General features: G+C 70.2%; 54 protein-coding genes (1 of these 54 cut by a window edge). 32 read left to right on the top strand and 22 right to left on the bottom strand.

Annotated elements, in window-relative coordinates; all coding sequences use genetic code 11:
• A partial coding sequence (locus OK345_RS03920) for an integrase core domain-containing protein (protein ID WP_265126616.1) occupies positions 1 to 426 on the top strand: 426 nt, incomplete at its 5' end.
• Positions 427 to 450: 24 nt separating this feature from the next.
• Positions 451 to 654, top strand: a complete 204-nt coding sequence (locus OK345_RS03925; RefSeq protein WP_265126617.1) for a hypothetical protein — start codon at positions 451 to 453, stop codon at positions 652 to 654.
• A gap of 181 nt (positions 655 to 835) precedes the next feature.
• Here the strand turns inward: OK345_RS03925 and OK345_RS03930 are convergent, their stop codons facing one another.
• Positions 836 to 3946, bottom strand: coding sequence for a TonB-dependent receptor (locus OK345_RS03930; protein ID WP_265126618.1), 3111 nt, complete (start codon positions 3944 to 3946; stop codon positions 836 to 838).
• A 506-nt stretch (positions 3947 to 4452) separates the two neighbouring features.
• On the opposite strand from OK345_RS03930, the gene OK345_RS03935 reads away from it, so the two are divergent.
• From OK345_RS03935 to OK345_RS03970, 8 genes are all read left to right on the top strand, one after another.
• A complete protein-coding gene (locus tag OK345_RS03935; RefSeq protein ID WP_265126619.1) occupies positions 4453 to 5628 on the top strand; it encodes a hypothetical protein in 1176 nt (391 codons plus the stop codon).
• Positions 5619 to 6719: a hypothetical protein gene (locus tag OK345_RS03940; protein WP_265126620.1), complete on the top strand. Its 1101-nt coding sequence runs from the start codon at positions 5619 to 5621 to the stop codon at positions 6717 to 6719. Before OK345_RS03935 ends, OK345_RS03940 begins: the two co-directional genes overlap by 10 nt.
• Positions 6720 to 6827: 108 nt before the next feature.
• A complete protein-coding gene (locus tag OK345_RS03945; RefSeq protein ID WP_265126621.1) occupies positions 6828 to 7499 on the top strand; it encodes a hypothetical protein in 672 nt (223 codons plus the stop codon).
• A 14-nt stretch (positions 7500 to 7513) separates the two neighbouring features.
• Entirely contained in the window at positions 7514 to 9142 is a 1629-nt protein-coding gene (locus OK345_RS03950; protein WP_265126622.1) for a CsgG/HfaB family protein, read from the top strand.
• 316 nt (positions 9143 to 9458) lie between these two features.
• On the top strand, positions 9459 to 11108 hold the full coding sequence (locus OK345_RS03955) for a M28 family metallopeptidase (RefSeq protein WP_265126623.1): 1650 nt from the start codon (positions 9459 to 9461) through the stop codon (positions 11106 to 11108).
• Between the two features lie 554 nt (positions 11109 to 11662).
• The gene (locus tag OK345_RS03960; protein ID WP_265126624.1) at positions 11663 to 12910 is read left to right on the top strand and encodes a histidine kinase; all 1248 of its coding nucleotides are present in this window, start codon (positions 11663 to 11665) and stop codon (positions 12908 to 12910) included.
• Positions 12900 to 13673 (top strand): LytR/AlgR family response regulator transcription factor, encoded by a 774-nt coding sequence (locus OK345_RS03965; protein WP_265126625.1) that lies wholly within the window; start codon positions 12900 to 12902, stop codon positions 13671 to 13673. Before OK345_RS03960 ends, OK345_RS03965 begins: the two co-directional genes overlap by 11 nt.
• 40 nt (positions 13674 to 13713) lie before the next feature.
• Complete coding sequence (locus OK345_RS03970) at positions 13714 to 14085, top strand: hypothetical protein (protein ID WP_265126626.1); 372 nt, start codon at positions 13714 to 13716, stop codon at positions 14083 to 14085.
• A 42-nt stretch (positions 14086 to 14127) separates the two neighbouring features.
• Here OK345_RS03970 and OK345_RS03975 read toward each other — a convergent pair whose 3' ends face one another.
• On the bottom strand, positions 14128 to 14730 hold the full coding sequence (locus tag OK345_RS03975; RefSeq protein WP_265154905.1) for a hypothetical protein: 603 nt from the start codon (positions 14728 to 14730) through the stop codon (positions 14128 to 14130).
• A gap of 333 nt (positions 14731 to 15063) precedes the next feature.
• On the opposite strand from OK345_RS03975, the gene OK345_RS03980 reads away from it, so the two are divergent.
• Positions 15064 to 15990, top strand: a complete 927-nt coding sequence (locus OK345_RS03980) for an oxygenase MpaB family protein (protein ID WP_265126627.1) — start codon at positions 15064 to 15066, stop codon at positions 15988 to 15990.
• Positions 15991 to 16344: 354 nt separating this feature from the next.
• On the top strand, positions 16345 to 19281 hold the full coding sequence (locus OK345_RS03985) for a bifunctional diguanylate cyclase/phosphodiesterase (RefSeq protein WP_265126628.1): 2937 nt from the start codon (positions 16345 to 16347) through the stop codon (positions 19279 to 19281).
• Here OK345_RS03985 and OK345_RS03990 read toward each other — a convergent pair.
• The 7 genes from OK345_RS03990 to OK345_RS04020 all read right to left on the bottom strand — a co-directional run bounded on the left by OK345_RS03990 (position 19271) and on the right by OK345_RS04020 (position 26296).
• Positions 19271 to 20281 carry a Rieske 2Fe-2S domain-containing protein gene (locus tag OK345_RS03990; protein WP_265126629.1) on the bottom strand — a complete coding sequence of 337 codons (1011 nt, stop codon included), beginning with the start codon at positions 20279 to 20281 and terminating at the stop codon, positions 19271 to 19273. The two genes, OK345_RS03985 and OK345_RS03990, sit on opposite strands and share 11 nt — an antisense overlap.
• Entirely contained in the window at positions 20278 to 21375 is a 1098-nt protein-coding gene (locus OK345_RS03995) for a hypothetical protein (protein ID WP_265126630.1), read from the bottom strand. The genes OK345_RS03990 and OK345_RS03995 overlap by 4 nt, the downstream gene beginning before the upstream one ends.
• Positions 21372 to 22523: an ATP-grasp domain-containing protein gene (locus OK345_RS04000; RefSeq protein WP_265126631.1), complete on the bottom strand. Its 1152-nt coding sequence runs from the start codon at positions 22521 to 22523 to the stop codon at positions 21372 to 21374. Before OK345_RS04000 ends, OK345_RS03995 begins: the two co-directional genes overlap by 4 nt.
• A complete protein-coding gene (locus OK345_RS04005) occupies positions 22516 to 23349 on the bottom strand; it encodes an MBL fold metallo-hydrolase (protein WP_265126632.1) in 834 nt (277 codons plus the stop codon). The genes OK345_RS04000 and OK345_RS04005 overlap by 8 nt, the downstream gene beginning before the upstream one ends.
• Complete coding sequence (locus OK345_RS04010) at positions 23339 to 24325, bottom strand: NAD-dependent epimerase/dehydratase family protein (protein WP_265126633.1); 987 nt, start codon at positions 24323 to 24325, stop codon at positions 23339 to 23341. The genes OK345_RS04005 and OK345_RS04010 overlap by 11 nt, the downstream gene beginning before the upstream one ends.
• A complete protein-coding gene (locus OK345_RS04015; protein ID WP_265126635.1) occupies positions 24325 to 25341 on the bottom strand; it encodes a 3-oxoacyl-[acyl-carrier-protein] synthase III C-terminal domain-containing protein in 1017 nt (338 codons plus the stop codon). Before OK345_RS04015 ends, OK345_RS04010 begins: the two co-directional genes overlap by 1 nt.
• A gap of 61 nt (positions 25342 to 25402) precedes the next feature.
• Positions 25403 to 26296 (bottom strand): LysR family transcriptional regulator, encoded by an 894-nt coding sequence (locus tag OK345_RS04020; protein WP_265126636.1) that lies wholly within the window; start codon positions 26294 to 26296, stop codon positions 25403 to 25405.
• Between the two features lie 177 nt (positions 26297 to 26473).
• On the opposite strand from OK345_RS04020, the gene OK345_RS04025 reads away from it, so the two are divergent.
• The 4 genes from OK345_RS04025 to OK345_RS04040 all read left to right on the top strand — a co-directional run bounded on the left by OK345_RS04025 (position 26474) and on the right by OK345_RS04040 (position 30994).
• Entirely contained in the window at positions 26474 to 27271 is a 798-nt protein-coding gene (locus tag OK345_RS04025) for a DODA-type extradiol aromatic ring-opening family dioxygenase (protein ID WP_265126637.1), read from the top strand.
• A 138-nt stretch (positions 27272 to 27409) separates the two neighbouring features.
• Complete coding sequence (locus tag OK345_RS04030) at positions 27410 to 29053, top strand: Na+/H+ antiporter (protein ID WP_265126638.1); 1644 nt, start codon at positions 27410 to 27412, stop codon at positions 29051 to 29053.
• Between the two features lie 241 nt (positions 29054 to 29294).
• Positions 29295 to 30236 (top strand): ABC transporter ATP-binding protein, encoded by a 942-nt coding sequence (locus tag OK345_RS04035; protein WP_265126639.1) that lies wholly within the window; start codon positions 29295 to 29297, stop codon positions 30234 to 30236.
• Positions 30233 to 30994, top strand: a complete 762-nt coding sequence (locus tag OK345_RS04040) for an ABC transporter permease (RefSeq protein ID WP_265126640.1) — start codon at positions 30233 to 30235, stop codon at positions 30992 to 30994. The genes OK345_RS04035 and OK345_RS04040 overlap by 4 nt, the downstream gene beginning before the upstream one ends.
• A gap of 79 nt (positions 30995 to 31073) precedes the next feature.
• Here OK345_RS04040 and OK345_RS04045 read toward each other — a convergent pair whose 3' ends face one another.
• Positions 31074 to 31322: a DUF3297 family protein gene (locus OK345_RS04045; protein WP_265126641.1), complete on the bottom strand. Its 249-nt coding sequence runs from the start codon at positions 31320 to 31322 to the stop codon at positions 31074 to 31076.
• Positions 31323 to 31461: 139 nt separating this feature from the next.
• On the opposite strand from OK345_RS04045, the gene OK345_RS04050 reads away from it, so the two are divergent.
• Positions 31462 to 32001 (top strand): DUF6630 family protein, encoded by a 540-nt coding sequence (locus tag OK345_RS04050; protein ID WP_265126642.1) that lies wholly within the window; start codon positions 31462 to 31464, stop codon positions 31999 to 32001.
• Between the two features lie 424 nt (positions 32002 to 32425).
• On the opposite strand, the gene OK345_RS04055 is transcribed toward OK345_RS04050, so the two are convergent.
• The 5 genes from OK345_RS04055 to msrB form a co-directional block, all read right to left on the bottom strand.
• A complete protein-coding gene (locus OK345_RS04055; RefSeq protein ID WP_265126643.1) occupies positions 32426 to 32707 on the bottom strand; it encodes a DUF4031 domain-containing protein in 282 nt (93 codons plus the stop codon).
• 15 nt (positions 32708 to 32722) lie between these two features.
• Positions 32723 to 33217, bottom strand: a complete 495-nt coding sequence (locus OK345_RS04060) for a hypothetical protein (RefSeq protein WP_265126644.1) — start codon at positions 33215 to 33217, stop codon at positions 32723 to 32725.
• Positions 33218 to 33306: 89 nt separating this feature from the next.
• Complete coding sequence (gene motB, locus OK345_RS04065; RefSeq protein WP_265126645.1) at positions 33307 to 34275, bottom strand: flagellar motor protein MotB; 969 nt, start codon at positions 34273 to 34275, stop codon at positions 33307 to 33309.
• A gap of 10 nt (positions 34276 to 34285) precedes the next feature.
• Positions 34286 to 35140: a flagellar motor stator protein MotA gene (gene motA / locus OK345_RS04070; protein ID WP_265126646.1), complete on the bottom strand. Its 855-nt coding sequence runs from the start codon at positions 35138 to 35140 to the stop codon at positions 34286 to 34288.
• A gap of 188 nt (positions 35141 to 35328) precedes the next feature.
• Positions 35329 to 35796, bottom strand: coding sequence for a peptide-methionine (R)-S-oxide reductase MsrB (msrB, locus tag OK345_RS04075; protein WP_265126647.1), 468 nt, complete (start codon positions 35794 to 35796; stop codon positions 35329 to 35331).
• A 187-nt stretch (positions 35797 to 35983) separates the two neighbouring features.
• Here msrB and OK345_RS04080 point away from each other — a divergent pair, with 187 nt between their 5' ends.
• Positions 35984 to 36304, top strand: a complete 321-nt coding sequence (locus tag OK345_RS04080) for a classical arabinogalactan protein 4 (protein ID WP_265126648.1) — start codon at positions 35984 to 35986, stop codon at positions 36302 to 36304.
• A gap of 168 nt (positions 36305 to 36472) precedes the next feature.
• On the opposite strand, the gene OK345_RS04085 is transcribed toward OK345_RS04080, so the two are convergent.
• Positions 36473 to 36952: an Lrp/AsnC ligand binding domain-containing protein gene (locus tag OK345_RS04085; protein WP_265126649.1), complete on the bottom strand. Its 480-nt coding sequence runs from the start codon at positions 36950 to 36952 to the stop codon at positions 36473 to 36475.
• A gap of 148 nt (positions 36953 to 37100) precedes the next feature.
• Here OK345_RS04085 and OK345_RS04090 point away from each other — a divergent pair, with 148 nt between their 5' ends.
• Together OK345_RS04090 and alr are read left to right on the top strand one after the other, a co-directional pair.
• Complete coding sequence (locus tag OK345_RS04090; protein ID WP_265126650.1) at positions 37101 to 38408, top strand: D-amino acid dehydrogenase; 1308 nt, start codon at positions 37101 to 37103, stop codon at positions 38406 to 38408.
• Positions 38387 to 39460 (top strand): alanine racemase, encoded by a 1074-nt coding sequence (gene alr / locus OK345_RS04095; RefSeq protein ID WP_265126651.1) that lies wholly within the window; start codon positions 38387 to 38389, stop codon positions 39458 to 39460. The genes OK345_RS04090 and alr overlap by 22 nt, the downstream gene beginning before the upstream one ends.
• A 629-nt stretch (positions 39461 to 40089) precedes the next feature.
• Here alr and OK345_RS04100 read toward each other — a convergent pair.
• Positions 40090 to 40665: a DUF3016 domain-containing protein gene (locus OK345_RS04100; RefSeq protein WP_265126652.1), complete on the bottom strand. Its 576-nt coding sequence runs from the start codon at positions 40663 to 40665 to the stop codon at positions 40090 to 40092.
• 189 nt (positions 40666 to 40854) lie between these two features.
• Between OK345_RS04100 and OK345_RS04105 the strand changes: the two genes are divergently transcribed.
• Together OK345_RS04105 and OK345_RS04110 are read left to right on the top strand one after the other, a co-directional pair.
• Entirely contained in the window at positions 40855 to 42864 is a 2010-nt protein-coding gene (locus OK345_RS04105; RefSeq protein WP_265126653.1) for a hybrid sensor histidine kinase/response regulator, read from the top strand.
• A 202-nt stretch (positions 42865 to 43066) separates the two neighbouring features.
• Entirely contained in the window at positions 43067 to 43360 is a 294-nt protein-coding gene (locus tag OK345_RS04110; protein ID WP_265126654.1) for a DUF3247 family protein, read from the top strand.
• 19 nt (positions 43361 to 43379) lie between these two features.
• Here OK345_RS04110 and OK345_RS04115 read toward each other — a convergent pair whose 3' ends face one another.
• Positions 43380 to 43643 carry a hypothetical protein gene (locus tag OK345_RS04115; protein ID WP_265126655.1) on the bottom strand — a complete coding sequence of 88 codons (264 nt, stop codon included), beginning with the start codon at positions 43641 to 43643 and terminating at the stop codon, positions 43380 to 43382.
• 145 nt (positions 43644 to 43788) lie between these two features.
• Between OK345_RS04115 and OK345_RS04120 the strand changes: the two genes are divergently transcribed.
• Genes OK345_RS04120 through OK345_RS04130 form a run of 3 tightly spaced genes read left to right on the top strand, consistent with a single transcriptional unit; the run spans position 43789 to position 46255 of the window.
• Positions 43789 to 44859: a class I SAM-dependent methyltransferase gene (locus OK345_RS04120; protein ID WP_265126656.1), complete on the top strand. Its 1071-nt coding sequence runs from the start codon at positions 43789 to 43791 to the stop codon at positions 44857 to 44859.
• The gene (locus OK345_RS04125; protein WP_265126657.1) at positions 44856 to 45563 is read left to right on the top strand and encodes a pseudouridine synthase; all 708 of its coding nucleotides are present in this window, start codon (positions 44856 to 44858) and stop codon (positions 45561 to 45563) included. Before OK345_RS04120 ends, OK345_RS04125 begins: the two co-directional genes overlap by 4 nt.
• The gene (locus tag OK345_RS04130) at positions 45560 to 46255 is read left to right on the top strand and encodes an HAD family hydrolase (protein ID WP_265126658.1); all 696 of its coding nucleotides are present in this window, start codon (positions 45560 to 45562) and stop codon (positions 46253 to 46255) included. The genes OK345_RS04125 and OK345_RS04130 overlap by 4 nt, the downstream gene beginning before the upstream one ends.
• A 265-nt stretch (positions 46256 to 46520) precedes the next feature.
• Here the strand turns inward: OK345_RS04130 and OK345_RS04135 are convergent, their stop codons facing one another.
• The 3 genes from OK345_RS04135 to OK345_RS04145 all read right to left on the bottom strand — a co-directional run bounded on the left by OK345_RS04135 (position 46521) and on the right by OK345_RS04145 (position 48667).
• Entirely contained in the window at positions 46521 to 47090 is a 570-nt protein-coding gene (locus OK345_RS04135; protein ID WP_265126659.1) for a DUF1415 domain-containing protein, read from the bottom strand.
• Entirely contained in the window at positions 47083 to 47565 is a 483-nt protein-coding gene (locus OK345_RS04140; protein WP_265126660.1) for a YajQ family cyclic di-GMP-binding protein, read from the bottom strand. Before OK345_RS04140 ends, OK345_RS04135 begins: the two co-directional genes overlap by 8 nt.
• Positions 47566 to 47626: 61 nt before the next feature.
• The gene (locus tag OK345_RS04145) at positions 47627 to 48667 is read right to left on the bottom strand and encodes a serine hydrolase domain-containing protein (protein ID WP_265126661.1); all 1041 of its coding nucleotides are present in this window, start codon (positions 48665 to 48667) and stop codon (positions 47627 to 47629) included.
• A 179-nt stretch (positions 48668 to 48846) separates the two neighbouring features.
• Here OK345_RS04145 and OK345_RS04150 point away from each other — a divergent pair, with 179 nt between their 5' ends.
• The 6 genes from OK345_RS04150 (at position 48847) to OK345_RS04175 (ending at position 53937) form a co-directional block, all read left to right on the top strand.
• Positions 48847 to 49743, top strand: a complete 897-nt coding sequence (locus tag OK345_RS04150) for a DMT family transporter (RefSeq protein WP_265126662.1) — start codon at positions 48847 to 48849, stop codon at positions 49741 to 49743.
• Positions 49744 to 49867: 124 nt separating this feature from the next.
• Positions 49868 to 50875 carry a methionine ABC transporter ATP-binding protein gene (locus tag OK345_RS04155; RefSeq protein ID WP_265126663.1) on the top strand — a complete coding sequence of 336 codons (1008 nt, stop codon included), beginning with the start codon at positions 49868 to 49870 and terminating at the stop codon, positions 50873 to 50875.
• Positions 50872 to 51561: a methionine ABC transporter permease gene (locus OK345_RS04160; protein WP_265126664.1), complete on the top strand. Its 690-nt coding sequence runs from the start codon at positions 50872 to 50874 to the stop codon at positions 51559 to 51561. Before OK345_RS04155 ends, OK345_RS04160 begins: the two co-directional genes overlap by 4 nt.
• A 115-nt stretch (positions 51562 to 51676) precedes the next feature.
• Positions 51677 to 52477: a MetQ/NlpA family ABC transporter substrate-binding protein gene (locus OK345_RS04165; protein WP_265126665.1), complete on the top strand. Its 801-nt coding sequence runs from the start codon at positions 51677 to 51679 to the stop codon at positions 52475 to 52477.
• 15 nt (positions 52478 to 52492) lie between these two features.
• Positions 52493 to 53056, top strand: a complete 564-nt coding sequence (locus OK345_RS04170) for a CcdC protein domain-containing protein (RefSeq protein ID WP_265126666.1) — start codon at positions 52493 to 52495, stop codon at positions 53054 to 53056.
• Between the two features lie 119 nt (positions 53057 to 53175).
• The gene (locus tag OK345_RS04175; RefSeq protein WP_265126667.1) at positions 53176 to 53937 is read left to right on the top strand and encodes a YiiX/YebB-like N1pC/P60 family cysteine hydrolase; all 762 of its coding nucleotides are present in this window, start codon (positions 53176 to 53178) and stop codon (positions 53935 to 53937) included.
• 65 nt (positions 53938 to 54002) lie between these two features.
• On the opposite strand, the gene OK345_RS04180 is transcribed toward OK345_RS04175, so the two are convergent.
• A complete protein-coding gene (locus OK345_RS04180; protein ID WP_265126668.1) occupies positions 54003 to 54644 on the bottom strand; it encodes an OmpW/AlkL family protein in 642 nt (213 codons plus the stop codon).
• Positions 54645 to 54827: 183 nt separating this feature from the next.
• On the opposite strand from OK345_RS04180, the gene OK345_RS04185 reads away from it, so the two are divergent.
• On the top strand, positions 54828 to 55147 hold the 5' portion of the coding sequence (locus OK345_RS04185) for a DNA-deoxyinosine glycosylase (RefSeq protein WP_265126669.1). The gene runs 208 nt beyond the window's last position; 320 of the gene's 528 nt are visible here — the first part of the coding sequence; it begins with the start codon at positions 54828 to 54830; its stop codon lies off the right edge, out of view.

Here is a 55147-nt window from a genome sequence, read left to right on the forward strand (position 1 = left end):
CACTCCAGGGTCGCCTTCGGCACCATCGAGGGCAACGAGCGCGGCTCCAGCGCCTGCCGTGCCCTGATGCAGGCGCTGCGCTATTACCGCAGCCTCGGCGTCACCTTCCGCCGGGTCATGACCGACAACGGTGCCTGCTACAAATCCCGACGGTTCCGCCGGCTCCTGCGGCGCCTGGGCATGCGCCACCTGCGCACGCGTCCCTACACGCCACGGACCAACGGGAAGGCCGAGCGACTGGTCCAGACCGCCTTGCGCGAGTGGGCCTACGCTCGCTCCTACGAAAACTCCAACCAGCGCGGGCTGGCACTCCCGCGCTGGCTGCACCAGTACAACTGGCACAGACCTCATGCCAGCCTCGGCTACCAGCCACCCATCAGCCGCCTCCAGCTCCCGCTGAACAACGTCCTGGGTTTACACACCTAGCTCGTAGGCTACAGGGAGAGTGATATGAAGCAAGGTATCAAGCATCTGGTTGCCATTGCCGTATTCGCTTCTTCAATGCTGGTTTCGAGTGTCGTCGCAGCACCCCCTTGTGATCTGAAGTGCTTCCAGATTTACAACGCATGCAAGACAAGTGGCGGGAGCGATGCGTATTGCATGGAGCGTTTCGACGAGTGCATGCAGACGACATGCAACGCGCCTTTCGACTGATCAGAAAGCTACGCTTTGACCAGGAGGCTCCGCTTCGGTGGGGCCTCTTTCATTTGTCTGAAGCCTGCAGGTTTACCGATGGCGATGGGTGTCCTGCTCCTGCCGGGAAAAAAGACCCCGGCACAGGGCCGGGGTCGAAGGCGCTTCTATACGAGAGAGCGTTTTTTGAATGTTCGCCGGATCAGAAGTTGTACGACGCCGAGAACATCACGTAGCGCGGCGTCTGGCGAGCGATCGGCAGCAGGTAGGTGTTGGAAACCGTATAGCCATAATCGGTTTCCGAAGTCACATCTACCTGGGTCGCCTTCTGGTCGTTGAGTACGTTGAACACCTGCAGGTTGAATGCCAGCCTCTGGTCAAGGAACTCCGGACGGTAGGTAACGCTCATGTCCAAGTTTCTGGTCCAGGGCGTGCGCTTGGAGCCCGGCTTGGCAACCTCACCAAAGCAGGTGTGGTAGCTCGGGCCATAGCCGATCGGATCGGCTTCGCTGGAGTTCTCGTCGATCGTGCCGTCCGGATTGTAGAAGCCCAGGCAACTGATCGGGGTGCCCGACTGCACCCGCAGATTGGCTGCCACCGACCATTCCGGCGTGAACGCATAGCTGCCATACAGCTTCAGCGAATGGCGCCGGTCGTTGGCGAGGTAACCATTGGCGAACTCCATCATCTGCCAGGCGTCCCAGTCCTGGGTCTTGGAGATGTTGGTCTGGCCGAACTCGGACTTCACCTGGCCTTCATTGTTGCCCTGGCTCTTGGAGTAGGTGTAGGTCGCGCGGCCTTCCCAGGTGCCGTCGAACGGGTGTTCGACGAACAGGTCGATGGCCTTGTAGGTGCGCTTGACACCCTCGCTGAATCCCCAGTCCCTGCTGCTCATGACCACGTCCGTGCGCTCGCCGGTCGGATTGCCGGCAGCATCCAGATAGGCCATGCTGAAGGTGTTGGTGCCGCCCGGGTTGAACATGTAGCAGTAGTTCACGAACACGTTGCGCCCGTCGGCCAGTTCGGCGTTGTAGCCCGAACCCTGGGCGGTGTAGTCCACCGCACCAATGTGGTCGAGCATGGTGTAGGGGTCGCAGATGTCGTCGATCGAGGACTTCAGGTCGCGGTAGGTGAACTTGGCACCCGCGACCCAGCGCTCGCTGATCTGTTTCTCGAAGCCCAGGATGTATTCGTCCTGGTACATGTTCTTCAGGTCCTTCGGAGCGAAGGCCAGCACGTCCACCGGGGTGCCGTATTCGCCGTTGGCGGACACCGGTCCCGGCGCGGGTGCGCCGTTCACGCCCGGTACCGGGGTCAGGCCGGTCGGCAGGCCATCGCTGGTGATGCCGGTGTAGGTGAAATACTCCCAGGTATAGGTCGAGGCCGAAGCGCCGCGGATGGCGACGTTGTTGGGCATGGCCAGGAAGTAGCGGCCGGCGTTGCCGAACAGCTTGAGGGTGGAGTCACCGAAGACATCCCAGCTGAAGCCCAGGCGCGGTGCCCACTGGTTCTTGGCGTCCATGTAGACCGCGCCGGCGTCGTTCTTGTTGGTGAACTCGTCGTTGCGCAGGCCCAGCGACAGCAGCAGGTTGTCGGTGACCTGCCAGCGATCCTCCAGGTACCAGGCCTTCTGGTCCAGCGACATGCTGGTGTTGTTGAAATACTGCAGCTGGCGCACGAAATAGCCATTGCCGCCCGGTGCGCCGACGCCCAGCGAGGGGGACAGATTGCCGTTGGGGTTGGAGGTGCGCGCGTATTCCCAATAGTCGGCCACCTGTGCGGTGCCTTCGTTGGTGGCTTCGAACTTGATGTTGTCCACACCCACGCTGAGGGTGTGATCGCCGATCACCCATTCCAGGTCGGCGCGCAGGCCATGGGTCTTGTTCTTGCCGTCCCTGCTCTGGTAGCCGCCCTGACGGTTCGGGATCGGAGTGCCGCCGGTGATGGCCGGATCCTGGTTGGTGGCGCCGACCACGTAGGGGATACCCGGCAGAATGCCTGGATTGACCTGGTTGTTGGTGAACTCGTTGGCGCCATAGGTGGCGCTGAGGGTCAGGTTGTCGCGCAGATAGCTGGTGTATTTCAGGATGCGGTAGTCGTTTTCCTTGATGATCGGGGTGGGAACCACCGCCAGCCTGTCGCCTTCCGCGCCCGTATCGAAGTCATAGGCGTAATAGCTGCCGCTGTAGTCGTCCTTCTGCTTCAGCCACGTGGCTTCCAGCATGTTGTTGTCGTTGATGTTCCAGTCCAGCTTGGCGTAGATGTTGTGGTCGTCGGTTTTGCCGTGCGTGGTGCGTGGCGTGGCCAGCGTACTGGGGTTGGTGATGGTCTTGCGGCTCTCCAGTTCGGCGCCGACGAAGAAGAACAGGCGGTCCTGCACAATCGGGCCACCGACATAAGCGCTGTATGTCGTGGCGTTGGTTTCCTCGCCCTTGCCACGGGTATACAGCGAGCCGGCGGAGTCCGGATCCTCGTACTCGTACCCGGCGGGGAGGTCGATGTCGGGCAGGTAGAGGTCCTTGCGCTTCTCGCGCAGGCCCTTCGGTGCCCAGGTGATCTCGCCGCCGAACTGCCAGTCGTTGGTGCCGCGCTTGCCGATCTGGTTGATCACGCCGCCGTCGGAGCGGCCGTACTTGGCGCTGTAGCCGCCGGTATAGGTTTCCTGCTGGGCGATGGCCAGGAACGGCAAGCCCGAGCCACCGAGGTTGGAGAGCGGCTCGCCGGTGAAGTAGCCGTTGATGTAGTAGGCGTTCTCCGAAACGCCCGCGCCACCAAAGGACACCAGTCCGGACAGCGCCGAATAGCCGCCGGCACCGGCCACTGCGCCGGGTGCGAGTAGGGCGATGGCTTCGGCCGACCGGTTGATCGGCAGGCGCTCGAGCTGTTCGGCAGTGAAGACGGTACGCGTATCGACGGCCGTCAGGTCGATGGCGGCAGCGGCGTTGGCGCGCACGTTGACCGTTTCGAGGGTGGAGGCGTCGCCGCTGCCGCTGGCAAACGAGGCATCGGTACCGGCGCCGACGATGACGGTCACGTCACGGGTGCCGACCACCTGGCCATCACGCTGGACGGTGATCTTGTAGTTGCCTACCGGCAGGGCGCTGACGTTGTAGCGTCCGGTGGCATCCACCGTCACTGTGCGGTTGAAGCCGCTGTTGTTGGTGATCTGGACGGTTGTGGCCCCACCTGCGGTGGAGGACGGAACCGTGCCATAGATGCTGCCGGTAGTGCTCTGCGCATGGGCGCCTCCGGCAATGCACAGGCTCAAGGCGACGCTCAGCGCCGCACGTTGGATCGTCTTGCGTTTGACCATTTCTCTCTCCAGTGGAAGTCCTTGGCGGGATCCAAAAAGATGAACAGAAGTCGAATGCCAAGTGAACCAACAATAACTCTTGGTTGCGGCAAAGTTAACGGTGTATGAACAATTTCTTTCTAAATTTATTTATCTCTTTTTGATTCAATGGCTTGGAGAGCTTCTCATCTCGGTGTTCGTGACTTTTCCCACTGTCATTGATATGGCCGCTTCTGCGTAGTCTCTTCGTTGGTGGTTGCCTGCGGTGGTGTTCACGATTCCGGGGCTTTGCACCGCTCCGCCGCCCGGTGGATACGGCTTTCGCGCTGTCGAGCTGACCGGCAACGCCCGCGAGAAGGCGCACCTGCTGGCCCGTGCCGCGGGGCTGGAGACCCGCTGAATTCTCCAGGGGGCGGTCGACACGGCTTGCCGGAATTCGTCGCCGTCGATATCGTTACGCACTTCACAAAAATGACTGCGCCGACCGCGCGGCCGATACAGGGGCCAGGGACTAGATGGTTTCAGGGATGAGAAACGCGGGCGTGCGCCTGCGCGGGTGGTTGCTGTGCCTGTTGGCGCTGGCAATGGTGGCCCAGGCCGATGGCGGCAAGCAGCAGGTGTACTGGGCGGGCTTTGCGTTCACCGGCGAGGCGTCCGCGCGCGACGAGGCGGTTCCGCACAGTGCCGCGGCGATCGACGCCGGTGGTATCGAGACGCTCAACCGGCAGCTTTCCAGTGCGCTGAAACGGCAGCCGCCGCAGCGGCTGGCGCTGATCGACGACCAGCTGGCCAAGCTCGACGGCAGCACCAGCGCCACCGTGCTGGCCGCAGCGCTGGACCGTGAGCTGGTGTCGGTGGAGCCGATCGCCGGCCAATACAAGGTGCTGGTGGAAGTCGCGCTGCAGGCGCTGTTCTTCGATTTCCGCGAGCGCCAGGTGATCGCGGCCTATCCGCTGACCCTGCAGCGCATCGACCTGATGGACTACCGTCCCGACCAGAGCGAGATCGGTGCGATCGTCTCGGGGCTGATCTACGGCTCGTCCGCGACCGACCTGCCGCAGGTGCTGGCGCAGACCCTGGCCGAGGCGCGCCTGCCCAACGCAGCGGTGCGCCGCCTGCAGGTGGGGGCGGTGACGCTGTCCGACGCCGCCCGGCAGAAGCTGCCCGATCCGTCGTGGGAGGCGCCGCTGCGCGCCAGCCTGGCGCACGAACTGACCAAGACCCTGGCGGTCAATACCGGCATCGGCCTGCTGCCACCGGCTACCGGCCAGGCCATCGGTGGCGCCATGGCCGCGCGCTTCGCCGACGGCAAGGTGTTCCAGCTGAAGATCCCCGAGGCCGACTACCTCGTGCAGCTGCAGGTGGATGCGTTCAAGAGCGGCGTCGTCAGCGAGACCGCGGCGATGAAACAGATGCTGTTCGGCGCGTTCTTCAGCGTCACCGTCACCGAGCCGTACTCCGGCAAGGTGTTCTTCGAGCAACCGTTGCGCAAGGGCGCCACCAAGGTGGTGCCGGCGACGCAGTGGCAGGTGGACCAGTGGTCGGCCGGCTACGAGACCCTGCTGGCCGGCTTCGATGCCTTCGCCGGCGCTGCCGCCGGGCGTGCCGGCCACCGTGCGTGGCTGGACGAGCAGAAGCCGGGCGGACGTCCCTTGCAGCAACAGACCCAGGCCCTTCAGGAGTTGATCAAGTCATGTCGTTGATTCGTGCGGTATCCGTATTCCTTCTTGCCCTGCTGGTGGCGATGCCGGTGGCGGCGCAGACCGTCAGTTCGCGCGGCATGGGCTCGGCCAGCTATGGCCTGCGCCTGAGCGCCGACACCCGCGCGCAGGCGCTGGAGAAGGCCAAGATCAACGCGCTGGAGGCCTACATCGCCGAGTCCGGACCGGCCAAGCTGCGCCTGTTCGAGGCCCGTCGCGACCAGCTGATCGGACAGATCGACCGCTACGTGCTGTCCGCCGTCACCCTGTCCGACAACGAGGACAAGAAGGCCAAGACCTACACCATCACCGTCCGTGCCGAGATCAACGCCACCCTGCTGCAGGCCACGCTGGACGGCGGCTCGGCGGTGTCGGCGGCCAGTCCGGCGCAGAAGTCGCTGCTGACCTTCCTGTTCATGGCGCGCTCGCAGGACACCGTGCAGTCGTTCCAGGACAAGGAGTACCGCCGCGCCGACGTCAGCCGCAGCTACGACGAGAACACCCGCGAGGGCGATGCGTTCGCCGGCAACGCGGTCAGCACCAGCGGCAGCGTCAACCAGAACGCCTCGGTCTCGGTGACCACCGGCGGCAGCACCACCCAGCGCAGCGACAGCATCACCTGGAAGGTGGCCAACGCCGCCGAGGTCAACACCGCCATGACCGGCGCCTTCAGCGCCGCCGGCTACGAGGTGGTGGAAGCCGAGTACGTCGAGGGCGAGAGCCGCGGCCTGCTCAGCATCGAGCGCATCCGCACGGACTTCAGCACCGGCGACGACCTCTCGCCCGAGACCCTGCGCAATACCGCCAACGGCGTGCGCGCGGCCGACATCCCGTACATCGCCGTCGGCACCCTGGACGTGGGCATGCGCGACCGCGATCCGGCCAGCGGCAACGTGCGCGTGTACGTCACCGTGACCGGCAAGGTGCTCGACGTGACCGGGCGCTTCCCGCGCACGGTGTCTTCGGTGGGACCGGTGCAGTACGCCGGTCTCGGCCCGAACGAGACCGTCGCCCGCACCAACGCGCTGCGCGAAGCCGCCGAACAGGCCTCGCAGCAGATGATCAACGAACTGAACATCAAGTCGGTGCGCTGACCGGCGAGCCGTCCACGCAGGCGCCGTCACGACGGCGCCCGTGCCCGTGAATCCGTCTCCGGCTGCCGCCCTGCGGCGGCCATCCATCTTCCAGAACAGGGGAATTCCATGATCCGTACCACCGCACTCGCCCTGGCCATCGCCGCCGCCACCGTTGCCGTTCCCGCCCACGCCCAGCTGGGCAAGCTCAAGGGCCTGGCCGGCGGTTCCTCCAGCAGCCAGGCCAGCACCGCCGGCGTGCCGGACGAAGCCGCACAGGAAGCGCTGGTGAAGCGCTTCGTCGCTTCGCAGTCGCATTCGCTGAGCGCCCAGACCTCGTTCGCCAAGGCCTTCGGCCTGGCCGAGCAGGTGCAGCTGCTGGAAGCCGAGAGCCTGGCGCTGTCCAGCGGCTCGGTGAGCACCGATGCGATGAAGAAGGCGCGTTCGGTCAGCGAAAGCGTGCAGGCCGCGCTGGACGAGCGGCAGGCACAGCAGCCGGAACTGAGCGCCGAGGCCAAGGAACACTACGCCGCTGGCCTGGTGTCGCTGCTGGAATCCGCCGCCGAAGGCCGCAAGCTGAGCGGCGAAGCCAGCGACTTCGCCGGTGGCATGAAGAACCTGGGCGCCTCGCAGATGGCCACCGTCGGCCGCAAGCTGGCAGCCGGCGCCTGGGTGGCCAAGGAATCGCCGGGCTACCTGCAGGGCCTGTACGGCTCGACCAAGTCGGCGCTGACCTTCGCCCGTGCCGCCAAGATCAAGGTGCCGGGCAATGCCGACGCGATGCTCGACGGCCTGAACTGAGCACGGACCCGCGCATGACCATGTCCACTCGTCTGTTGTCCCTGCTGGTCTCGACGTCGCTGCTGGTCGCCTGTGGCCAGAAGCCCGAGCCGCAGGAAGCGGCGGCACCGGCGGCGACGCTCGAACAGCCGGTGCAGGAGGAAGCCGCGCCGCTGCGTGGCGCTCCGGATTTCGGCGGCACCATCCGCGTCTCGCGCGAGGCCGAGGGCATCGGCAGCACCCCCGAGCTGGCGGTGCTGGCGGCGTTGCAGTCGGCGGTCGCGCAGGTCAACGGCGTGCGCGTGGCCGGCAGCCTGCAGTCGGTGCGTGCCGGGCTGGACGTGGCGGTGGACGGCCATGCGGCCGCTTCGCTCGGCGCCGAGGCGTTCCGGCAGCAGGTGGTGACCGCCTCGCAGGGGGCGGTGCTCGGCTACGAGATCCTGTCGCAGGAAGAAGTCGACAAGGTCGATTCGGAAACGGTCAGCCGCGTGCGCGCCAGCGACGGTGGCTTCAGCTATTCCGCCTCGGCGTCGGCCAGCGGCCGCGCCAGCGCCAAGGCGCAGGCCGGCGATGCCAGCGCCTCGGCTTCGACCCGCTACAGCGAGAAGGGCCAGCTGGACATCAAGCGCGGCGCCAGCAGCTTCGAATCGGACCTGGCCTACACGCGCATGCGCAGCTACTGGAAGGTGCGGATCAAGGCCGACATCGCCCAGTACCGCGTCGCGGACGAGGAAGGGCGGCCGAAGATCGTGGTGGCCGCGCCGCGCGTGCTTTCGGCCAGCTACGCGGTGGGCGACAACCGGGTGGCGGCGGACGAGGTGGCGCGGGCGATCCGCACGCGGCTGTCCGATACCCTGACCCAGACCCGGCGCTTCATCGTGCTCGACCGCGAGTTCGGCGACGAGCTGCAGGCCGAGATCGACCACATCGGCAGCGGCAACGTGCGCCTGGCCGACACCGCGCGGCTGGGCCAGCAACTGGCGACCGACCTGATCCTGATCCCGACCATCGAGCGCTTCGAGTATCCGCGCAGCACCCGCCAGCTGCGCATGTCCGACCGCCAGGTCAGTTCGTATTCGGGCGGCGGCCGCATCACCCTGCGCTTGTTGAACGCCACTACCGGCGAGGTGGTGATGTCCGACAGCTTCGACCACCAGCTGGCTTCCTCCGGCCCGAGCACGCTGCCGCGCACGGTGGACGGCAAGGGCATGGCCGCGGCGATGATGGATGCGCTGTCCGGGCAGATCGGCAGCGCCGTGGTCACCGGCATCTTCCCGGTATCGGTGGTGGCACTGGACGGCGACCAGGTCATCCTGAGCCAGGGCGGCGACCTGCTCGAAGCCGGCCAGCGCTATCAGGCCGTGCGTCTGGGCGAGGAGTTGAAGGATCCGCAGACCGGTCGTTCGCTGGGCCGCAACGAAACGCCGTGCTGCACCATCCGCATCGACCGGGTGGCGACGCAGACCTCCTACGGCACCGTCGTGGAAGGCACGCCGCCGGCAAGCGGTTTCGTGCCGGGTTCGATCGAACTGCGGCAGAAGCTGAAGCCGGCGCGCAGCGAAGCATCGGCCGCACCTGCCGCGGCGGCGAAGCCGGCCACGCGGGCGGCGTCCAGGCCTGCGGCAGCCCCGGCGCCGGCGCCGGTGGACGACCCGAACTGGTAAGCCGTCATCGGCATGCGAAGGCCTTCCTCCGGGAAGGCCTTTTCTTTTGCTCCTGTCCAGGCCCGAAGCGCTCCGCCGCTGCCCCATCGCGACGGATGGCCCGAGGCCACGCCGTGTCGCTCCCGCCAGCGGCGGAACCATGTAGGAGCGACGTGAGTCGCGGGCTTCTCGGGCAGCCAGGTGACCCGGGAACGTGCTTTCCCCCGGACAGGCAAAGAACACGTCGCCTGTAACGCATGCGCAAGCCACGGCGGCGAAAGCCCCGCTGCCTGGCCTACACTCGCAGGCCGTCCTGTTGTGTCGTGCGAGGTGCAAGGTGAAGCGATTGGTTCTGGGGGTATTGGCGCTGTCGGTATCGGCGGCGGTGATGGCGGCGACGCCCAGGTTCGACGGCGCGCGGATCTCCGCCGACGTGAAGGAGCTGGCGTCCGACGCCTACGAAGGCCGTTCCCCGGCCACTGCCGGCGAGGAGAAGACCGTCGCCTACCTGAGCAGGCAGTTCGCCGAGGCCGGGCTGCAGCCGGGCGGCGATCTGGACAACGGCGAGCGCCTGTGGACGCAGGCGGTGCCGCTGCTCAAGGGCGACATCGTCGGTACGCCGTCGTTGTCGTTGAACAGCAAGGGCACGCCGCAGCCGCTGGCCCAGGGCCGTGAGATCGCGGTGCGCGCGGCGATGAACGGCGACAGCGAGATTGCGATCGAGGATGCGCCGCTGGTGTTCGTCGGCTATGGCGTCAAGGCGCCGGAGCGCGACTGGGACGACTTCAAGGGCGTGGACCTGAAGGGCAAGGTCGCGGTGGTGCTGATCAACGACCCGGACTTCGAGACCGGCGAAGGCGATTTCGACGGCAAGGGCATGACCTACTACGGCCGCTGGACCTACAAGTACGAGGAAGGCGCCCGCCAGGGCGCGCTCGGGGTGCTGATCGTGCACGAGACCGCGCCGGCCTCCTACGGCTGGGCGACGGTGGCCGGCTCCAACACCAACACCATGTTCGACGTGGTGCGCGACGATCCGTCGGCGGTGCATCCGCCGCTGGAAGGCTGGGTCCAGCGCGACCTGGCGGTCGAGCTGTTCGCGCGCGCCGGGCTGGATTTCGAGGCGCTGAAGAAGCAGGCGCAGTCGCGCGACTTCCGACCGGTGGAACTGGAAGGCGAGACCTTCTCGGCCGCCTACCAGGTGAAGAACGAGGTCATCACCTCGCACAACGTGGTCGCGCGGCTGGAAGGCAGCAGCCATCCGGACGAGAACGTCGTCTACAGCGCGCACTGGGACCATATCGGCGTCGGCGAGCCGGACGCCAGCGGCGACCGCATCTTCAACGGTGCGGCGGACAACGCCAGCGGCACCGCCGCGCTGCTGGAACTGGCGCGCGGCTTCGCCAAGGCGCCGCGGCCGCAGCGTTCGGTGCTGTTCCTGGCCGTCACCGCCGAGGAGAAGGGGCTGCTGGGCTCGGAGTACTACGCCTCGCAGCCGCTGTATCCGCTGGACAGGACGGTGGCGCTGATCAACATGGACGGCATGGCGCCGTTCGGGCCGTCGCGCGACTTCGGCATCTACGGTTCGGCGAAGCTGGAACTGCTGGACCGGCTCAAGGACGTGGCCAAGGGCTGGGATCTGCGCTACACGCCCGATCCCAAGCCGGAGGCCGGCCTGTTCTTCCGCTCCGACCATTTCCCGTTCGCCAAGCGCGGCGTGCCGGCGATCTCGTACTCGGCCGGCCAGGACTGGATCGACGGTGGCGTGGCCGCGGGCAAGCGGGCGTCCGACGAGTACACCGCCAAGCGCTATCACCAGCAGGGCGACGAATGGCAGCCGGACTGGACCTTCGCCGGTGCCGCGCGCGACCTGGAGGTGCTGTACACGCTGGGCTCGCAGCTGGCCAATTCGCGCGACTGGCCGAACTGGAGCGAGGACTCGCCGTTCCGCGCGGTGCGCGACGCCAGCGCCGACGCGCGCAGGTAGGCGCGGTCGCCGGAAAACATGGCGGCGGGCGGGAAACCGCCCGCCGGCTTGCGGGGGCCTGATCCGGGCAGGCGATGACTGCCCGGTCGCGACCGACGTCGCTCCTGCCAGTAGCACCAGTAGCAGAGGACGTTGTAGGAGCGACGTAAGTCGCGAGCTCTTCGAGCAGCGCCAGGTGCTCGGAGAATCCGCTTCCCCCGGATGGAAGAAGCCCTTTGCCACGGCCCGCCCTTCGGAGCCTCGCCGCATCGGCAAGCGGCCTTCCCGGGGATTCCTGGGCATGGCCCGGCCACTCCGCCTTCCGCCATCCATGCCGGGGCGAAGCACCGATGGCAGGACGCCGATGGCCGTTCCCGACCGGTATGCGCATCTCCAGCGTGCGGCCGCCGTGCAGGCTGGAAACCCGCGCAACGGTGCGGTGCGGCAACGCCGTGGCGCCGATTCCGTCGCGGCGGCAGGTGGTTTCGTCCGCCGTTGCGGCGATTCGTCGCCGACCGCTTGCGCTCCTCCGGTCGCAGCCTATGCTCGGCGGCAACTTCCAGGAAGCCACCCGCGTGTCCGCCAGCCTGTCCCTGATTGTTCGCATCCTGCTGGCCTGGGCCGTGGCCCTGATCGTTGCCGGCATCGTGTGGTCGACCGTGTTCGGCGACACCGGCTCGGTATTCGCCCTGCTCACCATCGCACTGCTGGTGATGGCGATGGTGAGCACGGTCAGCCACCTGCGGCGGGTGAAGCTGGTGGCCGGACGCCTGGACCGCGACAGCCTGGCCAGCCGCCAGCGCCGCCAGATCGAGATCCCGCTCGACGCCGCCGAGGCGTTCGCGCTGGTGGAGGCGGCGATCCGCGAGCTGCCGCGGGCGGAGGAGATCGAAAGTTCGGCCGGCAGCCTGCAGCTGCGCGCCAAGGTACCGCGCAGCGATCCGTACAACGTGCGCCCGCCGTCGCGCTGGAATCCAATGGCGCGGCTGGCGATCAAGCGCAACCAGGTGTCGGCCATCGTCACCCCGGGCCAGGGCACCAGCAGCGTGACCCTGCTGTTCGAGCCGGAAGCCGGCGCCTGGGTCGACCTGCTGGTGGTGGACGAAGGCAGCAACTTCGAAAATGCCGAGGCGGTGACGCGCGCGATCACCCGGCGCGTGGCCGAGCAGCGCCGCGACGAGCAGGCCGCCGCCGAGCAGAACGCCACCGAGAAGGAACTGAGCGTGGCGCGGTTGAACCTGCTGCACGCGCAGGTCGAGCCGCACTTCCTCTACAACACGCTGGCCAACGCGCAGGTGCTGACCCGCACCGACCCGGCGCGCGCCGAGCAGATGCTCGGCCACCTGATCCAGTACCTGCGCACCTCGCTGCCCAGCGCCGACGAATCGATGTCCACCCTGGGCGTGGAGCTGGAGCGCGCCCGCGCCTACCTGGAGATCCTCAAGATCCGCATGGGCGCGCGCCTGAACCTGCAGGTGGACGTACCGGCCGCGCTGAACGAACTGCCGCTGCCGTCGATGGCGCTGCAGACGCTGGTGGAGAACGCGATCAAGCACGGGCTGGAGCCCAAGTCCGGCGGCGGCACCATCTGGATCCTGGCGCGCGCGTTCGACGACCACGTCACCCTGACCGTGGCCGACGATGGCCGCGGCTTCGGCGGCGACAGCAGCGGCACCGGCATCGGCCTGAAGAACCTGCGCGAGCGCCTGCGCCTGGCCTGCGGTCCGCGCGCGGCGTTCGCCATCGTCTCCAATTTCCCCAGCGGCGTCGCGGCCACCATCACCCTGCCGCGGCCATCGACGGAGGCCCCCGATGCAGCTTGATGCACTGATCGCCGAAGACGAGCCGTTGCTGCGCCAGGCGCTGGTCGCGCAGCTGCGGCAGCTGTGGCCGGAACTGCGCATCGTGGCCGAATGCGAGGACGGTGCCGCGGCACTGGAATCGCTGGCCGAGCTGAAGCCGGACGTGGCGTTCCTCGACATCCGCATGCCCGGCATCAGCGGCATCGAGGTGGCGCGCGCGCTGGGCGAGATCAGTCCGCGCACCCAGGTGGTGTTCGTCACCGCCTACGACCAGTACGCGATCGACGCGTTCGAGCAGGGCGCGATCGACTACCTGCTCAAGCCGGTGGCCGACGACCGCCTGCTCGCCACCCGCCAGCGCGTGCTGGCCCGCGCCCAGGCCGGGCGCCCGGACAATGCGGTGCTGGACCAGCTGCTGCGGCAGCTGGCGCAGCGCCCGGCCGACGCCGCGGCACCGCCGCCGCTGGCCTGGATCACCGCCAGCAACGGCCGCGATACCCGGCTGATCATGCTCGAGGACGTGGTCTATTTCCGCGCCGACAACAAGTACACCGTGGTGGTCACCGCCGACGGCGAATCGCTGCTGCGCACGCCGCTGCGCGAACTGCTCGACGCACTGGACCCGCAGCGGTTCCGCCAGGTGCACCGCTCCACCATCGTCAACATGACCGCGGTGGCCTCGGTGACCCGCGACGAGAGCGGGCGCGGGGTGCTGAAACTGAAGTCGCGGCCGGAAACCCTGGGCGTCAGCCAGCCATTCATGAGCCTGTTCCGCGGCATGTGATGCCGCATGCACGGGCGCTCAAACCGGGAAGGGAATCGTCATGCGCTATCTCACCATCCTGTTGACCAGCGTGCTGTCGCTGTTCGGCTACCAGGAGCGGCCCGGCATCACGTCGGTCACCCGCGTCGTCGCCCCCGGCACCACCGAGGCGGTGTTCAGCAGGACCACCTATGCCGATGGCGTGGCCACGTTCCAGTGCGTGGACAGCGGCAGCGGCCGCTGCTTCTACCGCGTGTTCGCCGAAACCTGCCAACCGCCGGCCACGGCCACGGAGCCGGCACTGCATTGCAGCCGCCGGGAACTGGAGAGCTTCGCGCTGGGCCCAGGCCAGCGCCGCGAGCTGCGCGGACTGCCCGCCGATTTCGGCCATTGCGTGGTCACCCAGGCCGGAAAACAATGCCGCCGCGACTGAGCGCGGCGGCAGGGCAGTGCAACGGGAGGCGGGCGTTCCCGTTCAGAATGCCGGTTGCAGCCGCAGCCCGTCGTCGCCGACGTGCATCAGCTTGCCCACCAGTTCCGAGTGCTGCCGCATGCGCCCGAGCTCGCGCATGATGCGGATGTCCTCGTGCCGCAACTCGCGCCTGGCGCTGACCGCCTGCTTGTAGTCCAGCACTTCCGGATAGTGCTGGGCCATCTCCAGCGCGTCGGCCACGCATTCCACGCTGTCGGCGTCGGAGCTGATCCGCGCGCGGCTGTTGAACGCCTTCATCCAGCGCTCGAAGCCGGCGGTGTGGTCGAACATGTTGGCCATGAACCAGATCACGAACAGGATCGAGACCCACGATCCGAGCACGATCACCACCCGGGTGAAGGTGATGTGGAAGTCGTCGCGCCACAGGTAGTTGGTGATCAGGCCCAGGATCAGCAGCGAGCTGGCCTGCCACAGCACGATCGAGGCCATCAGCCACTGGCACTTGGCCTTGGCCAGCAGCGCCACTTCCTCGCGGATCTGTTCCTCGCTCAGGTTGCGCCAGTGCTCCACCTGCTTTTCGAACGGGCTGCGATACAGCTCGTTGTCCTGCAACAGCAAACCCAAACCCTTGAACAAAGCGATCATGACCAGCTCCTTGCAGACGGCGGGGAACGAGTGGCGATGCGGCGGGGGGAAACCTGAGGCGACTCCAGTTCTAGCATTTTCAGATCGCTTGGCAATGGGGAAGACGCGAAGAACGCGGCCATCGTGGTCGCCGCCGGCCTGTGCCAGGCCGGGATTTTTTGCAATGCGGCATGAGCTAACTGGCGAACCCGTGGAGAAATTCCGTCGCGTCCTGCTGCATCCGCACATGCCGCCGCTCCGGTGCGGGGCACCGACGGTCGATGACGTGCCTGCCGCCCGCCGGACCCCGCCGGTGCGCGCTGCTGCGCGGGCAGCGCCGTTTACCATGGCGCCATGACCGAACTGCTGCATGCGCTTGCCGCACCGCTCACCGCGCGCATCCGCCACTGGGTACTGGCAGCGTTTCCGCGCGGGCAGAGCGGGATCGACTACGACCGGCCGGTGGGCGATCCGGGCTGGTTCGGCCCGGACAGCGTCACCTGGCGGGTGCACGCGGAATTTCCCGGCATGCTGGCCGGCGGCCTGTGCGCGCTGATGCTGCAGACCCTGCATCCGCTGGCGCTGGCCGGGGTGTACGACCATTCCAATTTCCGCGACGACCTGGTCGGTCGCCTGCGTCGCACCACCGCGTTCGTGGCCGGCACCAGCTATGCGCCGCAGGGCGAAGTACAGCGGCTGCTGGCGCGGGTCCGGGCGATCCACGCGCAGGTACGTGGCCGCCTGCCCGACGGTCGCGGCTACGCCGCCGACGATCCGGCGCTGCTGACCTGGGTGCACGTCACCGAGGCCTATGGCTTCCTGCAGGGGTGCCGCCGCTACTGCCGGCCGGTGCCGACGGCAGTGGCCGACCGCTACTACGACGAAACCCGGCGCATCGCCGAGGCGCTGGGCGCGCGCGACGTGCCGGCGTCGGAAGCGCAGGTGCAGGCGTACTTCGCGCGGCAGCGGCCGGTGCTGCAGGTGGACGCGCGTTCGCGCGAGGTGCTGGCGGTGCTGTCCGGCATCCGCCTGCCGGTGCCGGCGGCGGGGCTGTCGCGCGAGGTGTTCCTGGGAGCGGGCGCGGCGCTGCTGCCGGAATGGGCGCAGGCGCTGCTGCGGCGCAGTGCGCTGCAACGCGCGCAGGCGCAGGCATCGGCGCGGTTGCTGCGGGGAATGGCGCCGCTGTTCCGGGTGGCATTGGGCGATGGGGTGGCCGCGCGTGCCTGCCAGCGGGTGGGCATGGACACGGATGCGTTGCGGCACTGGCCGCCGCTGGCCTGAAGCGAAGCGGCACCGCGGTACTTGTCCCGGTTCCAGTGCGCAATCGCCCTGGCGTGTACGCATGCCGGCCCGCTCTCCAACGATGCACGCAGGCGTGGAGGTGGACGCGGCGGCGCCGCGCCCGTGCGGCCGGGACGCCGCCGGGTGGCACGGCCGGCGGGCCGCCAGGCTTCCCGTGGCGCCGGCGCTGGGGCATGCTGCCTCCATGCAGGGGGAACGAACGGTCCGTGGCCACGGATGCGTGGCAGGGGTGTTTCCCTGGATGCGGCATGGGACTGGACGCTCCCGCCGGCTGCGACCACAGAGGTGCCAGTTGCGACAGATGACCGCCTGCCGATGGGGAATGCGCGCGCCATGCCGGTGACGCGTGCGGCCACGCCCCCGACTCGCACGATCGCCGGCTTCGGCCTGCTGCTGGCCGTGGTGCTGGCCCTCGCGCTGGGATTGATGCTGTGGAACGACTGGCACAACCGGGTGGCGGCCGCGCAGCGCCAGAGCCTGGCGCTGGTGACCGGCACCGACCGCCTGCTGCGCTCGGAGCTGAATACCCTGGAACGGGCATTGACCGGCATCGCCAGCGATGGCCGGCGCCTGTTCGATCGCGTGCCCGCCCAGGCGCCGCAGTTGCTCGACGAGGCGATCAAGGGCGTGTTGTCGCGCAATGCCGGGCTGGAAAGCGTGGTGCTGGTCGACGCCGCCGGCCGACCGCTGGCCGGTGGCGAGGGCGATGCGACCCTGCCGCAATGGACGGTCGCGCAGAACCGCGGCGTCGGCGGGCGCCTGTACGTCGGCCGGCTGGAACGGCGTGCCGACGGTCACCGGGTGCTGCGCCTGGCATTGCCGATGCAGCCCGGCCGCTGGCTGCTGGCGCGGCTGCACGTGACCCAGTTGCAGGACGTGGTGGGCAACCTGGATACCGGCCGCCGCGGCGTGGTGGCCATCGCCAGCCGCCAGGGCGAGATGCTGGCGCACAGCCTGGAGCCGGCCGTGCGCGTGGGGCAGGGGGTCGTCCCGCCGGATGGCGGCGGGGTTGCCGCCGCGCTGCGGGCGCGGATCGCCGCCGATGACGGCGTGCGCCGCATTTCCGCAACGGTGGCCCCGCGCGAGTATCCGCTGGTGCTGTATGCCGGGCTGGCGCGCGACGAGGTGCTGGCACGCTGGTGGCCGCTGCTGTACGCCGCGCTGGGCATCTACCTGCTGTACTGGCTCGGCTTCCTGTACCTGCTGTCGAGCGTGCGCCGCAGCGCCGCGCAGCAGGAACGGCTGGGCGAGGAACTGCGCGCCGGCAGCGCCGAACTGGCGCTGGCGCACCGGGTCGGCAAGGTCGGCACCTGGTCGATGGACGACGACGGCAGCGGCCTGCGCTGGTCGGCGCTGTCGCAGCGCATGTTCGCGCTGCCGCGCCGGCAGGCCGGCATGGACGAGTTCTTCGAGCGCGTGCACCGCGACGACCGCGCCGCGCTGCAGACGATGCTGGCCGATGCCTGGGCCGGCAAGGGCGCGATGAACGCGATGTTCCGGCTGGTGCTGCCGGGCGGGGAGCTGCGCTGGCTGTCGGTGCGCGGCGAGCTGGTCGAGACCACCGGCCCGCGCCGGCGCATGGCCGGGGCGGTGGTCGACGTCAGCGAGCGGGTGCACGACGCGGCGCGGGTGCAGGCAGCCGAGCACCAGTTCCGGCTGGTGTTCGAACGCAACCCGGCGCCGTTCTGGGTGTTCGACATGCAGACCCTGCGCTTCCTGGAAGTGAACCAGGCTGCGGTGCAGCAGTATGGCTACAGCCGCGAGGAATTCCTGGCGATGTCGATCCTGGACATCCGCCCGCAGGAGGACTGGGGCGAGATCCACGAGGCCGTCGAGCTGGCCGCCGCCGGCGAGGTGCGCGACGGCGTGGTGCGGGTGCACCGGCGCAAGGACGGCAGCCTGTTCGAGGTGCGCGGGCACGTCTCGCTGCTGGAATTCGGCGGGGTGCGGGCGTGCCTGGTGCTGGCCGAGGACGTCAGCGAGCGCATCGCCTACGAGCGCGAACTGGCCTACCGCGCCAGCCATCACCTGGATACCGGGTTGCTCAACGTGCGCGCGCTGGCGGAGATGCTCGACAGCCACCACGAGGGCTACACCATCGCCCACGTGCAGCTGCGCGGGCTGCAGATGGTCGGCGACACCCTGGGCCGCGAGGCCGGCGAGCAGGTGCTGCGCGCGGTGGCCGCGCGGCTGGGCGGGCTGGGCGCGCGCTACGGGCTGCTGGCGTTCCAGCCGGCCGAGGATTTCGTGCTGGCCATCTGCAGCGGCCACGATCCGCACAAGGCGCTGGACGCGCTGCTGGAGATCGTCGCCGAGCCGGTGCGCGGCCACGATTCCTGCCACCAGCTGGAAGCGCGCATCGGCGTGGCCCGCTGCCCGCAGCAGGGCGAGCTGGCCGAACAGGTGATCGGCCGCGCCGCGCAGGCGGCGTACGCCGCGCGTGAGGAGCGCACCACGATCTCGTGGTTCGACGACGAAGTGGCCGCGCGCCTGTCCGAACGGCTGCAGCTGGCCGGGCGCATCCACAGCGCCATCGACCGGGAGGAGTTCGAACTGCACTTCCAGCCGATCCGGCACGCCGCCGACGGCAGCATCGCCGCGCTGGAGGCGCTGCTGCGCTGGCCGCAGGCCGACGGCAGCTTCGTCCCGCCCGGCCATTTCATCCAGCTGTGCGAGGACACCGGTCTGATCATCGCGCTGGGGCGCTGGGTGATCCGCGCCGCGGCCCGCGCGCAGCGGCAGCTGGTGCAATCGGGCTGGGGGCATCTGCCGATCGCGGTGAACGTGTCGGCGGTGCAGTTCTTCAACAGCGACCTGGTGGGCGAGTTCGCCCGCGCCGCCGAGGAGTTCGGCCTGCAGCGCGGGGCGCTGCAGCTGGAGCTGACCGAGAGCAGCCTGATGCACAAGCCGGCGCAGGCGCTGCAGACCATGCAGCGCCTGCACGAGAAGGGCGTCTGCGTGTCGCTGGACGATTTCGGCACCGGCTTCTCCAGCATGTCCTACCTGCAGCACCTGCCGCTGGACTCGCTGAAGATCGACCGCTGTTTCGTCAGCGACGTCGAACGCAATCCGCGCAACGCCGCGATCTGCCGCGCGCTGCTGTCGCTGGGCCACAGCATGGGGTTGACGGTGATCGCCGAGGGCGTGGAAACCGAAGGCCAGCACGCCTGGCTGGCGGCGCATGGCTGCGACCAGGTGCAGGGCTACCTGCTGGGGCGGCCGCTGCCGCTGCGGCAGGTGGTCGAATCGTTCGGCCCGGCTACAGCATGAGCTCGATGTCGCGTTCGCCCGGCTGCGGGCGTTCGCCGCGCAGCCACCACGCCTCCAGCGGCGCGCGCACCAGGTCCAGCGGCGAACTGGCGCCGTGGCGGCCGGGGAAGCGCGCCTGGTTCCAGGCCTGGCGTTCGAGCATGCGCCGGTCCTGCTCGCCGACCTTGCGCAGCAGCGGCCACAGCAGCAGCCGCACCGCCCAGCGCGGGGCGATGCGTCCCTGCACGTGCAGGGTGGCGAACACGTCGGTGGCGGTGGCGCTGTGCGGGGTGAAATGCAGGGTGATGCAGACCCGCGCGCCGCTGGCGTAGCGGTACTCGATGCGCGCGCTGCCGGGCAGGGCGAAGTGCGCATGCTCGCCGCTGCGGCGCGATTCGAACAGCCTGTACAGCCAGCCGCTCTGTTCGCCCTGGCCGCGGTAGTCGACGCTGAAGCCGTCGTCGCGGCTCTGCAGCCGCACCTGCATGCGCTGGCGCCGGTCGCCCTGGCGCACCAGTCCCGGATGCAGGAAGTGGGTGTGCAGCGGGTCGAGGAAGTTCTCCATCGCGTCGAGCACGTGCGCCGGCCAGCGGGTCTGCCACAGGAAGCGGCGGCTGGCCGGCGGCAGTTCCCGCGCCAGCGCCGAGGGCGCAGCCTCGCCGTCGGCGGACGGGCGCAGCCACAGCAGGCCGTCGTGTTCGAGCAGCGGGTAGCTGCGCACCTTCACCGCCGGCAGCGGCTGGCCGTCGGGCAGGCCGGGGATGTCGCGCAGGCGGCCGTCGGCATCGAAGCTCCAGCCGTGGTACGGGCACTGCAGGCGACCGTGGCGCACGCAGCCGTCGGACAGCGCCACCTGCCGGTGCGGGCAGCGGTCCTCCAGCGCCAGCAGCCCGCCGGCGCCGTCGCGCGCCAGCACCAGGGGACGGTCGAGCACGCTGACCGCCAGCGGTTTGCGGCCGAGCCGGTCGCTGCGGGCCACGGCATACCAGTGCTGGAACAGGGGGGCGGGCCAGGGATTCACAGGCGGTACCTCTGCATCAGCGGAATGCCGATGCGGCGGGTGAGGGAGGACAGCACGGACAGCGTCGCGCGGGTGCGCAGCGGGCGGTGGGCGTCGAGCACGGCGCTGTACTCGATGACCGGCCGGCCGCCGCGCAACCGCTTGAAGCCGGCCGCGCCGGCGCTGAGGTTGAGGTGGCGGCCGCTGCGCAGCGCGTTGCGGAAGCTGCAGGCGGTGAGCGTGCGGTACAGCGCGAGCTTCCGCGGCTGCGAGGTGTCGTAGCCGACGATGGGCGTGGTCAGCGCCCGGTCGGTGCCGAACATGCCGGCGATGCACTGCAGTTCGCCATTGCCGTCGCGGAAACCCTCGAACTCGAGCAGCCCGTGGCGGTGCCAGTCGCGCAGCATCCGCGCGTGGTAGTCCGGATTGCAGCGCGAATACTTGTCCAGGTAGAGCATCGCGTACAGCCGTTCGATGCGCGGATAGTCGGCCTCGCCGATGTCGCCATTGCCGGCGAAGGACAGGTCGCGCCGCTGCAGCAGCTTCATGTCCGTGGCCATGTCGCGCACCTTCAGCAGTCGCGTCATGTCCGGGTACAGGTAGATCTGGCGACTGGCGACCAGGCGGAAGCCGCGCGCCTGCAGGGCCTGCAGCCAGTCGCCGTTGTCGTGCGGGTTGAGCGAGCGCAGCCACAGCGCATGCGTGGGCCAGCGCCCGCGCGCCTGTTCGAGCAGGGCGTCCAGCGGCACCTCGCGCAGCGGCGGGTACAGGTTGGTCGATACGCACCAGTTGTTGATCGCCACCGCGCGGTCGATGCCGGCGGCAGCGAACACGCCGCCGAGCGCGCCGCACAGCGCCGCGGTCGCGGCGGCGGACCGCGGCGGCAACAGCCGCCGCGCCTCCTCGGCGGCGTAGTCGGCATAGGTGGTGCGCGGCGAGCATACCCAGGCGTTGCCGCGCTCGCGGTCGTTCACGGTGACCGGCATCGCGCAGTCGCCGGTGCGCAGCATCTCCAGCCCGGCATCGAGATTGCGGGCGATGGCGCGGGCGTTGCCGCCTTCGTGCAGCCGTGCGAAGGCCTCGGCCTGGCGCCGGTAGCCGTGGTCGCGGCTCATGCCAGCGGTGCTCCGTCCCATTCGATGTCGGCGGTGGACGCCGCGCGCAGGCTGATGCGCCGGCGCGCGGCCTGCAGGCCGTAGTGGCCGAGGTCGCGCAGGGTGGCGGGCAGCGGTGCGCGGTCGCCGGGACGGGCCAGCACGTCGTCGCCGGCACGCAGGTCGGCGTGCCACTGCGCCAGCCGCCCGGCCGCCAGCGCGCGCGGCAGCGCGTCCAGGTACATCAGCGGCGCCAGCATCGCCGCACGCCGGTGGCCCGGTTCAAGCACGCCGTCGCCGTCGCCGGCCAGGGCCCGCGGCAGGGCGTCGCCGGGCGCGAACAGGTGGAGGCCGCTGGTGCCGCGCGGATTGCACTCGATCACGTGGGCGCGACCGTCGCCGGCGACGATCCAGTCGAAGGCGACCTGCCCGCTGCAGCCCAGCTGCGCCACCAGCGCGGCGGCATGCTCGCGCAGTCCCGGCGGCGCGGCGGGGGCGAAGTAGTAGCTGGCGCTGCGGCGCAGACGGTGGCGCGGCTGGTAGACGGCATGCGCGAGCAGGCGCCCGCGCTCGGCCACCGCATAGCTGCAGTACTCGGTGCCGGCGCACAGCTGCTGCACCACCCAGGGCTGGCCGTCCGGCAGCGGCGCAGCGTCGGCGGGAATGCCGTGCGGATACAGCCGCACATGCACGCCGAAACGCGAGAACTCCGGCTTCAGCACCACCGCGCGGCCGGCGGTCCAGTCGCGCGCCTCGGCCAGGCTGGCGACCCGCGCGCTGTCGGGTACCGGCAGCCCGGCAGCGCGCGCCAGCGCCAGGAATTCCCACTTGCTGTGCAGCGAGCGCAGCCGGTCGAAGTCGTCGGCCAGCACCCGCAGCTGCGCCGGCAGGCGGTGGCGCAGGTGGGCGACGTAGAACACTTCCTCGCAGGTGGGCAGCAGCAGGTCGATGCGGTGTTCGTGCACCAGACGCGAAAGGTCGGCGGCGAACGCCTCCGGCGCGTGCCGCGGCGGGGCGATGCGGTGGCGCCCTGCGACCGCGCGCGAGGCGCCGGCGGCGTGCGCGGGCACGCTGTCGGCCACGTGCACGCGCCAGCCGTGGGCGTGGAAGCGGCGCGCCAGGTCCAGCGCGATCGGCGCCCGCGCGCCGGTGATCAGCACGCTAGGCATCGCGATGGCCCCTTGGACGCCAGTCGCGGCAATGCGAAGGCACGATGCGCAGCGACGGCTGCGCCTGTTGCAGCGCCTGCAGCCGCGCCAGGGTCTGCAGGTAGGCGTCGCGGTCGCCCAGCCAGGCGCTGACCAGCGCCGGCGGCGGCACGCCCCTGCGCAGGGCGTCGGACGACCAGGCCGCGTCGGCGACCAGGAACACCGGGCCGTCGCCGTCCTCGAACCACAGCCCGTAGTGCCCGGGGGCGTGGCCGGGCAGCGGCACCAGCAGCAGGCTGCCGTCGCCGAAGAAGTCGTGGCCGGGATCGAAGCCGCGCAGCGCGGCCGGCATGCGCGCGCGCGGGCTGGCCTCGAAGGACTGCCGGCGGCCGGTGGCGCTGTCGAGCAGGGCCGGCAGGAAGCCCTGGCGGGTGGCGGCGAAGCGGCCGCGCCGGCGCAGGTCGTTCCAGGCCTCGTCCGAACAGGCGATGCGCGCGCGCGGGAAGTCGGCCACGCCGGCGACGTGGTCGCCGTGCAGGTGCGAGAGCAGGATCCAGGCGATGTCGTCGGCGGCGATGCCGGCGCTGCGCAACTGGCGGGCCAGCGGTTCGTCCTCGCGCATCCGCACCGGCGTGACCCAGCGGTACAGGCGTTCGGGGAATGGCGTGGTGGCGTGCAGGAAATGCTCGGCGTAGCCGGTGTCGAACAGCAGCCAGCCGTGTTCGCGGTGGCGCAGCAGGGTGGCCAGCGCCGGGAATTGGCAGGGGCGCAGCGCGCCGTCGCGGCGCGAGGCGATCTCCGGGTGCAGGCAGTGGCCCGCCTCGAACAGCCGCCACTCAACGATCATCGTGGGCCTGCCGGGCGAAGCGTTGCAGGCCCTCGGCGATCGACACCGTGGGCCGGTAGCCGAGTTCGCGCCGGGCGCGGCTTATGTCCAGCGTCTGCGACCAGCCGATCACGCCGACGCCGTAGCGGGTCAGGCGCGGTTCGGGCTGGCCGGGCCGCAGCCGCGCCACGCCCTCGGCGATGCCGGCCAGCGCCAGCGCCAGCCGCCGCGGCAACGGCAGCAGGCGCACGTCCAGGGCGCAGGCCTCGAACAGCCGCACCAGCAGCTCGCGCACCGCCATCGGCTCGCCGTTGCTGAGGTTGTAGGCGCGGCCGTCGCCGGCCGCGTCCGCGCGCAGGCAGGCCAGCGTGGCCTGCACCACGTTGTCGACGTGGGTGATGTCGATCACCGCGCGGCCGCCGTGCACCAGCGGGAAGCGGCCGTTGCGCGCCACCGCCAGCAGCCGCGGCAGGATCGCGCGGTCGCCGTCGCCGAATACCGCGCGCGGCCGCAGCACCACGCATGGCAGGCCCTGGGCGGCGGCGCGGCGCACGCGCAGCTCCGATTCCCACTTGCTGCGCGCGTAGTCGGTGATCCAGCGCGCGGGCGGCTGGAAATCCTCGCCCACGTCGTACCGGTCGGCGAAGCGGAAGTAGATGCTGGGCGAGCCGAAGTGCACGAAGCGCGCCACGCCGGCCTGCCTGGCGGCGTCGAGCAGGCGCTCGGTGGCGACCACGTTGGCCTGCTGGAAATCCGCGGCGCGGCCCCATGGCATCGACTTGGCGGCGGCATGCACCACCGCGTCGCAGCCGCGCAGCAGCGGCGCCAGCGCGTCGCGGGCCAGATCGGCGGGCTGGCGCTCGATGCGCGGGTCCAGCCGCGCCAGCGCGTCGCGGTCGCGGCCGCTGGCGACCACCGTGTCGCCGCGCGCCAGCAGCGCCTGCGCGACGTGGCGGCCGATGAAGCCGGAGGCGCCGGTGACGAGGACGCGCGCCATCAGTAGCGCAGCACGATGCCGCCCAGCGACAGCCCGGCGCCGGAACCGACCAGCGCCACGTGGTCGCCGCGCTCGATCAGCCCTTCGCCGATGGCGTGGTGCAGCGCCAGCGGGATCGAGGCGGCCATCTGGTTGCCGTGGGTCTCGATGATCCGCACCAGCGCGGCGGGCGGCAGCCGCAGCGCCACCTCCAGGTGCCGCAGCGCCTTGGCGCTGGCCTGGTGCGGGACGATCCGGCGCAGCTGTTCCAGCCGCAGCCCGGCGCGCGCCAGCAGCGCGTCCATGAACGCCGGCAGCTTCTGCGCGGCCAGCCGGTAGGTGGGCTTGCCGGACATCTCGAACCGCGCCGCGGCGCGGAACGCGTCGAGGTCGTCGTCGATGCGCACGCGGGTACCGCCGGCGCGTACCCGGCAGTGTTCGGTGCCCTCGGACCAGGTCTCCATGTGCGCGGCCGACAGCCAGGAAGCGCCTTCCGGGTCGGCCGCGACCACCACCGCGGCGGCGCCGTCGCCGAACAGCGGCGCAGTGTCCGGGTCGTCCCAGTCCAGTCCGGCGGTGGCGATCTCGCTGGAGACGATCAGCGCCCGCCGGTAGCGGCCGGCCGCGATCGCGGTGGACAGCAGGTCCAGCGCGGCCAGGAAGCTCAGGCAGGTGGCGTTGACGTCGAAGGCGGGGATGCCGGAATCGGCCAGCCCCAGGCGGCGGTGGATCAGCGCCGCGCTGCAGGGGATGGCCTGCTCCATCACCGAGCAGGCCGACACCACCACGTCCACCTCGCCGGCCTCCAGGCCGGCGGCGTCCAGCGCCTGCCGCGCGGCGGCCGCGCCCATCATCGACGAGGTCTCGTCGGCGCCGGCATACGGCCGGCGGACGATGCCGACGTGGCGCCGGGTCCAGCCGGCGGGCTTGTTCCAGCGGCGGTCGAATTCCTCCGATTCGCGGTACTGGCGTGGCAGGTAGGCGCCGCTGCCGAGGATGCGCAGGCCGACGGGGGAAGCGGGGGAGCTGGAGATCATGGTGGTCACGTACGGGAACGGGCGCCAGCGTAACGCGGCAGGCAGGCGAGGGCGCAGGCGCTCAGGCGGCGTCGGCAGGCAGGGCCTGCAGCAGATAGTCGATGAAACTGCGTACCTTCGGCGCCAGGTGGCTGCGGCTGGCGTAGACGGCGTGGATGCCGACCGGCGCGATCCGCCAGGCCGGCAGTACCGGCACCAGGCGGCCGTCGGCCAGCGCCTCGTCCACCAGGAAATCCGGTTGCGCGACGATGCCGAGCCCGGCGATGGCCGCCTCGCGCAGCACGTCGCCGTTGTTGGCGCGCAGCGCGCCGGCGACCGCCACCGCGACTTCGCCCTCCGGCCCCTGCAGCTGCCAGGCGTTGCCGCCGGCCCAGTAGCTGTAGGCCAGGCACTGGTGCGCGGCCAGGTCCCGGGGATGCTGTGGCACGCCGTGCGCGGCGAGGTAGGCCGGTGCCGCGCACAGGCGGACCTGGGCCTGCGCCAGCGCCCGCGCGATCAGCGCCGGCGCCGGTTCGCGGGTGATGCGGATGGCCAGGTCGAAGCCTTCCTCGACGATGTCCACCTGGCGGTCGGACAGCGACAGGTCCAGTTGCACCTGCGGGCAGCGCTCGCGGAAACCGGCCAGCAGTGGCGCCAGGCGGGCGACGCCCCAGCTGACCGGCGCGGTGATCCGCAGCAGCCCGGAAGGCTGCAGCGCCTGCGCACCGATGGCCGCTTCCATGTCGTCGAATTCGGCCAGCAGCTGCACGCAGCGCTGGTAGTAGGCGGCGCCGGCGCTGGTGGGGCTGACCCGGCGCGTGGTGCGGTTGAGCAGGCGCGTGGACAGGCGCTTCTCCAGCGCGGCGACCTGGCGGGTGACCGCGGCGGTGGAGATGCCCAGTGCCTCGGCGGCGGCGCTGAAGCCGTTGCGCTCGGCTACCGCCACGAAGACCCGCATCGCATCGAGGGTATCCATTGTTCCCGTTCCCGCAATAAATCCTGTCTGTGCACGCTATTTATCGCGCCGGGCGAGGTCAATACCCTGTATCGCATTCCCGGGGCGCGCGCCATCCGCGCCGCCCCGCACGGGCGTTGCCGGCCGTTACCCGATCCGGGGCCGGCGTGGCGCCCATCCACCCAGCCTGGAGTGCCCATGGACCGCCTGCCTTCCCTCTATGTTTCCCACGGTTCGCCGATGACCGCATTGCAGCCGGGCCTGACCGGCGAGCGGTTGGCGGCCCTGGCGCAGGCGCTGCCGCGCCCGCGCGCGATCGTGGTGGCCTCGGCGCACTGGCTGGCGCAGCGGCCGACGGTGGGCGCGGCGGCGCGGCCGGAAACCATCCACGACTTCGGCGGCTTCCCCGAGGTGCTGTACCGGCTGCAGTACCCGGCGCCGGGGGCGCCGGCGCTGGCCGCGCAGGTCGCCGCGCTGCTGGCGCAGGCCGGCCTGCCGGCGGCGATCGACCCGCAGCGCGGGCTCGACCATGGCGCCTGGGTACCGCTGCGGCTGTTGTATCCGCAGGCCGACATCCCGGTGCTGCAGCTGTCGGTCCAGCCGGCGCTCGGCCCGGCGCACCAGTTCGCACTGGGCCGCGCGCTGGCGCCGCTGCGCGGGAGCGGCGTGCTGCTGCTCGGCTCGGGCAGCATCACCCACAACCTGCACGACTGGCGCAACTACCAGCAGGGCAAGGAAGCGCCCTACGTGCGTCCGTTCATCGAGTGGATCGAGCAGCGGCTGGCCGCCGACGACATCGCCGCGCTGCTGGACTACCGTGCCCGCGCGCCGTTCGCCGTGCAGGCCCATCCCAGCGACGAGCACCTGCTGCCGCTGTTCTTCGCCATGGGCGCGGCCGGCGGCGACGCGCTGGCCGCGCAGCGCATCGATGCCGGCATCGACATGGGTTTCCTGGCGATGGACATCTACCGCTTCGACGGCGGCCGGCCGGCGTGAGCGGTCCGGCGCCGGCACAGGGTCGGCATGGACGTGGATCGTCGTTGCGATCGGCCGGGTGTGTGCTAGCTTTTTCCGGTCCTCCTATTTCCCGGGGCGGCGCCCGCGGGTAACGCGCCGGCGTCTTCCCGATCCGGCATGCATACGATCGAAGTCGTCCTGGCGATGCTGGTGGCCGTGGTCGCCAGCGGTTATCTGGTAAGAATCCTGCCGTTCTCGTTGCCGCTGCCGCTGGTGCAGATCGGCCTGGGCGCGGTGATCGCCGGCGTGTTCAAGCGCGGTCATGCGCTGGACCCGGACGTGTTCTTCCTGCTGTTCCTGCCGCCGCTGCTGTTCCTCGACGGCTGGCGCATCCCCAAGCAGGGCCTGTTCCGCGACAAGGGCACGATCCTGGAACTGGCGTTCGGGCTGGTGCTGTTCACCGTGATCGGCGCCGGCTTCCTGATCCACTGGATGATCCCGGCGATGCCGCTGGCGGTGGCGTTCGCGCTGGCCGCGATCATCTCGCCGACCGATCCGGTGGCGGTGAGCGCCATCGCCGCGCGCGCGCCGATCCCCAAGCGGCTGATGCACATCCTGGAAGGCGAATCGCTGCTCAACGACGCCTCCGGCCTGGTCTGCTTCCGCTTCGCCGTGGCGGCGGTGATGACCGGCACGTTCTCGCTGGCCTCGGCCTCGCTGACCTTCCTCTGGGTCGCGGTGGCCGGGCTGGGGATCGGCGTGGCGGTGACGCTGGGCGTGTCCACCTTCCAGCGCTGGCTGTGGCACCGCTTCGGCGAGGAGCCGGGCGCAGCGCTGCTGGTGAACCTGCTGATCCCGTTCGCCGCCTACCTGCTGGCCGAAGAATTCAACGCCTCCGGGATCCTGGCGGCGGTGGCGGCCGGCATCTCGATGAGCTACGTGGAGCTGACCGGCCGCGTCAGCGGCAGCATGCGGGTGCAGCGCACGGCGGTGTGGAACACGGTGCAGTTCGCCTTCAACGGCATCATGTTCGTGCTGCTGGGCGAACAGCTGCCCGGGATCGTCGAGCGCGCGATCCACAGCATGGACGAGACCGGCCACCACAGCCCCTGGTGGCTGCTGGTGTACATGCTGGCGATCAACCTGGGGCTGGTGCTGCTGCGGCTGGCGTGGGTGTGGCTGTCGCTGCGCTGGAACGTGTTCAAGGCGCGCTGGAACGGACGGACCCATGCCGGCACCCCGTGGCGGGTGATGCTGGCCACTTCGGTGGCCGGCGTGCGCGGCGCGATCACCCTGGCCGGCGTGCTGACGCTGCCGCTGCTGCTGCCCGGCGGCGAGCCGTTCCCGGCCCGCGACCTGGTGATCTTCCTGGCCGCGGGGGTGATCCTGTTCTCGCTGGTCGGCGCCAGCCTGCTGCTGCCGCGGCTGCTGCGCGGGCTGGAGCTGCCGCACGACGACAGCGAGCGCCGCGAGGAGGACCTGGCGCGCAAGGCCTCTTCGCGCGCGGCGCTGGCGGCGGTGGAGCGGGCGCGCCAGGAGCTGGTGCAGAACCAGCCCACCGGCACCGTGCAGCTGTTCAACGACGCCGCGGCGCGGGTCAGCCTGCTGTACCAGCGCAACCTGGAAATGGGCGAGGACCCGGACGCCGACCCCGAACAGGTGCGGCGCATGCAGCAGGGCTACCGCCAGCTGCGCATGGCCGGGCTCACCGCCGAGCGCGAGGAACTGTTCCGGCTGGCCCGCCGCGGGCGCATCTCCGACGAGCTGTCGCGGCGGCTGATCCGCAACCTGGACCTGCTCGAATCGCGCCAGCGCGACTGAGGACCGCTCCATCCCGCCGGGTCAGGCGTCCGCGCGGGCGTGAAGACGCGGCGCTTGCCGCGCTCCACGCCGGGCGCCGGCCGGTCTTCGCCGGTGCCGGGCCACGGCTCCGGTTCCGCGCGTGGCGGCCGATGTCCCGGTGGCGGGATAGTGTTTCCGCGCCTGCCCGGTTTGCAGCCGCGGCCGGGGGCACTAGGCTGTGCAGCCTGCGGCGCGACTGCGCCCCTTCGCGGAATCCTGCATGCCACCGATCATTTCCATCCGCGGCCTGGGCAAGACCTACGCCGGCGGCTTCCAGGCGCTCAAGCAGGTCGACCTGGAGATCCACCGCGGCGAGATCTTCGCCCTGCTCGGCCCCAACGGCGCCGGCAAGACCACGCTGATCAGCATCGTCTGCGGGCTGGTCAACCCCAGCCGCGGCACCGTGCTGGCCGACGGCCACGACATCGTCCGCGACTACCGCGCCGCGCGCGGCCTGATCGGGCTGGTGCCGCAGGAATTGGCCACCGACGCGTTCGAGACGGTATGGGCCACCGTGCGCTTCAGCCGCGGCCTGTTCGGCCGGCCGCGCGACGACGCCCACCTGGAACGGGTGCTGCGCGAGCTGTCGCTGTGGGACAAGCGCGACAGCAAGATCTCCACCCTGTCCGGCGGCATGAAGCGGCGCGTGCTGATCGCCAAGGCGCTGGCGCACGAGCCGCGCATCCTGTTCCTGGACGAACCCACCGCCGGGGTCGACGTCGAGCTGCGCCACGACATGTGGCAGATGGTGCGGCGCCTGCGCGAGCAGGGCGTGACCATCATCCTGACCACCCACTACATCGAGGAGGCCGAGGAAATGGCCGATCGCGTCGGCGTCATCAACCATGGCGAGCTGGTGCTGGTGGAGGACAAGCACACGCTGATGCGCAAGCTCGGCAAGAAGCAGCTGTCGCTGACCCTGCAGCAACCGCTGCCGGCGCTGCCGCACGGCCTGTCCGCGCTGCCGCTGGAGCTGGTCGACGACGGCGGCACGCTGGTCTACACCTTCGACGCGCAGGCCGAGGAGACCGGCATCGCCGCGCTGCTGCGGCAGCTGGGCGAGCACGGCATCGACTACAAGGACCTGCACACCCGCGAAAGCTCGCTGGAGGACATCTTCGTCAGCCTGGTGCACGACGCCCGGCGGGAGGCACGCGCATGAACCTGCATGCCGTCGCCGCGATCTACCGTTTCGAGATGGCCCGCACCTTCCGCACCCTGATGCAGTCGATCGCCTCGCCGGTGCTGTCGACCTCGCTGTACTTCGTGGTGTTCGGCGCGGCCATCGGCTCGCGCATGGGCGACATCGACGGGGTCAGCTACGGCGCGTTCATCATCCCCGGCCTGATCATGCTGTCGCTGCTCAACGAGAGCATCTCCAACGCCTCGTTCGGCATCTACATGCCGCGCTGGTCGGGCACCATCTACGAGGTGCTGTCCGCGCCGGTGTCCTGGTGGGAGATCGTGCTCGGCTACGTCGGCGCGGCCGCCACCAAGTCGGTGCTGCTGGGGCTGCTGATCCTGCTCACCGCGCGCGTGTTCGTGCCCTACGAGATCGCCCACCCGCTGTGGATGGGCGGCTTCCTGGTGCTGACCGCGGTCACCTTCAGCCTGTTCGGCTTCATCATCGGGGTATGGGCCGACGGCTTCGAGAAGCTGCAGGTGATCCCGCTGATGATCGTCACCCCGCTCACCTTCCTCGGCGGCAGCTTCTATTCGATCGGCATGCTGCCGCCGCTGTGGCAGAAGATCACCCTGTTCAACCCGGTGGTGTACCTGGTCAGCGGCTTCCGCTGGAGCTTCTACGGCAAGGCCGACGTGCACATCGCGGTGAGTACCGGCATGACCCTGGCGTTCCTGGCCGTGTGCCTACTGGTGGTGTGGCTGATCTTCCGCAGCGGCTACCGGCTCAAGGCCTGAGGCCCGCGGGCGATGGCCATGGACGGCCCGGGGCGTTGCCCGGGGCCATCGCCGGCACCGCGTGGTGCCGGCCGCCGGATCACTTCTTTTCCAGGTCCAGGAAGTAGGGCACCACTTCGCCCTTGACCTTGATCGTCATCGGGTTGCCGCGGCGGTCGCGCGCCTTGCCGGCCTGCACCCGGATCCAGCCTTCGCTGACCGAGTATTCCTCGACGTTGTCGCGCTCGATGCCGTTGAAACGGACGCCGACGCCGCGTTCCAGCGCGGCGGCATCGTGGAACGGGCTCTGCGGGTTGATCGCCAGGTGATCGGGAGGGGTATCGCTCATGTTTCCGCTTCTGCTGGCGGCCACCGCGGCCGCCTTCCGCCGGCAAGGATAAACCGGCGCGGCCGGCGTGCCGAGGCGCGCGCTTCCGTCGCGGTCGCCGCGGCGTCAGAATGCGCGCCTGCCCAACCGGACCGCCGCCATGCCCGACAACAGCGCCGACTACGAGGAATTCGAGGACCTGCCGCCGGAGTTCGACGTCGACGACCATCCGGCGCGGGTATGGAACCTGCTGCTGCTGATCAACCCCGGCGACGAGGAGAGCGCGCTGCGCCAGTTCGACGCCTGGCGCGAGGTGGTGGGCGAGGCCGGCGGCGAGGGCGACGACCGCTGGTTGTGGGCGCTGAAGGACGCCATCGACTGGCAGGCCGGCTTCCACGTCCCCGGCGACGATGCCGAGGCGCTGGTCTCGGCGATCGACGAGCTGGCCGCGCGCTGGAACCTGCGCATCGACTGGGGCGGCGACCTGGACGACGAGGACTTCGCCGACCACGTCGACGTGCCGGTGCTGCTGGCCACCGCCTACGACCGCCTGCGCGAGCACGGCTATTCGCTGTGGACCTGGGATACCGGCGACGACACCCGCGCCGGCTGGATCGCACTCAGCCGCGACGACGAGGCGATGCTGGCGCTGTCCTCGCTGCTGGAAGTGGAAGTGCGCCCGGGCAGCGATCCGTTCTGAGGCCGGATTCGCGGGTTGTTCCGACCGTCGTCCCGGCGTAGGCGGGAGGGGCTTCACAACAGCGTAAAGCGTTGGTCACCCAGTGACGTTCGTGCCGGCGCGGGCATGGTCCATAAGGCTTCGTCCGGTATCGCGCGGGCAAGTCCCTGGATCCCCGCCGGCGCGGGGGGCGATTCGAGTTCGTGAGGCTTTCCTGCCAGTCCCGGGACGACCTGTGCTTCGTCTGCCATGGGGCCATTCCTGGCTGTGCGCGAATCACGGCAGGACTTCGCCAACTCTCCCGGCCGTCGTCCCCCGCGCAGGCGGGGACGACGATGGGAGTTTGTGAGGGCTTCCGCCAGTCCTTGGATGACCGGCACTCTTGCACAGTCGTGAAGTCGCTCTCGCCTGCGCGGAAACCACAAGGCGCGGCGGCCGGCAGCCTTCAGTTCGCCGGCCGGTACTGCGCGCGGGCGTTGGCGATCACCGCCTTGAGCAGGGCGCGGTCGCTGTGGCGCGAGATCGGCCGCGTGCCCAGGGCGATGGCGCGTTCGCGCAGCGACGCCGGCACGTCGTAGTGGGCGCCGCTGGGACGGTTCTGGAACGCGCGGCGGGACATGCCGAGCTGCGCCGCCATCGCGTGCAGCTCGTCCAGGGTGTCGGCCATCAGGTGCGCCCAGCGCTCGCCGCGCCAGGGATGCACCGCATCGTCGATGTAGACCGTCACCTGCGGCTCCGGCGCTCAGGCCTGCGGCTTGTCGTCGTCGGCGGCCGGGGTGTCGCCGGCTTCGGTTGCGGCCGGGGCGCCCGCTTCGGTCGCCTCGGCGGCTTCGCCGCTGTCGTCGTCCTCGCCCTCCACGCTCTCGAACTCGGCCACCAGCGCGGCCAGGTACTCCTCGGCGGTCTTGCCTTCGTCGGCGGCGAGGTCGTCGATCATCTGCTGCAGCTGCGCCGAGTACTCCAGCGTGACCTTGCGGCCTTCCTGCTCCTGCACGTTGGCTAGGTGCTTGAGCATGGCCAGCATCGGCACCGGATTGTCGGCGTTGCCCATGGTCTGGCCGCCGATGGCCAACAGCCATTCGTGGCCCTGCAGGCCGATGGCGGCCACCACCTGGCCCTCCTCGTTCTGCAGCACGGCGTGGTTCTGCACCGGCTGCTGCGCGTTGAGGCGGGCGATCGGGCGCCTGGGCTGCTGTTTCTTGCGCTTGTCGCGCTTGGCCTTGGACTGCTTGGACATGGGGGAGGGAGCCTGCGAATGGATGGAAAGGCCGCCATTGTAGGCGGCCTCTCCGGCAGGCGTCCCGTCCGCCCGGCTGGCGGGGCGGTTCAGGGCGAGGCGGGACCGGCGCCGGGCGGTTCCACGATGGGCGGTGCCGGCATCGCGGTGTCGGCGTCCGGCAGCAGCGACGACAGCGCCAGGCGATGGTCGCTGTCGGCCAGCGCGGCCGCCTCGGCCTCGCGGGTCATCACCACGATGCTGATGCGGCGGTTGATCGGGTTCTGCGGGTCCTGCTTGTCGAACAGCACCGACGAGGACAGCCCGACCACGCGCGTGACCTTGTCCTCGGCCATGCCGCCGCCGATCAGGGCGCGGCGCGCGGCGTTGGCGCGGTCGGCGCTCAGTTCCCAGTTGCCGTAGCCGTTGCGGGTGTTGTACGCGGTGGTGTCGGTGTGGCCGGTGATGGAGATGCGGTTGGGCACCTGGTTGATGAACTGCGACAGCTCCACCAGGATCGCCTGCGTGTACGGCATCAGCGTGGCGCTGCCCATGTCGAACATCGGCCGGTTCTGCTTGTCCACGATCTGGATGCGCAGGCCCTCGGGCGTCAGGTCCAGCAGCAGCTGGTCCTTGAACGGCTCCAGCGCCTGGCTCTTGCTGATGGCTTCCTGCAGGTCCTGCATCAGCGCTTCGAGCTGGCGCTTTTCCTTCTGCTTCTCGTCGACCGCCTGCGGGATGGCCTGCTGCTGGTTCTGGAACGGATCGCTGCTGTTGCCGCGGGAAATGTCGGTGGCGCCGCCGAACTTGATCATCGAGGTGCTGGCGCCGCCCGGGCCGGCCATGCCCGGCGCCGGCGTGGCGCTGCTGCCGACCAGCGGGCTGGGATTGCGGAAATACTCGGAGATCGCCGCGCGATCGGGCGGGCTGGTGGTGGCCATCAGCCACAGCACCAGGAAGAACGCCATCATCGCGGTCACGAAGTCGGCATAGGCCACCTTCCACGAGCCGCCATGGTGGCCGCCGTGCTTGCCCTTCCTGACCCGGCGCACGATCACCGTGGGTTTGTTCTCGCTCATCGGCGCGGGCCTACTTGACCGACTTCAGGTGCTGTTCGAAATCGGTGAAGGCCGGGCGCAGCGACGAGGGCACCGTCTTGCGCGCGAACTCCAGCGCGATCTTCGGGTTGTAGCCGCGCAGGCAGGCCAGCAGCGCGGTCTTCACCGATTCGTAGATGCGGCTGTCCTGTTCGGCGCGCGCTTCCACCGCCGCCGCCATCGGCCCGACGAAACCGTAGCCCAGCAGGATGCCGAGGAAGGTGCCGACCAGCGCGCCGGCGACATGGGCGCCGACTTCCTTGATGTCTCCACCGATCGAACCCATGGTGATGACGATGCCCAGCACCGCGGCGACGATGCCGAAGCCGGGCAGGCCGTCGGCCACCTTGTTGAGCACCGCCGAGGAGGCCATCGCTTCCAGGTGGTGCTTCTCCAGCTCCAGCTCCAGCAGCGGCTCCAGCTCGTGCGGCTCGATGTTGCTGCCGATCATCAGCCGCAGGCAGTCGGTGATGAAGTCGACCAGGTGGTGGTCGGCCTGCACCTTCGGGTAGTTGGCGAAGATGGCGCTTTCGGCCGGCTTCTCGACGTGGTCTTCCAGCGCCATGAAGCCCTCGCGGCGGGCCTTGTTCAGCAGTTCGTAGAGCAGGCTGAGCACGTCCAGGTAGTCCTGCTTCTTGTAGCGCGGGCCGCGGAACACGCCGACCATGTCCGCCAGGGTCTGCTTCACCTGCCGCACCGGGGTGCCGACCAGGAACGCGCCCAGCGCCGCGCCGCCGATGATCACCAGTTCGTAGGGCTGCCACAGCGCCCCCAGTTTGCCGTGGGCGCCGACGTAGCCGCCGAGCACGCTGAGGATGACGACCAGAAAACCGATGAGGATGAGCATGGAGGCGGCGCAGGGGAGGGATATCCCGTTTTCGGCGCGCGCCGCCGTTTCTGAAGAACCCTGCGGAACTGGTTCACACTTTTCCGTGGGCGATGGGGCCGACGCCGACCGGGGGCAGTGGCGGCTCCCGGGCATCGGGGACGGTACGCGTACCCGGAGGTCGGGCCGGGCCAAGCCGGAACGGGTTCTCAGTCCGCCGGGAGCGCCTCGGCGCCGCCGCGTTGCAGCGGATCGGGCAGCGGCTCGCCGCGGGCGGCGAACGACAGCGACACCGAATTCAGGCAATGGCGTTCGCCGGTCGGCGGCGGGCCGTCGGGAAACACGTGGCCCAGGTGGCTGCCGCAGCGCGCGCAGACGATCTCGGTGCGGACCATACCGTGGCTGAGGTCGCGCACTTCGCGCACGTGCGCCGCGTCGTACGGGGCGAAGAAGCTGGGCCAGCCGGTGCCGGAGTCGAACTTGGCGTCGGAGCGGAACAGCGGCAGTCCGCACAGCCGGCAGCAGTAGACGCCGTCGAGCTTGTTGTCGAGGAACACGCCGCAGAACGGCGCCTCGGTGCCGTGCTGCAGCAGCACCCGGCGTTCGTCCGCATCCAGGCCGGCGATCAGCGCGTCGCGTTGCGGGGCGGTGGGCGGGGTGAGGTCGAAGGCGGTCATGGTCGGCTCGCGGCAGGGGAAGGGCGCGTCCTGGCGGCGCGCAACTGCCATGGTAGTGCGGCCGCGGCAGTCGCGGATCAAGGCCGCGCGCGCGACGCGGACGCTGCGTGGCGGCGGCCACCGGCATTCACCGCAATGACAGCCGTGCGGGCGCAAGCTCGCGGTTGTCGAGGCGAGGAGCATGCGCATGAAACGGACGATCAGGACCGGCTGCCTGCTGCTGGCATTGGCGCCGTTGCTGGCGCAGGCGCAGATCAAGCCGGCCGCACCGACCGCGACCGACAACGAAGCAATCCGCCAGCGGCTGAGCACGCACCCCATAGACAGCAAGGGCCCGGCGCAACCGGTGCCGCCGGCCAAGCCGGTGGCGCCAACGCGGGTCTACGACCGCAACGGCCGCGTGCTGCACGGCATGAAGCCGGCCGGCCCGAACCGGGTGATGGACACCCGCACCGGCCGCTACCACGACACCGTGCCCAGCGGCGACGGCCAGCGCATCGAGCGTTGAGCATGCCGCCGAGCCTGCGCAAGGATGCATCCCCAGGGCCCGGAACCGGGGGGCATCTGTCCCAATGGTCGCGACTGACGTCGCTCCTGCAGAAGCCGGCGCCATTGTGGGGGCGACGTCAGTCGCGAGCTTTTCGACACGACCGCGCGGCGTCTCCAGGGCAGAGAATCAGTCGGCGATCGGCAGGCAGAGGGTTTCCTTCACCTCTTCCATCACGATGTAGCTCTTGGACTCGCGCACGTGCGGCAGCGTCAGCAGCGTGCTGCCGAGCAGTTTGCGGTAGGAGGCCATCTCGCTGATGCGGGCCTTGATCAGGTAGTCGAAGTCGCCCGAGACCAGGTGGCACTCCAGCACGTTGGGCAGGCGCAGCGCGGCGCGGCGGAACTCCTCGAAGATGTCGCCGGACTTGTAGGCCAGCGAGATCTCCACGAACACCAGCAGGCTGGCCTTGAGGTACTGCGGGTCGAGCCGGGCGTAGTAGCCGGTGATCGCGCCGTCGCGTTCCAGCCGGCGCACGCGCTCGGTGCACGGGGTGGTGGACAGGCCCACCCGCTCGCCCAGTTCGGTGAAGGAAATGCGCCCCTCGGCCTGCAGGATGCGCAGGATCTTGCGGTCGATCTTGTCCAGTTCGCGGGGACGGGTGCTCATGGGTCTCTGCCGGCGGTCATGTTCTCGGGAAATTACCCTGAAATCATCACTAAAAACAGGGGAAACGACCAGTAATGCCTGACTATACTGCGCCGATTATGGTGCCTGCCGGCTTCCAGGCAGGGAATGATCGGGTCTGGAGATGGCGATGCGCGTTCTGGTGCTTGGTGGTGGAGTGATCGGCACGACCAGTGCCTGGTATCTGCGGCAGGCGGGGTTCGAGGTGACGGTGGTCGACCGCCAGCCGGGACCCGCGCTGGAAACCAGCTTCGCCAATGCCGGCCAGCTGTCGTTCGGCTACACCTCGCCGTGGGCGGCGCCGGGCGTTCCGCTCAAGGCGATCAAGTGGCTGTTCCAGGAACACGCGCCGCTGGCGATCCGGCCCACCTTCGACCTGAACCAGTACCGCTGGCTGTGGCAGATGCTGCGCAACTGCACCGCCGAGCGCTACGCGACCAACAAGGCGCGCATGGTGCGGCTGTCCGACTACAGCCGCGACTGCCTGAACGAACTGCGCGCGCAGACCGGCATCGCCTACGAGGGCCGCCAGCTCGGCACCACCCAGCTGTTCCGCACCCAGCAACAGCTCGACGCCGCCGCCCAGGACATCGAAGTGCTCAAGCAGTACGGCGTGCCCTACGAAGTGCTCGACCGTGCCGGCATCGTCCGCGCCGAGCCGGCGCTGGCCGGCGTGGCCGATACCCTGGTCGGCGCGCTGCGCCTGCCCGAGGACCAGACCGGCGACTGCCAGCTGTTCACCCGGCGGCTGGCGGCGATGGCGGCCGAGGCCGGCGTCGAGTTCCGCTACGACCAGGACATCCAGGCGCTGCAGGGCGACGGCAACCGCATCGCCGGCGTGCGCGTCAACGGCAGGCTGGAGACCGCCGACCACTACGTGGCCGCGCTGGGCAGCTACACCCCGCGGCTGGTGGCGCCGTTGGGGCTGCGCCTGCCGGTGTACCCGCTCAAGGGCTATTCGCTGACGCTGCCGATCACCGACGCGGCGATGGCGCCCACCTCCACCATCCTGGACGAGAGCTACAAGGTGGCGGTGACCCGCTTCGACGACCGCATCCGCGTCGGCGGCATGGCCGAGGTGGCCGGCTTCGACCTGTCGCTGTCGGAGCGGCGCCGGGCCACGCTGGAGAAGGTGGTGGGCGACCTGTACCCGCACGGCGGCGACCTGTCGCGCGCCGAGTTCTGGACCGGCCTGCGCCCGGCCACGCCCGACGGCACCCCGGTGGTCGGCGCCACGCCGTACCGCAACCTGTTCCTCAACACCGGGCATGGCACCCTGGGCTGGACCATGGCCTGCGGTTCGGGCCGCTACCTGGCCGACCTGATGAGCCTGCGCCAGCCGCAGATCAGCGGCGAGGGCCTGGACATTTCCCGTTATTCGCGCGGCGTGGCCGCGGCAAGCAAGGAGCCGGATTCGTGCGCCCAGCCCGTGCATTGATCGACCTGGACGCGTTGCGCCACAACTACCGCCTGGCCCGCGAGCTGGGCGGTGGCAAGGCGCTGGCGGTGGTCAAGGCCGATGCCTACGGCCACGGCGCGGTGGCCTGCGCGCGCGCGCTGCACGAGCAGGCCGACGGCTTCGCGGTGGCCTGCATCGAGGAGGCGCTGGAGCTGCGCCAGGCCGGCATCACCCGCCCGATCCTGCTGCTGGAGGGGTTCTTCGATGCCGCCGAGCTGCCGCTGATCGTCGAGCACGACCTGTGGTGCGCCATCGCTTCGCCCTGGCAGGTGGAGGCGGTGGCCGCGTTCGCCACCGACGCGGTGCTGCGGCTGTGGCTGAAGCTGGACAGCGGCATGCACCGCCTGGGGCTGTCGCCGGAGGAATTCCGCGCCGCGCATGCACGCCTGGGCGCGCTGGCGCACGTCGGCCCGTTGGTGCTGATGAGCCACCTGGCGCGCGCCGACGAACTGGACAGCGAACGCACCGAGGAGCAGGCCGCACTGTTCGCGCGCACCATCGACGGGCTGTCCGGCGAGACCAGCCTGTGCAACTCGCCGGCGCTGCTGGGCTGGCCGCAGGTGCGCAGCGACTGGGTGCGGCCGGGGCTGATGCTCTACGGTGCCGACCCGTTCCCGCAGGCCACCGAACTGGCGCAACGGCTGCGCCCGGTGATGACGCTGGAATCGAAGGTGATCGCGGTGCGCGAGATCGCCGCCGGCGAGCCGCTGGGCTACGGCGCCCGCTTCATCGCCCAGCGCCCGACCCGGGTGGGCGTGGTGGCGATGGGCTATGCCGACGGCTACCCGCAGTTCGCGCCCAACGGCACCCCGGTGTTGATCGACGGCCAACCGGGCAGCGTGATCGGGCGGGTATCGATGGACATGCTCACCGTGGACCTGACCGACCACCCGCAGGCCGGGCTGGGCAGCGTGGTGCAGCTGTGGGGCGACAGCCCGACCATCGCCGAGCTGGCGCCGCGCTGCGGCACCAGCGCCTACCGGCTGCCATGCGGCCTGAAGCGGGTGCCGCGGGTCTATCTCGACGCTTGACGGCGACCGGGAGCGACCGCGGATGGCCGCTGGCGCGGCGTCGGGGGTATCCATCCGCCGCGTCCGTTTCTACGCGGCCGGGGAGTTGCCATGGACGGGCAGCCGAAAGCTGCGGGCAAGCCTGATGCCGTCGTCCCCGCGCAGGCGGGAAAAGCTCCACGACAACGTACCTGGGCAGGCGGCCAGCAAGATCCGATGCGGCGATGCCTGGAGGCGTTCGATGCTTGCTGCCGCGGCAGCCAAGAAACGCAAGGCCACGGCGTAGAGCACGGTTGAGGGGGCACTGTCGCGCAGGCCGCCAGGAGAACAATGCGGCCGCCCGGGACCGCAGCCGCTGCGTTCGCTGCCGCGTAGGCGGCTTGGAGATATGACGGCGCAGGCCTCTTCTTGCTTCCGGGGGAGCGCCTATCGCCGGGTTGCCTTGTCGCCGGTCGGAAAGCTCGCCACTGACGTCGCTCCTGCAGGGGGGCTGTTGCAGGAGCGACGTCAGCCGCGAGCCGCTGCCGCGCAGGCAGCCGCGAGAACCGCGATGTGCAGGGCAGTGCCGGGTGACCGACCCGCTGCCGCCGGGCAGCGGCAGGGTCGTCGGTGCGCTCCTGCCGCCTTTGCCGCCTGGCGTTTCGCCGCGCTCACAGCCCCGCGGTGGGGCGTTCCTGGCGCAGTTCGCGGCGCAGCCAGTCGTCGAGCAGGCGCTTTTCGTAGCGCAGTGCATCCTGGTCGTTGCGCATGGTGCTGTTGAGCAGGAACCCGCTGTCCACCAGCTTGCGCTCGCCCTGGTCGATCACCTGGCCGTGGGCATCGCTGAGGGTGAACTGCAGGGTGATGCGCGGCGGGTAGATGTCGCGCATGAAGCGCACGTCGCTGAGGTTGGGACCGTGCCACGGCTCGTAGTCGCCGGCGCGCTTGATGTCGGTGATGGTCACGTCCAGCTGCTGCCCGGCCGGCAGCTGCCTGTCGGCGCTCTTGCGCAGGTGCTCGGCCAGCTGGCGTACCCAGTCGCCGCGCCGGGCCTCCCAGCGGTTGCTGCTCTGCCGCAGCTCGGTGAACTGTGCCGGGTCGGTCCACTGCACCTGCACCGGGCCGTCGCCGGCCAGTTCGCGCGGGGCATCGGGATCGGTCACGTTGCGGGGTTTGGCATCGACGGCACCTGCCGACAACAGGCCGGCCAGCGCCACTGCCAGCAGGGTTCGGGTCCAGGTTTTCATCGCAGACTCCGTTGGCGGGTGGACATCGGCAGTGTGGGGCCGATCGGCGGCCCGGACAATCGCTGCCGCGGCCAGCGCCGCCCCGGATTGCCGGACGGTTCATCAAGCCCGGCGGCGGCTTGACGCGGCGATGGCACGGTTTCCAAGATGATGGCCTGCCGCTTCCGGCCTGCCGCTTCCGGTGCTTCCATGCGCACAGTCGTCCACGACTCCGGCCCGCCGGACGCGCCGCCGCTCGAACTCGGCGGCGACCGGACCCGCTATCGCGAGGTGTTCGAGCGCATCGGCGCCGGTTTCTGCGTGATCGAGGTGCTGTTCGAGGGCGAACGGGCGGTGGACTACCGCTTCATCGAAGTGAACGAGGGCTTCGAGCGCAGTACCGGGCTGGTGAATGCGTGCGGCCAGCGCATGCGCACGCTGGCGCCGGACCATGAGGAGGACTGGTTCCGGTTGTACGGGCAGGTGGCGCGCGACGGCGCGCCGCTGCAGTTCGAGCGCGAGGCGCATTCGCTGGGGCGCTGGTTCTCGGTGGATGCGGTGCGCATCGGCGACCCGGCCGATCGCCAGGTGGCGATCCTGTTCATGGACATCACCCGGCGCAGGCAGGTGGAGACCCAGCTGGCCGAGAGCGAGGCGCGCTTCAGCGCGCTGGCCGACGGCCTGCCGATGCCGGTCTGGGTGCTGGACGCGGAAGGCCATGTGCGTTTCGTCAACAGCGCTTTCAGCGAGTTCTTCGGCGGCGAGGACCCGGCGCCCGGCGAGACCTGGTGGGGCGGGCTGCTGCATCCGGAGGACCGGGCGGCGTTCGCGTTCGAGCTGCAGGCCGCGCTGCAGAACCAGCGCAACCTGCATGCCCTGGTCAGGGCGCGCCGGCACGACGGCCAATGGCGCTGGCTGGAGATGAACGCGGTGCCGCGGCATTCGGCCGATGGCCGCTTCATCGGCCTGGCCGGCAACAGCCCGGACGTGACCGAGCGCCGCGAGATCGAGATGGCGCGCGAGCAGCTGCTGCAGTCCGAGCGGCTGGCGCGCAACGCCGCCGAGAGCACCGCGCGGCTGAAGGACGAGTTCCTGGCCACGCTGTCGCACGAGCTGCGCACGCCGCTGACCACCATCCTCGGCTGGAGCGAACTGCTGCTGCAGCGGGTGGAAGAGGACCATCCGCTGCACAAGGGGCTGACGGTGATCGCCGGCAGCGCGATGGCGCAGAAGCGGCTGATCTCGGACATGCTCGACCTGAGCAGCATGCTGCTGGGCAAGGTGCAGCTGGAGGTGGAGACGATCGACCTGGCCGAGCAGGTCCGCGATGCGCTGCGCGCGCAGGAGCCGATCGCCGAGGGCAAGGCGCAGTCGCTCACGCTGCGCTGCCCGCCGACGCCATGCCTGGTGCTGGGCGATGCCACCCGCTTGCAGCAGGTGTTCTGGAACCTGCTGTCCAATGCCATCAAGTTCACCCCGGCCGATGGTCGCGTCGAGGTCGAGCTGCGCGAGGACGAAGGCCATTTCATCGTCGACATCCGCGATTCGGGCGACGGCATCGCCCCGGAATTCCTCAAGCACCTGTTCGCGCGCTTCAGCCAGGCCGACGGCACCACCACCCGCCGCCACGGCGGCCTGGGACTGGGCTTGGCCATCGTGCAGCAACTGGTGGAACTGCACGGCGGCAGCGTGACCGCCGCCAGCGAGGGCGCCGGCCGTGGCTCCACCTTCACGGTGTGTCTGCCGCGCTACCAGCCGCAGGCCGCCGGCCGGCCGCGGCGCGAGGTGCTGCGCGGGCCGATCACCGAGCAGGTGGTGGAAGCCAACGCGCTCAAGGGGCTGCGACTGCTGGCAGTGGAGGACCAGCCCGACGTGCTCGAGTACCTGCGGCGGATGCTGCAGGAACAGGGCGCCGAGGTGGTGACCGCCGGCTCGGCCGGCGAGGCGCTGGAGTTGCTGGACAGCGAAGGCCAGCAGTATTTCGACGTGCTGGTCACCGACATCGGCATGCCCGGCATGGACGGCTATGGCCTGGTGCGGACCCTGCGCGAGAACCTCGGGGTGGAGCCGGCGGCGCTGCCGGCAGTGGCGGTGACCGCGCTGGCACGCGCCGACGACCGCCGCCGGGCACTGGCGGCCGGTTTCCAGGAGCACCTGGCCAAGCCCTACAGCGTGGCGCAACTGGTGGCCGCGGTACGCGGCGCGCTGTCCGGTCGCTGAGGGGCGCTGCGGGACAGGCCCGGGCCGGGTCCGGCCGATGCGTTGTTCTGCCGCCGGCGCACGCATGTGCCGCGGCGTCCGTGCTCCCGGCCCGGCGGCCGGGTACCGCTTGCGGCGGGCCATGTCGTGGGCGCTTGGCGCCGCCTTGCCGGGGTTTTCACGCCAGCGGCGCGAGGCTGGGATGCCGCCCAGGAGGTTCCCGATGGCCCGTTACGCACCGCATGTCTATTCCGACCAGCCACGGATCGCGGCGTTGGAAGCGCTCATCGCCCAGCTTCCGGACGAGGCCCGGGTGCAGCTGACGCTGGACGACGGCACCCGGGTGCTCGGCACCGTCTCGGTACGGCCGGCGCTGCAGTTGTTCTTCGACCACGACAACCGCCAGGGCATGAACGCGATGGTGCGGATCGACGACCTCGACCAGCCGGTGCAGCAGCACCGGATCTGGCTCGACCGCATCAGCGAGGTCCGTTCGCTGCCGCCGCTGGAACAGTGAGCGGGCGGCTGTCGCCGGCTCAGGACACGGCGGCCACCGTCGCGGCGGCGAAGCGCCGCGCGTAGCCGCGCTCGTCGGCGATCCGCTCGATCTCGGCGGCGGCCATTTCCGGCGCGGCATAGACCGCATAGGCGACGCTGCCGTCCTCGCGTTCGCCCAGCTGGTGCAGGCGGTAGCGCGGATGTCCGCTGCCGGTGTTCTCCGGGTAATGGGCCGGCGCGTGCGCCGTGTCCAGGTCCATCTCGCTGTTGTCGACCACGCCGCCTATGAACAGTGCCCGCATGGGGAATCTCCGGGTGAAGGGAGCCCTACCATGCGCGCGCCGATGTTCCCGGCGGATCAAGACGCTGTTGCACAAACGCAAACGTGGGCGGTGCCTGCGGATGTCGCCGCTAGAATGTGCGTCCTGTCCCGAAAGCGAACCGGCAATGCCCGCCCTGCACGATGCCCCCCTGGAAACCCTGTTCCTGCCGTTCTCCAGCGGTGCGCTGCGCTGGCCGCAAGGCCCGGTGCTGTTCCTGCGCGCGCGCGACGGCTGGCCGCTGCGCGAGCATGCGCAGGCGCAGCAGTTGCTCTGCGAGCAGAGTTTCCGGCCGTTCGCCGAGGCGCTGGAGCGCAGTGGCTGGAGCGTGCGCGACGAAGCGGCGATCGAGGCCGACGCCGGCCGTTATGCGCTGGTGCTGGTGCTGCCGCCGCGCCAGCGCGAGGAGGCGCGTGCCCTGTTCGCGCGCGCGCTGGCGCTGGCCGCACCCGGCGGCGTGGTACTGGCCTGCCAGTCGAACAACGAGGGCGCGCGTTCGGGCGAAAGCGACCTGCAGCAATTGGCCGGGCTGGGCGGCAAGCTGACCAAGAACCATTGCCGCGCCTACTGGACCGCGCCGCTGCAGGGCAACCACGACGAGGCGCTGCGCCGGCGCTGGGCCGCGCTGGACGCGCCGCGGCCGATCCTCGACGGTCGCTTCCACAGCCGTCCGGGCGTGTTCGCCTGGGACCGCATCGATCCCGCTTCGGCGCTGCTGGCGGAACAGCTGCCGGCCGACCTGGCCGGGCACGGCGCCGACCTCGGCGCCGGCTACGGCTATCTCTCGGCCGAGGTGCTGGCGCGTTGTCCCAAGGTCGTCGCGCTGGACCTGTACGAGGCCGAAGCGCGCGCGCTGGCGCTGGCCCGGCGCAACCTGGAGGCCAGCGGCAGCAGTGCGGCGCTGCGCTACCACTGGCATGACGTCACCGCCGGCATCGACGGCCGCTACGACTTCATCGTCAGCAATCCGCCGTTCCATACCCCCTCGCGCGCCGACCGCCCCGACATCGGCCAGCGCTTCATCGCCGTCGCCGCGCAGGCGCTGCGCCCCGGCGGGCGGCTGTGGCTGGTGGCCAACCGCCACCTGCCGTACGAGCAGATCCTCAACGACAGCTTCGGCGAGGTGCGGGTGGCGGCCGAGCGCGACGGTTTCAAGGTGATCGCCGCGACCCGCGGCCGCAGCGGTGGCCGCGCATGAAGCTGGTCAAGCACATCGCCAACCTCGGCTACGGCAGCCGCAAGCAGGTCACGCTGATGTTCCGCGAGGGGCGCATCACCGACATCGATGGCGAGGTGCTGTACGCCGACGACAAGGTGGCGCACGAGGCGATCCGCATCGACGGCGAGCCGCTGGACCCGCCGCCCGGGCTGACCCTGATGCTGCACAAGCCGGCCGGCTACACCTGCTCGACCAAGGACCAGGGCCGCCTGATCTACGACCTGCTGCCCTCGCGCTTCCGCGACCGCTCGCCGCTGCTGTCGCCGGTGGGGCGGCTGGACCGCGACACCAGCGGCCTGCTGCTGATGACCGACGACGGCGCCCTGCTGCACCGGATCGTGTCGCCGAAGTCGAAGCTGGACAAGGTCTACGACGCGGAGCTGGCGCAGGACCTGCGCGGCGACGAGGCGGCGGTGTTCGCCAGCGGCGGGCTGATGCTGGAATCGGAGGACAAGCCGCTGCTGCCGGCCGAGCTGGAGGCGACGGCGCCGCGCCGCGCGCGCCTGACCCTGCACGAAGGCCGCTACCACCAGGTGCGGCGAATGTTCGCCGCGGTCGGCAACCACGTGCAGGCGCTGCACCGCAGCCGCATCGGCGGGCTGGCGCTCGGCGACCTGCCGGAGGGGCAGTGGCGGCAACTGGACGCGGCCGACCTGGCGCAGCTGTTCGGCGGCGCCGCGTGAACCCGCCCGTCGCATTGCCGTTCCGCCCGGAGGCGGTGATCTTCGACATGGACGGGCTGATGCTGGACAGCGAGCGCGCGCTGCTGGGCTGCCTGGCGCAGGCCGGCGCCGAGGCCGGCCACGAACTGCCCGAGCCGTTCCTGCTGTCGCTGATCGGCTCCAGCGACGCGGTCACCCGCCAGGCCATCGCCGGCCGTGTCGGCGTCGCGGCGGTCGATGCCCTGCTGCAGCGCTCCTATGCGCGCTACGACGAGGTGGTCGCCGCCGGCGTGCCGCACCGGCCCGGCATCGTCGAGCTGCTGGACACGCTGGTCGCCCATGGCGTGCCGCGCGCGGTGGCGACCTCCACCCGGCGCCCGCTGGCCCTGCGCAAGCTCGAGGCCGCCGGCCTGCTGCGCTGCTTCGAGCAGGTGGCCACCAGCAGCGACGTCGCCCACCCCAAGCCGGCGCCGGACGTGTACCTGCTGGCCGCGCAGCGGCTGGGCGTGGACCCGGCGCGCTGCCTGGCGCTGGAGGATTCGCCCACCGGCGTGCGCGCCGCGCTGGCCGCCGGCATGACCGTGATCCAGGTACCGGACCTGCTGCTGCCGGACGAGACGGTGCGTGCGCTGGGCCACCGTATCGCCGCCTCGCTGCACGAAGTGCGGCAGTGGCTGCTGCCGTGGCTGCCGACGAGGGCGGCAGCCCTGTAGGAGCGACGTCAGTCGCGACAGGGGCCTCGCCGGGAAAGCCCGGTCGCGACCGACGTCGCTCCTACAGTCAGGGGTGCGTCGATCGACCCGCCGCCGCGTCTGCGCAGCGGGCAGGGTCGGGCCACGGCACCGTCGATTCGCTGTGCGAGGTGCGGGCAATGGGCGGTCGCCATGGCTGCCCGGGAAGGCATGGAGGGGAGTGCAGGAGCGACGTCAGTCGCGACCGGGCCTCGCCGGGAAAGCCCGGTCGCGACTGACGTCGCTCCTACGGTTGTTCGCGCGCGCCGGCCAGCAGCTGGTTCCAGCCGTCCAAGCCCAGCCGGTCCAGCGTCTGCACGTTGCGCTCGACGATCACGTCGGGGTCGGGGAACGCCGCCACCGCGCGTTCCACGCTGTCCTCGCGCAGCAGGTGCAGGGTCGGGTAGGGCGAGCGGTTGGTGCAGTTGGAAACGTCGTCCGGCGCCGCGCCGGCGAACTGGTAGTCCGGGTGGAAGCTGGCCACCTGCAGGATGCCCTGCAGGTCCAGCGCCTCGACCGCGGCGTCGGCGTTGTCGAGGAAGTCGTTGTAGTCCAGGAAGTCGGCGAGCACGTCCGGGTGCACGATCAGGGTGGTGTCGATCTGCTCGGCCGGGGTGTCGCGCAGCAGCAGCAGCTCCTCGGCCAGCTGCTCCAGCAGCGCCTCGGGGGTGCTGGCGTCGCTGAGCACCAGCCGCACCTGGTCCTTGACGTACACCGCCTTGGCGAACGGGCACAGGTTGAGCCCGATCACCGCGCGCTCGATCCAGCGCCGGGTCGCGGCGAGCGGATCGATGGCCTCGGCCCGCGGATCAGTCACGGAAGTTGTCGAATTGCAGCGGCAGCTCGAAATCGGCCTTCTTCAGCAGCGCGATCACTTCCTGCAGGTCGTCGCGCTTCTTGCCGGTCACGCGCAGCTTGTCGCCGTTGATCTGGGTCTCGACCTTGATCTTGGCTTCCTTGATCTTCGCGGCGATCTGCTTGGCGATCTTCTGCTCGATGCCCTGCTTGACCGTGACCTTCTGCCGCGCGCCGGCCAGGTTGGTCTCCACCTCGCCGAACTCCAGGCAGCGCACGTCGATGCCGCGCGCGGTCAGGCGCTGGCGCAGGATGTCGGTCATCTGCTTGAGCTGGAAGTCGCTGGGCGCGGACTGGTTGATGACCTGGTCGTCCTGTTCGAAGCGGGCGTCCACGCCCTTGAAATCGAAGCGGGTGGACAGCTCGCGGTTGGCCTGGTCGATGGCGTTGGTGAGTTCGTGCTTGTCGACTTCGGAGACGACGTCGAAGGAGGGCATGGGGAAACTCCTGGCAAAAAAGCGGCGTCCATTCTAGGCCATTGCCGCCGGAACGCCGCGCTCAGGGCGTATCCGGCCACTGCGCGTGCAGCAGGTTGGAAACCGCGAAGCAGGCCGGCGCGTCCCGGTTGGACAGCACGATCACGGTCTCGCCGGTGGCCGGATAGGTACGCACGTCGCTGCAGATGCCGTCGGCGCTGCCGCCGTGGCCCCAGCGGAAGTCGCGTTCGGGCACGCCCTCGCCGTAGCCGGTGGCGAAGAAGCCCAGGCCCATGAACTCGTGTTGCGGGGCGATCGCCTGCGCGAACAGCTCCGGCGGCAGCAGCCGGCCGCCGCGCAGCGCCTCGACGAAGCGCAGCAGATCGCGCGCGCTGCCCACCTGGCCGCCGGCGGCGAAGCCGCGTGCCGGCAGCGTGGCGCAGTTTCGCACGCGCCCGCCGTCCACCTCGACGTAGCCGATGGCCAGGTCCGGCGCCGGGTCGTCGCAGTCGACGAAGCCGGTGCGGGTCATCCCGGCCGGTTCCAGCACGCGTTCGCGCACGTAGCGTTCGAAGTCCTGCCCGGACAGCACTTCCACCATCCGTCCGAGCACGACATAACCGTAGTTGCCGTATTTCTGCTGCGAGCCGGGCGTGAATTCCGGCGCGCGACCGCCGTGCAGCGCGACCATGTCGGCCAGCGTGCGCAGGCGCGCGCGTTCGGCGGCATGTTCGGCGCCGAACAGTTCGTCGATGTCGCCGGCGCCGGCGGTATGGATCAGCAGCTGGCGCACGGTCACGGTGTCGGCGAAGGTGCGGTCGGGGTAGTCCTCCAGCACCTCGCCCACGGTGCTGTCCAGCGTGATGCGGCCGGCGGCCACCTGCTGCAGCACTGCGGTACTGGCGAACATCTTGCCGGCCGAGGCCAGGTTGAGGCGGTCGTCCACCGACAGCGCCGCCTCGGCATTCTCGTCGCGCCGGCCATAGGCCTTCTCGAACAGCACCTCGCCGTCGCGCGCGACCAGCACCACGCCGGAGAACTGCCCGGCCGCCTCCATGCCGAGGGCGAAGCCGTCCAGGCGCGCCAGGGCGACGGCATCGGGCGGCGGCGAGGCCGGGCGCAACCAGGGCGAGCAGCAGGCCCGCCAGCGGTCGTCCCCGCCGGGACGCGGAGGGGCGGAGGCCAGGGCCGTGCGGATGCGTTCGCTTCATCGTCCGGACTCGGGTGGAATCCGCCGAGCATATAGCCCGGCGGCGGCCCCGGGCACGGCCGCGCGGCGAGGGCGGCGGGCGATAATGGGGCATGTCGAATTCCCGTTCCCCCCTGGCCGCGGTGGCCTGGATGCTCGCCGCCGTCGCCTTCTTCTCGTTGATGGATGCCGGCATGAAGCTGTTGTCGGCGCATTACCCGCCGCTGCAGGTCACCGTGCTGCGCGGCGCCGCCTCGCTGCCGTTCGTGCTGGTGTGGGTGCTGGCGACCGCCGGCCCACGCTCGCTGCTGCCGGTGCGCTGGGGCCTGCACCTGCTGCGCGGCGTGCTCGGTGTGGTGATGATCGCCTGCTTCGTGTTCGCGCTGCGCTCGCTGCCGCTGTCCACCGCCTACACCATCTACTTCGTCGCGCCGTTGCTGGTGGCGGCGCTGTCGGTGCCGCTGCTGGGCGAACACGTGGGGCCGCGGCGCTGGGTGGCCATCGGCATCGGCCTGGTCGGGGTGCTGGTGGTGCTGCGCCCGGGCGTGGACGGGCTGATCTCGATCCCGGGACTGATGGTGCTGCTGGCGGCCACCGCCTATGCGGTGGCCGCGGTCACCGTGAGCCTGTTGACCCGTACCGACACCTCGCAGTCGATGGTGGTCTGGTTCCTGGTGATCCTCGCCGCCGGCGCGGCGCTGCTGGCCTGGCCGCAGTGGCAGCCGCTGCAGTGGCGGCACGGCGGGCTGATCGCGGGCATGGGCCTGGCCGGGGCGCTGGGACAGATCGCGCTGACCCGGGCGTTCCAGCTCGGCCAGGCGTCGCTGATCGCGCCGCTGGAGTACACCGGGCTGGTGTGGGTGATCGGCTGGGACCTGCTGCTGTGGGGCGTGCTGCCGGACCGCATGACCTGGATCGGCGCGGCCATCATCGTCGCCAGCGGCCTGTACCTGCTGCACCGCGAGCGGGTGGTGCGGGCGCGCCGGACGGTCCCGGTGGACCACCCCTGAACCCTCGGTGGGGCTTGCTTAGAACCAAAAGGAATATGATTCTGCCTGGCGACACGGGCGTGCACCGGGCCGGCGCTGCTAGGCTTCACGCCCCCTTTGCTTGCTTCCCCCCGGCACCCGCGCAGTGATCGAGTTCCAGCGTCTGCACAAGTCCTATTCCGTGGAAGGCCGCGCCATCGTCGCGCTGCATCCGCTCGACCTGACGATCGAGGCCGGCGAGGTATTCGGCATCATCGGCCACTCCGGCGCCGGCAAGTCCACGCTGATCCGGCTGATCAACCGGCTGGAGGAACCCAGCGGCGGACGCCTGCTGATCGACGGCCAGGACGCCACCGCACTGGACGCCGACGGCCTGCGCGCGCTGCGGCGCCGGATCGGCATGATCTTCCAGCACTTCAACCTGTTGTCCTCGCGCACCGTGGCCGGCAACGTCGCCTTCCCGCTGGAGCTGGCCGGCACTCCGCGCGCGAAGATCGACGCGCGGGTGGCCGAACTGCTGCGCACCGTCGGCCTGGAGGCGCATGCCAACAAGTACCCGGCGCAGCTGTCCGGCGGCCAGAAGCAGCGCGTGGGCATCGCCCGCGCGCTGGCGACCGAGCCCAAGATCCTGCTGTGCGACGAGGCCACCAGCGCGCTCGATCCGCAGACCACCGCCTCGGTGCTGGCGTTGCTGGGCAGGATCAACCGCGAGCTGGGCCTGACCATCGTGCTGATCACCCACGAGATGGACGTGATCCGCCGCGTCTGCGACCGGGTGGCGGTGCTCGACGCCGGCCAGCTGGTCGAAAGCGGCGAGGTGACCCGGGTGTTCCTGCATCCGCAACACCCGACCACGCGCCGCTTCGTGTCCGAATCCGAGCACGTGGACGAGGGCGAGCTGCACCGGGACTTCGCCTCGGTGGGCGGCCGCATCGTGCGCCTGACCTTCCTCGGCGCCGATACCTACGAACCGCTGCTGGGTCGCATCGCGCGGCAGACCGGGGTGGACTACAACATCCTGTCCGGCCGCATCGACCGCATCAAGGACACGCCCTACGGACAGCTGACCGTCTCGCTGGTCGGCGGCGACCAGGATGCCGCCCAGGCCGGCTTTGCCGAAGCCGGCGTGCACGTGGAGGAACTGCGCCGATGAACCTCGCCACTGCGGGCGGTTTCTTCCGCCACCTGGATGCCGACAAGTGGGTCGACATCGGCAAAGCGAGCGTTGAAACGCTGCTGATGATGGCCGGCTCGCTGCCGCTGAGCCTGGCCATCGGCCTGCCGCTGGGCGTGCTGCTGTACCTGTTCGGCGCACCGCAGATGAAGCGCCGGCCGTTCGCCTACGGCGCGCTCGCGCTGGTGGTGAACCTGTTGCGCTCGGTGCCCTTCATCATCCTGATGGTGGTGCTGATCCCGGTGTCGCTGTGGCTGGTGGGTTCGTCGGTCGGCGTGCTCGGCACGTTGCCCGCACTGGTGATCGGTGCGGCACCGTTCTACGCGCGCCTGGTCGAGACCGCGCTGCGTGAAGTGGATCGTGGCGTGGTCGAGGCGGCGCAGTCGATGGGCGCCACCACCTGGCAGCTGGTGACCCGGGTGCTGCTGCCCGAAGCCCGGCCGGGCCTGATCGCCGCAGCCACCGTCACCACCGTTGCGCTGGTCGGCTTCACCGCGATGGGCGGGGCGATCGGTTCCGGCGGTCTGGGTGACCTGGCACTGCGCGAAGGCTACCAGCGCAACCGTACCGACGTGGCCCTGGTCACCGTGCTGCTGCTACTGGTGCTGGTGCAGCTGCTGCAGATGCTGGGCGACCGCCTGGTGACGCACTACACTCGCCGTTGAGCACCCGCTTTCGTAGAGCCGGGCTTGCCCGGCTGGGGACTTCCCGGCAAGGTCCCGTGCGGGGCGAGCCCCGCACCTGCGCGCATCCTCTCCCCCTCATCGCACTGGAATCCCGATGAAGACTTCCCTGTTCCGCCCGCTGCTCGCCGCTGCCGCCGTGCTGGTGCTGTCGGCCTGCGGCAAGCCGGCCGCCGACGATTCGAAGCTGGTGGTCGCCGCCACCGCGGTGCCGCACGCCGAGATCCTGCAGGTGGTCAAGCCGCTGCTGGCGAAGGACGGCCTCACCCTGGACGTGCGCGTGTTCAACGACTACGTGCAGCCCAACGACCAGCTGGTGCAGAAGCAGGTGGACGTGAACTACTTCCAGACCGAGCCGTACCTGGATGCCTACAACCGCGACCGCAAGACCAGCCTGGTCACCGTGGTCGGCGTGCACATCGAGCCGTTCGGCGCCTACTCGCGCCGCGCCGCCTCGCTGGAGGCGCTGCCCGACGGCGCCCACGTGGTCATTCCCAACGATCCGAGCAACAACAGCCGCGCGCTGATCCTGCTGCACCACGCCGGGCTCATCACCCTCAAGGACCCGGGCAACGCGCTGTCCACCCAGCGCGACATCGTCGCCAACCCGAAGCAGCTCAAGTTCCGCGAGCTGGACTCGGCGATGCTGCCGCGCGTGCTCGACCAGGTGGACCTGGCGCTGATCAACACCAACTACGCGCTCGACGCCGGCCTCAACCCGACCCGCGATGCGCTGGCGATCGAGAGCAGCGATTCGCCCTACGTGAACTTCCTGGTCAGCCGCACCGACAACAAGGACGACGCGCGCGTGCAGAAGCTGGCCGCGGCGCTGACCGGACCGGAAGTGAAGGCCTTCATCGAACAGAAGTACGAGGGCTCGGTGCTGCCGGCGTTCTGAGCGGAAACCGCGGCGATGCCGCTGCTGCTCGCGCTGCCGCTGGCGATCCTGGTCTTCGTGGCGCTGATGGTGCTGCTGTTGCCGCTGTCGCTGTGGCAGCGCTTGCGCAGCGGCAGCGCACGCCGCCAGGCGCGGCCATGGGCGGTGCGCCTGAACCTGTGGGCGACGCTGCTCTCGTGCGCGCTGTTCGCGGCGTTCGTGGGCGTGGCCAGCCTGTGGTGGCCCGGCGTGTGGTGGCAGGCCGCGCTCGGCGGCCTGGCCGGCGCGCTGCTCGGGGCGGCGGGCAGCGCCCTGACCCGTTTCGAGCCGACCCCCGGCCCGCTGTTCTACACCCCCAACCCGTGGCTGGCGCTGGCCCTGACGTTGCTGGTGCTGGTGCGGCTGGGCGCCGGCCTGGTGCAGGGTTGGCGGGCGTCGGTCGGCGGCGGGGCGTGGCCGGCCGAAGGCTGGATGAGCCACGGCAGCCTGCTGGCCGCCGCCGCGTTGCTGCTCGGCTATGCCGTCGCCTACGCCTGGTTGCTGCAGCGGCGCCTGCGCCGCCACCGGCGCTATCGCGGCTACGACCGCACGCCGCGCTGAGCGGCGGCCGTTCCTCGCACGAACCCGCAGGACGTTCCCGGCGTCGTACCGCCATGGTGCGGTTTCGTCGTCGGCGGAGGCTGCGCTAGGCTGGCGCCCCTGTCGTCGGGAGGAACGCAATGGGTCTGTTCCGGTTCGTGGGACGCCGGCTGGCGCATTTCCTGGCGCGCTCGCGCCGCAGCCAGGCGCACCCGTCCACCAGCGATCCGACGCTGCTGGCGCAGGCGCTGCAGCGCGGCGACGTGCTGCTGGTGGAAGGCGACAGCCGCTTCTCCACCGCCATCAAGTACCTGACCCAGTCGACCTGGTCGCACGCGGCGCTGTACATCGGCGAGCATCCGTTCCCCGAGGGCGGCCGGGTGCAGCCATTGCTGGCCGACGTCGACATCCTGGAAGGGGTGCGGGTGGTGCCGCTGAGCCGTTTTTCCGGCGGCCACACCCGCATCTGCCGGCCGCAGGGACTGGACCCGGCCGAGGTACAGGCGTTGTGCGACTTCATGGTGTCGCGGGTGGGCTACAGCTACGACCTGAAGAACGTGTTCGACCTGGCGCGCTACCTGATCCGGCAACCGCCGGTGCCGGGCAACGTGCGGCGGCGGATGATCGCGCTGGGCAGCGGCGAGCCGACCAAGGCGATCTGCTCCACGCTGCTGGCGCAGGCGTTCGAATCGATCGGCTACCCGATCCTGCCGGACATCGAGACGGTGGAGATGCTGGTCGGCGGCCGCCAGCAGCGCGAGGAGATCCTGCACATCCGCAACTACAGCCTGTATACGCCGCGCGATTTCGACGTCTCGCCGTTCTTCGCCATCGTCAAGCCGCGGCTGCAGGCCGGCTTCGACCACCGCCGGCTGCGCTGGAGCGGCACGCCCGGGGCCTGAAAACAGCACGGGCCCTTGCGGGCCCGTGCGGGGTACGGCCGAAGCCGCGGGTGGCGAAGGCCGGATCAGAAGCGCGCGCCGATGCCGAAGCCCACGGTCCACGGGTCCAGCTTCAGGTCCTGGCCGGTGCCGCTGCCGGCCACGCGCAGTTCCGGACGCGCGTGCATGTAGCGCGCGTCGGCGCGGGCGAACCAGGTCGAGTTGATGTTCATGTCCACGCCCACGGTGCCGATGGCGCCCTTGGCCGTCTCCAGGCCGACGTGGTCGCCGCTGGCGTCCAGGCCGTCGATCTTCTCGTTGCTGAAGTTGGACTCGTAGTAGCCGGCACCGACGAACGGGCGGAAGGTGTTGTCGGCCGCGCCGAAGTGGTACTGGCCGCTCAGCGCGATCGGCTGCTGTTCGACGGTGCCGACCTTGCCGGCGCCGTCGGCGCGCACGCGGTGGTTGAACTTGTCGGCCGCGCCCCACAGTTCGATGGCGAAGTTGTCGTTGATGAAGTAGCTGGCGCTGATGGTCGGCGCCGGACCGCCGTCGAACTTGTCCAGGCCGTTGCCCGGGTTGTCCTTGGGCTGCAGCAGGCTGACGCCGCCGACCACGGCAAAATGCTTGCCCGAAGCGGTATCGGCCCCCTCGTCCTGCGCGAACGCGGCCGGCGACATCGCCAGGGCGGCTAGGGTGGCAAGGCTCAGGATACGAATGGACTGCATGGTGTTCTCCTCAATATTTCTTCAAGGCCCTCGAGCGGGGCGCGCCAACCGTAGCGACGCCGACATGAATCGCTTCCGACGCCGGGTGCGGGCTGGCGGCATGCGTTCAGCCGGCTTCGTGCGCAGGCCTTGCAGGAGCAGGCATGGCCGGAAAGAGCCGTTCATCATGTTGTGGTGGGCGTGATGGCCGGCGCCCTGCTGCAGGGCCTGCCCGCGCAGGTCGAAACGGATTGCCGCGTGCTGGTGCTGGGCTCGATGCCGGGTGTGGCGTCGCTGCAGGCGCAGCGCTACTACGCGCATCCGCGCAACCGGTTCTGGCCGGTGATGGCGACGCTGTGCGGCTTCGCCGCGGAACTGCCGTATCCGCAACGGATGCAAGCGCTGTTGGCGTCCGGCGTCGGCCTGTGGGACGTGATCGGCCGGTGCGAGCGCAGCGGCAGCCTGGATGCGGCGATCCGGCGCGGCAGCGAAGTGCCCAACCCGTTGCCGGAACTGGTGGCCGG

The sequence above is a fragment of the Xanthomonas chitinilytica genome (genome assembly GCF_026107455.2).
GTDB classification, from domain to species: domain Bacteria; phylum Pseudomonadota; class Gammaproteobacteria; order Xanthomonadales; family Xanthomonadaceae; genus Stenotrophomonas; species Stenotrophomonas chitinilytica.

What these genes read in the sequence shown, in the direction of transcription:
- OK345_RS04090 (WP_265126650.1), top strand. Translation starts at nt 37,101, where the DNA reads ATGCGCGTTCTGGTGCTTGGTGGTGGAGTGATCGGCACGACCAGTGCC.
- OK345_RS04035 (WP_265126639.1), top strand. Translation starts at nt 29,295, where the DNA reads ATGCCACCGATCATTTCCATCCGCGGCCTGGGCAAGACCTACGCCGGC.
- OK345_RS04100 (WP_265126652.1), bottom strand. Translation starts at nt 40,665, where the DNA reads ATGAAAACCTGGACCCGAACCCTGCTGGCAGTGGCGCTGGCCGGCCTG.
- OK345_RS04125 (WP_265126657.1), top strand. Translation starts at nt 44,856, where the DNA reads ATGAAGCTGGTCAAGCACATCGCCAACCTCGGCTACGGCAGCCGCAAG.
- motB (WP_265126645.1), bottom strand. Translation starts at nt 34,275, where the DNA reads ATGAGCGAGAACAAACCCACGGTGATCGTGCGCCGGGTCAGGAAGGGC.
- OK345_RS03930 (WP_265126618.1), bottom strand. Translation starts at nt 3,946, where the DNA reads ATGGTCAAACGCAAGACGATCCAACGTGCGGCGCTGAGCGTCGCCTTG.
- OK345_RS04025 (WP_265126637.1), top strand. Translation starts at nt 26,474, where the DNA reads ATGGACCGCCTGCCTTCCCTCTATGTTTCCCACGGTTCGCCGATGACC.
- OK345_RS03980 (WP_265126627.1), top strand. Translation starts at nt 15,064, where the DNA reads ATGACCGAACTGCTGCATGCGCTTGCCGCACCGCTCACCGCGCGCATC.
- OK345_RS04030 (WP_265126638.1), top strand. Translation starts at nt 27,410, where the DNA reads ATGCATACGATCGAAGTCGTCCTGGCGATGCTGGTGGCCGTGGTCGCC.
- OK345_RS04105 (WP_265126653.1), top strand. Translation starts at nt 40,855, where the DNA reads ATGCGCACAGTCGTCCACGACTCCGGCCCGCCGGACGCGCCGCCGCTC.
- msrB (WP_265126647.1), bottom strand. Translation starts at nt 35,796, where the DNA reads ATGACCGCCTTCGACCTCACCCCGCCCACCGCCCCGCAACGCGACGCG.
- OK345_RS04110 (WP_265126654.1), top strand. Translation starts at nt 43,067, where the DNA reads ATGGCCCGTTACGCACCGCATGTCTATTCCGACCAGCCACGGATCGCG.
- OK345_RS04040 (WP_265126640.1), top strand. Translation starts at nt 30,233, where the DNA reads ATGAACCTGCATGCCGTCGCCGCGATCTACCGTTTCGAGATGGCCCGC.
- OK345_RS03935 (WP_265126619.1), top strand. Translation starts at nt 4,453, where the DNA reads ATGAGAAACGCGGGCGTGCGCCTGCGCGGGTGGTTGCTGTGCCTGTTG.
- OK345_RS04085 (WP_265126649.1), bottom strand. Translation starts at nt 36,952, where the DNA reads ATGAGCACCCGTCCCCGCGAACTGGACAAGATCGACCGCAAGATCCTG.
- OK345_RS04160 (WP_265126664.1), top strand. Translation starts at nt 50,872, where the DNA reads ATGAACCTCGCCACTGCGGGCGGTTTCTTCCGCCACCTGGATGCCGAC.
- OK345_RS03950 (WP_265126622.1), top strand. Translation starts at nt 7,514, where the DNA reads ATGACCATGTCCACTCGTCTGTTGTCCCTGCTGGTCTCGACGTCGCTG.
- OK345_RS04080 (WP_265126648.1), top strand. Translation starts at nt 35,984, where the DNA reads ATGAAACGGACGATCAGGACCGGCTGCCTGCTGCTGGCATTGGCGCCG.
- OK345_RS04015 (WP_265126635.1), bottom strand. Translation starts at nt 25,341, where the DNA reads ATGATCTCCAGCTCCCCCGCTTCCCCCGTCGGCCTGCGCATCCTCGGC.
- OK345_RS03925 (WP_265126617.1), top strand. Translation starts at nt 451, where the DNA reads ATGAAGCAAGGTATCAAGCATCTGGTTGCCATTGCCGTATTCGCTTCT.
- OK345_RS04170 (WP_265126666.1), top strand. Translation starts at nt 52,493, where the DNA reads ATGCCGCTGCTGCTCGCGCTGCCGCTGGCGATCCTGGTCTTCGTGGCG.
- OK345_RS03985 (WP_265126628.1), top strand. Translation starts at nt 16,345, where the DNA reads ATGCCGGTGACGCGTGCGGCCACGCCCCCGACTCGCACGATCGCCGGC.
- OK345_RS04010 (WP_265126633.1), bottom strand. Translation starts at nt 24,325, where the DNA reads ATGGCGCGCGTCCTCGTCACCGGCGCCTCCGGCTTCATCGGCCGCCAC.
- OK345_RS04180 (WP_265126668.1), bottom strand. Translation starts at nt 54,644, where the DNA reads ATGCAGTCCATTCGTATCCTGAGCCTTGCCACCCTAGCCGCCCTGGCG.
- OK345_RS04120 (WP_265126656.1), top strand. Translation starts at nt 43,789, where the DNA reads ATGCCCGCCCTGCACGATGCCCCCCTGGAAACCCTGTTCCTGCCGTTC.
- OK345_RS03975 (WP_265154905.1), bottom strand. Translation starts at nt 14,730, where the DNA reads ATGATCGCTTTGTTCAAGGGTTTGGGTTTGCTGTTGCAGGACAACGAG.
- OK345_RS03995 (WP_265126630.1), bottom strand. Translation starts at nt 21,375, where the DNA reads ATGAGCCGCGACCACGGCTACCGGCGCCAGGCCGAGGCCTTCGCACGG.
- OK345_RS04020 (WP_265126636.1), bottom strand. Translation starts at nt 26,296, where the DNA reads ATGGATACCCTCGATGCGATGCGGGTCTTCGTGGCGGTAGCCGAGCGC.
- OK345_RS03940 (WP_265126620.1), top strand. Translation starts at nt 5,619, where the DNA reads ATGTCGTTGATTCGTGCGGTATCCGTATTCCTTCTTGCCCTGCTGGTG.
- OK345_RS04045 (WP_265126641.1), bottom strand. Translation starts at nt 31,322, where the DNA reads ATGAGCGATACCCCTCCCGATCACCTGGCGATCAACCCGCAGAGCCCG.
- OK345_RS03970 (WP_265126626.1), top strand. Translation starts at nt 13,714, where the DNA reads ATGCGCTATCTCACCATCCTGTTGACCAGCGTGCTGTCGCTGTTCGGC.
- OK345_RS04165 (WP_265126665.1), top strand. Translation starts at nt 51,677, where the DNA reads ATGAAGACTTCCCTGTTCCGCCCGCTGCTCGCCGCTGCCGCCGTGCTG.
- OK345_RS04005 (WP_265126632.1), bottom strand. Translation starts at nt 23,349, where the DNA reads ATGATCGTTGAGTGGCGGCTGTTCGAGGCGGGCCACTGCCTGCACCCG.
- OK345_RS04050 (WP_265126642.1), top strand. Translation starts at nt 31,462, where the DNA reads ATGCCCGACAACAGCGCCGACTACGAGGAATTCGAGGACCTGCCGCCG.
- OK345_RS04140 (WP_265126660.1), bottom strand. Translation starts at nt 47,565, where the DNA reads ATGCCCTCCTTCGACGTCGTCTCCGAAGTCGACAAGCACGAACTCACC.
- OK345_RS04060 (WP_265126644.1), bottom strand. Translation starts at nt 33,217, where the DNA reads ATGTCCAAGCAGTCCAAGGCCAAGCGCGACAAGCGCAAGAAACAGCAG.
- OK345_RS03965 (WP_265126625.1), top strand. Translation starts at nt 12,900, where the DNA reads ATGCAGCTTGATGCACTGATCGCCGAAGACGAGCCGTTGCTGCGCCAG.
- OK345_RS04150 (WP_265126662.1), top strand. Translation starts at nt 48,847, where the DNA reads ATGTCGAATTCCCGTTCCCCCCTGGCCGCGGTGGCCTGGATGCTCGCC.
- OK345_RS03945 (WP_265126621.1), top strand. Translation starts at nt 6,828, where the DNA reads ATGATCCGTACCACCGCACTCGCCCTGGCCATCGCCGCCGCCACCGTT.
- motA (WP_265126646.1), bottom strand. Translation starts at nt 35,140, where the DNA reads ATGCTCATCCTCATCGGTTTTCTGGTCGTCATCCTCAGCGTGCTCGGC.
- OK345_RS04115 (WP_265126655.1), bottom strand. Translation starts at nt 43,643, where the DNA reads ATGCGGGCACTGTTCATAGGCGGCGTGGTCGACAACAGCGAGATGGAC.
- OK345_RS04000 (WP_265126631.1), bottom strand. Translation starts at nt 22,523, where the DNA reads ATGCCTAGCGTGCTGATCACCGGCGCGCGGGCGCCGATCGCGCTGGAC.
- OK345_RS04175 (WP_265126667.1), top strand. Translation starts at nt 53,176, where the DNA reads ATGGGTCTGTTCCGGTTCGTGGGACGCCGGCTGGCGCATTTCCTGGCG.